This window comes from Janthinobacterium sp. MP5059B (genome assembly GCF_001758645.1).
GTDB classification, from domain to species: domain Bacteria; phylum Pseudomonadota; class Gammaproteobacteria; order Burkholderiales; family Burkholderiaceae_D; genus Janthinobacterium; species Janthinobacterium lividum.
In genome coordinates, this window is the sequence record NZ_LRHX01000007.1 from 169947 (window position 1) to 225746 (window position 55800).

Sequence of the window (55800 nt, forward strand, 5' to 3'; positions counted from 1 at the left end):
GGACCTGGCCGTGCGCTTTTCGCACCAGGCGATCTTGCAGCCTTTGGCGGCGCAGCAGGACAAGCTGCCGGCCTGCATGCGAATACGCAGATCCCGAAGGTGATCGGCTTCGAGCGCATCGGCGCGCTGACAGGCCGGCGCGACTGGCAGCAGGCGGCCACATTCTTTTGGCAAACCGTGCACGACAAGCGCACGGTGGCCATCGGCGGCAATAGCGTCAAGGAGCATTTCCACGACGAGCACGATTTTTCCGCTATGGTGGAAGAGGTCGAAGGGCCGGAAACGTGCAATACCTACAATATGCTCAAGCTCACGGAGCAGCTGTTCCGCCGCGATGGGCAGGTGCGCTACGCGGATTACTACGAGCGCGCCCTGTACAACCATATCCTGTCGTCGCAGCGCCCGGGCACGGGCGGCTTCGTGTATTTCACGCCCATGCGCCCGAACCACTACCGCGTGTATTCGCAAGTGGACAAGGGCATGTGGTGCTGCGTGGGATCCGGCATCGAAAGCCAGGCTAAGTATGGCGAGTTCATCTACGCGCACGAAGGCGACGCCCTGTACGTGAACCTGTTCATGGCGTCCACGCTGGACTGGAAAGAGCAGGGTGTGAAGATTATCCAGAGCACGCAGTTTCCTGACAAGGATACGACGCGCATTACCGTGCAGGGCAATAAAACCTTCAGCATGAAGATCCGCTACCCGCAGTGGGTAGCCAAAGGCAAGCTGCGCCTGAAGCTCAACGGCAAGTCCCTGCGCGTGAACGGCGTGCCCGGTGACTACGTGACCATCACGCGGGCCTGGAAGTCCGGCGACACCATCGACGTGGTACTGCCGATGACGACGCGCCTGGAGCAGATGCCGGACCAGTCGAATTACTATGCCGTGCTGCATGGCCCCATCGTGCTGGCCGCCAGGACGCAGCCGTTCGCCAATGAAGCCCTGAATTACTTTGCCGACGACTCGCGCATGGGCCATATCGCCCAGGGGCAAGTGTGTCCGTTGGAATCGTCGCCCCTGTTCGTCAGCGATGAGAAGGATTTCATGCGGAGAATCCGCCCCGTGAAGGGCCAGCCGCTGACGTTTACGGCACCCGGGTTGATCCAGGGCAAGGATGCGGCGAAGATAAAACTGATCCCGTTCTTCCGCCTGCATGACTCTCGCTACATGCTGTACTGGCCCGTGTCCACGCCGGCCAGGATGGCGCAGCTGCAGGAAACCACCGGGCAAGCCGAAGCGCAGCGCCTGGCGCTCGATGCGCAAACCATCGACCAGGTGGCGCCCGGGCAGCAGCAGCCGGAATCTGATCATTTCTTCCAGGCGGAAGGGGGAGAAAACGGCGTCAACAAGGGCAGGCACTGGCGCCATGCGACAGGCTGGTTCAGCTATGAACTGAGCGACCCGCAAGCCGAAGCGAAAACCCTGCGCCTGACCCTGTCCACCCTGGATGCGGGCCGCGTCTTTGACGTCCTGATCAACGGCATCAAGGTCGAGACGGTCGCCGTGGCGGCCGATGCGCCGCAAGAGCTGCATACGGTCGATATTGCCGTGCCTGCGGCCTTGGTAGCGGCCGCCAAGGGTAAATTGCGCGTGAAATTTGTCGCTGGCAAGGATTCCGTGGCGGGCGGCCTGTACGGACTGCGCCTGCTGCGCTGAGGGAAGAGGGACTCTGCTGGCGATACCGATACGCAAATCGGTATCGCAAGCGAAAAAGAATTGATTGGATGGCTATGTTGCTTTCTCCTACCATGGGTTCATAAAAAACCGCCCATCCGGCATCCGGCTGTGATGGTATTCCAAAAAAACTGGAGACAAGAATGAAATTGACACGCCGCACACTCCTCGCCAGCGCCATGCTGCTCGCACTGTCCGCTACTTCTTCCGCTTTCGCCGCCAAGCCCCTCGTCATGGGCTTTTCGCAGGTGGGCGCCGAAAGCGAATGGCGCACCGCCAATACCGTCTCCATCAAGGATGCCGCCAAGAAAGATGGCGTCACCCTGAAATTTGCCGATGCCCAGCAAAAGCAGGAAAACCAGGTCAAGGCGCTGCGCTCGTTCATCGCGCAAAAGGTCGACGTCATCGCCTTCTCGCCGGTCGTGGAGTCCGGCTGGGATACCGTCTTGCGCGAAGCCAAGGCTGCCAAGATTCCCGTCATTCTGACGGACCGCGCCGTCAACGTGGCCGACAAATCGCTGTACGTGACCTTCATCGGTTCCGACTTCGTGGAAGAGGGCCGCCGCGCCGGCCAATGGCTGCTCGAGCATGCCAAGAAAACCCCGGACGCCACCCTGAACATCGTCGAGCTGCAAGGCACGGTGGGCTCCGCCCCGGCCATCGACCGCAAGGCGGGCTTCCTGGAAGTGGTGGGCAAGAATCCGAAGATGAAGATCATCCGTTCGCAAACGGGCGACTTTACGCGCGCCAAGGGCAAGGAAGTGATGGAAGCCTTCCTCAAGGCCGAAGGCAAGAAGATCAACGTGCTGTACGCGCACAATGACGACATGGCCATCGGCGCCATCCAGGCCATCGAAGAAGCGGGCATGAAACCGGGCAAGGACATCATCATCATCTCGATCGATGGCGTCAAAGGCGCGTTCGAGGCCATGATCGCCGGCAAGCTGAATGTCACCGTCGAGTGCAGCCCGCTGCTGGGTCCGCAACTGATGTCCATCGCCCGCGATGTGGTGGCCGGCAAGCCCGTGCCAGCGCGTATCACGACGGTGGAAGGCGTGTTCCCTGCCGAGGTGGCCGCCAAGGAATTCCCGAACCGTAAGTACTAAGCTTGCCGCATGATGAAGACGCAAGTGAAACACAATGCCGCGCCAGCTCCCTTGCTGGAGTTGCGCGGCATCAGCAAGTCCTTTCCCGGCGTCAAAGCCCTCAGCGACGTAGCCCTGCGCCTGTATCCGGGTGAAGTGCACACCTTGATGGGGCAAAATGGTGCCGGGAAATCGACCCTGATCAAGGTGCTGACGGGCGTCTACACGCCCGACAGCGGCCAGATTTTGCTCGATGGCAAGCCTATTGCGCCCGCGTCCACCTCGGATGCCCAGGGACTGGGCATCAGCACCGTGTACCAGGAAGTCAATCTGTGCCCGAACCTGTCGGTGGCGGAAAACATTTTTATCGGCCGCTATCCGCGCCGCTTTGGCGCTATCGACTGGCGTGGCATGCAGCAACAGGCGCGTGCCTTGCTGCAGCAATTGCAGATCGATATCGATGTCACGGCGCAACTGTCCAGCTTTCCGCTGGCCATCCAGCAAATGGTGGCCATTTCGCGCGCGCTGAACATTTCGGCCCGCGTGCTGATCCTCGATGAACCCACGTCCAGTCTGGATGAGGCGGAAGTCAATCTGCTGTTTTCCGTGCTGCGCCGCCTGCGCGAGCAGGGCATGGCGATCCTGTTCGTCACGCACTTTCTGGACCAGACGTATGCCATTTCCGACCGCATCACCGTCATGCGCAATGGCGAGCGCGAGGGAGAGTACGCGTGCAGCGAGCTGTCGCGCCTGGCGCTGGTGAACAAGATGATCGGCGTGGCGGCCGACACCGTGGCGCAAGAGCTCGATCTGGCGCAAGAAGCGGGCGCCGCCAGCTTTGGTCCCACGGTGCTCGAAGCGCAGGGACTGGGCCGCAAGGGCGCCTTGCTGCCCATGGATTTCCACATCCGCCAGGGTGAATTGCTTGGCCTGGCCGGCTTGCTCGGTTCGGGCCGCACGGAACTGGCGCGCCTGCTGTTTGGCGCCGACAAGGCCGATTCCGGCACGATCACCATGCAGGGCCAGCCGCGCCACTTCAGCGTGCCGCGCGATGCGATTGCCCGGGACATCGGCTTTTGCTCGGAAGACCGCAAGCACGAGGGCGCGATTTTGTCGCTGTCCGTGCGCGAAAACATCATCCTGGCCTTGCAGGCCCGCATGGGCTTGCTGCGCGCCATTCCGTTCAAACGCCAGCAGGCGCTGGCCGACGAATATGTGAAAGCGCTCGGCATCAAGACGGCCAGCATCGAAACCCCCATCGGCAGCCTGTCGGGCGGCAATCAGCAAAAAGCCTTGCTGGCGCGCTGGCTGGTGACGTCGCCCGCCATGCTGATCCTCGATGAACCGACGCGTGGCATCGACGTGCGCGCCAAGCAGGAAATCATGAGCTATGTGGCCAAACTGTGCCGCAAGGGCATGGCCATCCTGTTCATCTCGTCGGAGCTGCCGGAAGTGCTGCGCTGCAGCGACCGCATCGTCGTCATGCGCGACCGCAAGGCCTGCGGCGACTATGCGCGCGGCGAGCTGGACGACAGTTCCGTGCTGCAAGTGATCGCCGGAGACGCCACATGAGTTTATCCACGCCATCGAGCGCGCCGCTGGCGCGTGCGGCTTCCCTTACGAATGCTTCCATGTTGCACAGTGTCTTGCATCACCCCCTGAGCCGGCCCCTGGCCGCGCTGTTCTTGCTGCTGCTGGTCGACTTCTTCGCCATCCCCGGTTTTTTCCATCTGGAAATTCGCGACGGCCACCTGTACGGCAGCGTCATCGACATCGTCAACCGCGCCGCACCGCTGATGCTGGCAGCCTTGGGCATGACCCTGGTGATCGCCACGCGCGGCATCGATATTTCCGTGGGCGCCGTCGTGGCCTTGTCCGGCACCGTGGCCGCCATGCTGATCGGCGGCACCATGGTGATGGAAAATGGCGTGCCGACCTACGTGAGCAACATTCCCATGGGCTGGGCCCTGGCCGCCGCCCTGGGCGCGGCCTTGCTGTGCGGCGCCTGGAATGGCGTGCTGGTGGCGGGCCTCGGCTTGCAGCCCATCGTCGCTACCCTGATCCTGATGGTGGCGGGGCGCGGCCTGGCGCAATTGCTCACGGATGGGCAGATCGTCACCGTCTACTACCAGCCCTTCTTTTTCATCGGCAGCGGTTACCTGTTCGGCTTGCCGTTTTCCCTGTTCCTCGTCGCTGCCGTGTTCCTCATCACGGCCGTGCTGATGCGCAAGACGGCCCTGGGCCTGTTCATCCAGGCCGTCGGCATCAATCCCGTCGCCGCGCGCCTGGCCGGCATCAAGACGGCGACCCTGATCTTCTTCGTCTACGTGTTTTGCGCCGCCTGCGCGGGGCTGTCGGGCCTGATGATCAGCTCGAACATCAAGAGCGCCGACGCGAACAACGCGGGCCTGATGCTGGAACTGGACGCCATCCTGGCCGTGACCCTGGGCGGTACGTCCCTGGCGGGCGGCAAGTTCAGCTTGGTCGGCAGCATGATCGGCGCGCTCATCATCCAGACCCTGACCTACACCATCTATTCGCTGGGCGTGCCGCCGGAAGTGAACATGGTCGTCAAGTCGGTCGTCGTCTTCCTCGTCTGCCTGTCGCAATCGTCGGAATTCAAGCAATTGCTGCATCGGAGAAAAGCATGAAGGGTTTGCTGCACACCCCGTATTTCACCTCGCTCGTCACGGTCTTGCTGCTGGTGGTGATGCTGGGCCTGGGCGGCGCCGCCTACCCGGGCCTGCTGTCGACGCAGGTCATTTTTAACTTATTGATCGATAACGCCTTTTTGCTCGTCATCGCCGTCGGCATGACCTTCGTCATCGTGTCCGGCGGCATCGATCTGTCCGTCGGTTCCGTGCTGGCCCTGTCGACCATGATCGCCGCCTGGCTGCTCAACGTGGCGCACTGGCCGCCGCTCCTGGTGATCGTCACTGTGCTGGCGCTGGGCACCGTATTTGGCGCCAGCATGGGCGCGCTGATCCATTATTTCAAATTGCAGCCGTTCATCGTCACCCTGGCCGGCATGTTTCTGGCGCGCGGGCTGTGCTACTTGATCAGCATCAACTCCATTACCATCGATGATCCGCTGTTCGTCGCCATGTCGCAGACGCAGTTGCAATTTCTTGGTGGTTTTGTCTCGCCGGGCGTGGTGATCGCCGTGGTCACTTTGCTGCTGGCCATCTGGCTGGCGCACGCCACGCCGTTCGGCCGCGCCGTGTATGCGATCGGCGGCAATGAACAATCGGCCTTGATGATGGGGCTGCCTGTGGGCCGCACCAAGGTGCTGATCTATGCTTTCAGCGGTTTTTGCGCCTCGCTCGGCGGCGTGCTGTTTTCGTTCTACATGCTGTCCGGCTATGGCTTGCATGCGCAAGGCACGGAACTGGACGCGATTGCCGCCGTTGTCATCGGCGGCACCCTGCTCAGCGGCGGCTATGGCTATGTGGCGGGCGCGCTGTCGGGCGTGCTGGTGCTGGGCACCATCCAGACCCTGATCGCCTTCGACGGCACGCTCAGCTCGTGGTGGACCAAGATCGTCATCGGCGGCCTGCTGTTTGTCTTTTGCGTCGTGCAAAGACTGATGGCCATGGGCCAGAAAAATACCAACGGGAGTTAATCTGATGTTCAAGCAACACACACTTGCCGCAGCCATCGGCATGGCGGCGGCGCTCGCCTGCGCCCCATTCGGCGTGCAGGCGGCCAACCCCATCGTGAAAAATATCTACACGGGCGACCCGGCCGCGCTGGTCGACAATGGCAGGGTGTACCTGTACGTCGGCCACGATGAAGCGAGCGCCACGGATACGGATTACCGCATGAACGAGTGGCGCGTGTATTCCTCGTGCGACATGGCGAACTGGACGGATCACGGCTCGCCCGTGCGTTACTCGACCTTCGCGTGGGCCGGCAAGGATGCCTGGGCCGGCGACATCGTCAAGCGCGGCAACAAATACTATTTTTACTCGACCGTCGACCACAAGACCATCGCCGGCAAGGCCATCGGCGTGGCCGTGTCCGACAGCCCGACCGGGCCGTTCGTCGACGCGCGCGGCAGCGCCCTGATCACGAACGACATGACGAAGCAGACGGCCATTCCCTGGGACGACATCGATCCGGCCGTCTTCATCGATACGGACGGCCAGGCCTACATTTACTGGGGCAACACGGTCTTGAAGTACGCCAAGCTGAAAGCGAACATGACGGAGCTGGACGGCCCGATCCTGACCTTCGGCATGGATGCGTTTACGGAAGCGGCCTACATGCACAAGCATGCGGGCACGTATTATTTGTCGTACTCGCGCAACTTCCCCGAGGAAACGGCGTATTCGACGGGGCCGACGCCGACAGGTCCCTGGCATTTCCGCGGCACCATCATGGACAAGAATGCCATCGTGAAGACCATTCACCAGGCCATCATCGAATTCAACGGCAAGTCCTACATCTTCTATCACAACGACAAGTTGCCCGGCGGCGGAGAATACCGGCGTTCCGTGGCAGTTGAGGAGCTGAAATACAAGCCAGACGGCACCATCGAATTCATCCAGCAGACGGCTGGCCCGGCCGCCAATCCCAGCGCCGCCTGCAAGGCATCCTGAACGCTCGTTGACTACGCACAAAAAGGAGACACACCGATATCTATAACATCGATATTGAGTTAGAACCGATATCGATCATGATATGATTTATTCATGGATACCCTCAACCCCAACTGGTTCTTGCGAGCCCGCCTGAAGACGCGGCAATTGCTGCTGTTGATCGCCCTTGACGAGCAGCGCAACATCCACCGCGCGGCGGAAGAATTGCACATGACGCAGCCGGCGGCGTCCAAGCAAATCAAGGACCTGGAAGAGATGCTGGACGTGCGCCTGTTCGACAGGTTGCCGCGCGGCATGGAGCCGACCATCTACGGCGAGACGATGATACGCCACGCGCGCATGGCCCTGACGAGCCTGTCGCTGGCGCATGACGATATCGTCGCCCTGAAGTCGGGCTTGACGGGCCAGGTGGAAGTGGGCGTCATCATGACGCCGGCCATGGCCTTGCTGCCGCGCGCGATCGCCCGCATCAAGCAGCAGGCGCCGCTGATGCGCATCGGCGTGCACCTGGAGCACAGCAATACCCTGATGGACATGCTGCAGCACGGCACCCTGGATTTCATGATCGGGCGCATCCTGGAAAAGGAAAGCAGCGCCGGCCTCATCTACGAGGAATTGACGGAAGAGCCGGCCAGCGCCGTGGCGCGCAATGGCCATCCGCTGCTGTCGCGCAAGAATTTGCAATTGAAAGACCTGGCGGGCCAGCCGTGGATCTTGCCGCCGCAAGGCAGCATCCTGCGCCACCGCTTCGACATGATGTTCCGCCGCGCGGGACAGGAGCCGCCTGTCGACGTGGTCGACACGACGGCTTTGCTGTTGATCACGTCCTTGCTGCAGCAAACGGACTCGCTGCACGTGATGCCGACGGAAGTGGCCCATTACTACGAATCGTTGAACGTGCTGAGCATTTTACCCATCGAATTGCCGTGCAAGATGGATGCGTTCGGCATCATCCGCCAGCAGGATCATTTGCTGTCGCCGGGGGCGGATATGCTGCTCAAAGCTGTGCGGGCGACCGCCGCGGACATGTATTGACGATCACCCAATAAAACGTCCATGGCGTTGTTGCCGTGCCTTGTCGTACATTCGTACTGCCTGCCGCACGGCGCCTGGCCCTGAACATTTTCTTCGGCGCCGTCACCAACTTCGGGGATTTTTACCGCCAATTAATCGGGCACTTCAAAAAAGACAGGTAGGTCGGATTAGCCCGCAGGGCGTAATCCGACAATACCCGCGCAGCATGCCTAATCGGGCACCTCAAAGAAAAACAGTTGCACCAGTCGGCCATTTTCCGGCGTGTCGCCAAACACATTGCTGATCGAGTGAAAGTAATGTCCCTTGTACACGATCAGGCGGTTATGGCGCATGGGCACTTCCAGCAGGGCTTGCCAACTGTCGCGCTGTTCCTGTAAGTCGTTGAATTTCTGCACTTTACTGTTTGGCAGCCAGCGCTTCTGGAAGTCCTTGAAGCTGGCGTAGCCGCCCGCTTTCACGTCCGCCTCGGGCAGTCTCCGGTACCAGCCGCTGGGCTGGTGGCGCCAGAAGGTGGTGCCACCCTGGCACTGCTCGGGCGGGTTCAGATACAGCACGCCCGCATAGAAATTGAAATTGTTGCCCGTCTCATTGTCCACGTGGATATCCGTGCGCGCCATCGCGTCCGCATAGCTGAGGCGGTACGAGCCATTGTCGGGCGAAATGAAACGGATGGGGCGGCCCAGTGCCGTGGCGATGCGCTCCATGATGGCTTGACTGGGCTGGCCCGCCGTCTGGCTGCCCGGATAGTTTTGTCCCGCATAGCGCTGCTGCTCGAATGGCAACGCCAGCGCCTGCGCGCGCCAGGCGGCCGGGTCGGGCAGGAAATCGTCGAGGATGTGCAAATCCGTTTCGCGGATAAAATCGTGCAGGGTGTCCGCGACATTGAGCGGCGTCAATGTCTCTGCCTGTTCCGCTTGCAGATTGGCAAAGCCGATGCAGCACGTTTGCGCCAGCGCCGGATGCAGCGCCAAGCCTTGCGCGTAACGGGCCAACGCCAGTTCCTGCTGTCCCGTGCGGTAATACAGCTCGGCCAGTCCCTGCAGGGTTTGCCAACGCTGCGGACGCAGGGCATGGGCCCTTTCCAGCTCGGCGATGGTGTCCGCCAGCTGCTGTTTGCCCATCAGCAATTCGGCATGGCTGATCGCGAAATCGTGTTCGTGCGGCGCCAGCCGCGCCGCCGTGGCGTAGCTGGCCAGCGCCGCTTCGTTGTCCGTGCCGCGCAGCACATTACCGAGGTTGTAGTGGAACAGGGCATTGTCGGGCTGTTGCTTGAGCGACAGTTTTAACAGGCCCAGGCCGATGGCGCCCTGACCCAGCTCCAGCATCGCCAGGCCCTGGAAATGCTGTGCTTCGGCCAGGGCCGGGTTCAGTTTATGGGCGGCCTGGTAGGCGTTGATCGCCTCGATCAGCTTGCCCGCCTGCTGCAGCCGTTGCCCGTTTGCCAGATGTTGTTCCGCCAGTGTCTGTTCGCCCATGTCGCTATCCCGATGCAATGTGGCGAACAGTGTAACCGAGCCCGTTCTACTGCGCCTAGCTGACGGGAATTTCTTCCCCGTTCAGCTTGATCGCCACCTTGACGATCTGCGCCTTGACCTGATGGCTGGCCATGTCCGCTTCCTGGGCGTAGGCGTACACGACGATGGCGAAGTCCTTGTAGCCGCTGCGCGCCGCCTCGATCTTGCGCGCCGCCTCCTGGTCCACCTTCAGCAGCGAATAACCGTCGCCATTCGTGAACGCCAGCTTGTAGTCGCCGTTGTCGTACATGTAGTAATACGTGCCCGCTTCGGCGAACTTGGCGGGGAAGGCGGCCTTGTCCATGGCGTACGGCGACAGCGCGCCCTGGCCATTGATCTGGTAGCGCAGGTAGCGCCTGGTTTTCGCTTCGCTGACCTTGGCGTCGATCTGCGGTTTCAGGGCGTCGAGCACTTCCTGTTTGCGGAAGGCATCGTTGCTGCCCGCATATTCGCGCGAGATGCGCTGCGCCACGGTCGCATAGTCGGGCGGCACGCCGGACAGGGCGATGTAGCTGTACATCAACTGGTTGCCGCTGGTGATGTCGACATAGCTGGACGTTGGCGTGGCGGCGTCCGCTTGCGGCAGGCTGGCGGCGGCCGCTTTTACCTGCGCCTTGGCGGCCAGGTCCGCGACATTCGCGGCAACGGGGGCAGAAGCGGCTGGTGTGGCGGTGTCGTTCTTGCCGCAGGCGGACAGGAGCACGGCGATGGCGAGCAGGGCGGGGAAAGTGCGGTTCATGGTATTTCCTTCAGTATGGGTGTGTAAGAGGTGACTTAGCCGACGGTTTTGCGTTTGTATTCGCCAAGGCCGTAAGCGGCCAGGACAATGCTGGCGGCCAGCACCAGGTAAAAGCCGATGCCGAACGAGAGCCCTTGCCAGACCTGGCCCAGCATTTCGCTGGCCATCTGCTCGGCCATGCGGGCTGCGCGGCTGCCCATGATGCCGCCCATGGCGTTGCCCGCATCGCTGACGGCGCTCTTGATCTTGATGAACAGCAAGCTGCTGTGGATGACGACGAACAGCAGCGGCGCGCACTTGCCCAGCGCCGCTTTCGGGTGGCTGCTGGCCATGGTGGCGCAGCAGGCGGCAATGGCCAGCAGGAAGAAGAATTGTGCTGAGGTAAAACCGCCGCCGCCATCGCGGGCAAAGCTTTCCAGGCTGTCGGCGGACAGGCCCAGCAGCTGCCAATAGGTGCGCGAAACGGAGGCGAACAGGCGGATGCCGATGGTGTTGAAGACAAAGGCGCCGGCGATCAAGACGCCCAGGCTGGCCAGCACCTTGATGCCCAGGGCGGACACGGCCTGGCTCCACAGCTGCTGGCCCTTGTCGCGCGCCAGTTTCGCCGCGCCGGCCATCTCTTCCTGCGCCAGTTGCTGCGTTGCCACGGCGCTGACCGTGTCGAGGCCGCCTGACTCGTTAAAACGCACGTCGACGACGGCATTGATGGCGGGCGCCACGTCCGAACGCCAATGCGTGGCCACGTCGAAGGCATGTTGAATGCCGGCCACGCTGACGGAACCTTGTCCGCTCGGTTGGTAGGCGAGGATGCGGCCCCGTTGGCCGGTGGTGATTGCTGCTGGGCTGGATGCTTGCATGGGATTTCCCTGGTCACTGTCATGCTGTATTGCATGTACCCACGGATAACGGGGGGCAGGTTTCGAACGGGAAAAATTCCAAAATTTAATTTTGAATTTATTTTTTCGGCGGCTGTCATCAGGTCCTTGGCGGCGCCCTGGTAATCCTTCATCAAGCCCATGAAGGCGTTCTGCAAATGCCGGGCCGCGTCCTGCGGCGGCGCGCCCGTGCGCCGCGCCAGGTCGAATTTATAGGCGTGCGCGGCCGTGTAGCCGGCCTGCGAAGCGGCGTCCAGCAGCATGCCCGCCCGTTTCAATGAGGCTGGGTCGCCCTTGACCATCAGCAATTCGGCCAGATAGGTCTGGGCAATCGGGAAATCTTTCGCGGCGGCCTTTTCCAGCCACTGCATGCCCGCCTTCGGCTGTTTCACACCCGCATCGCCGCCGCCGATGCCATAGCCGAGGGCCGTCAGCGCCACCAGGTCGCCGCCGCGCGCGCGCTTTTCCAGTTGCTGGCGGGGAAATGGACGGGCCGCGATCTGCATGCGGATTTCATAGTTGATGTCTTGCAGCACGTTGCCTGGCCACACCTTGGCACCGAGTGCGGCAGGCTTCTCCACCGTCGGGGCAGGCGCCCGCATGCCGTTGTTGCCCGATGCCAGTACGCCCGGCGCCGGCGGGCTGACGCCTTTGCCGCTGCCCATGTTCAGTACCAGCCGTGCCGACGTTTCGCCAAACGACACGCGGGGCTTTTGCACGTCGTGCGTCATGGCGGCGACCCGTGCCGCCACTTGCGAAAACACGTCGCCCATGGACAGGCCCGGTGCGTCGAGCGCGTCGAGCAGGGCGCTCGTGTAGGGACTGTTGCGCGAATCAGGCGACCAGAAATCGCGCGCCAGGGCGCCGGGGCCGGCCGAATAGGCGATCACCACGCCGCGTGGTGCTTGCGTGTCGGCAAAGCCATGGCTGGCCGCATTGCCGCCGCCGGGAACCATCACAGCGCCGCCGCGCGTATATTCCTGGCGGCAAGCGTCGAGGATCAGCACGGCGCCGCGCGCGCCCGTGCGCTGCAAGTCGCCCGCCAGGCTGGAAACGGACACGCCCTGCGCGGCAATGGCGGCCGTACTGAGCGCATTCATGTTCGCGCCCAGCGGCAGCACATAATTGGCTTCGCCCGCCTGCGCGCCATGGCCCGCGTAAAACACGAGGGCGATATCGGCGCCGCGCGCCTGCGTGGAAAACTCGGCCGATGCCTTTTGCAGCTGTGCCGCATTGATGTCCGTGCGCAACAGCACTTCAAAGCCCAGGCGGCGCAAGCGCTCGGCCATGGCGCGTGCATCGTTCACGGGGTTCAGCAAGGGTTGCGGATAGGCCGCGTTGCCGATCACCAGGGCGATGCGCTTGCCGGAACCGCTGGCGGCGGTCCCCACAGCCGCTTGCACGACATTGCCGCAGAGTAAAAAGATGAGGCTCAAAAACAGGGGAATCAGGCGATGCATCGGGGTCTCGGGGATTGTCGTGTGAGTAACAAAAGTTAGCGATTTCCAGTACGGTATGAGAAAATTGCCTAAATGCATTTTACCTGACTGACAAGTTTGTCTTGTTGTCCAGCGTATTTCCTCTTTACCGGCCAGCCTCGCTCCCGGCCAGTGGCGCGCGCCGCCCCAACACACGATCGGACCGGCTGTGCAATCGGAACAATTTGAACGGATTCATGCTTTCTGGACCCGCCGCCCGCAGCTGACACAAGGCGAACTGGGCGAGTTTTACCAGCGCGTCATCGCCGCGCTGACGCCATGCCGCCCGCGCGAGGCGGCGTCGCTGGGCGATTCACTGGCCGACCTGCGCCACCAGTTTTTCATTGAAAAAGTCCTCCACAGCGATAGTGACGCGGCGCCTCACCACGTGGGCGCCCTGTTTCTGTACTTCAAGCGCTTCATCATCGACCAGCTGCGCAAGCAGCGTATTGAGGAGGATGCCGATGAGCAAGAAGGCTGCGAACTGCGCGCACCCGAAGCCTATGCGGAAGCGCTGCGCGATTACCGGCTCACGCCACAGCAGGTGCGCGAGGCGGCAGACGGTTTTATTACCACCTTGCCGCGTGACTTGATCCTGCTGCTGCGCCATTGCGGTTGCGGCGGCATGCCCGTCAAGGAACTGGCCGAGCAGATCGCTTCCGCGCATTACCACGGCGGCAAGCTGGGCCTGGTGCACAGGCAGAAGGACGATCCTGCCAGCGCGGGACGCCAGATCGTCGAGCCGGCCCACCGCGCCACCTTGCTGGGCAGCTGGGTCTTGAGCCTGCTCAAGCTGCGCGTGGGGGACTCCTTGGCCGCGCGCGACATGCAGGCGGCGCAAATAGTTTTGGATATTTTATGTGTGGCCGCGTTATCCCTGCACATGGACCCCGTGTCCACCCACCCGAATACTGATGAAAGGCCATCGGCATGACTGCATTGACGCCCACACTGGCCATCGTTGCCGCGCGCCTGCCGTCGCCACCGTCTTCCATCGACATGCTGGATGAGGACGTGGCGGGCGATACCCCCGACTGGCGCGACATTCCCGTGCCGGAACACGTGATGCAACGCTTCGCGCGCCGCAGCGACGCCGCACCGCTGGCAGCAAGGCCCATCGCCGGTGGACAGATCCATTTGCTGGCGCGCCGTCCCGGCTTCGGCGCCGTGCTGCTCGACGCCTGGGACAGCACGCGGCAGCGCTGGCACGGCTGGCTCGTCACGCCCGATACGGCGTATGCGGATGCCTGCGGCCTGGTGGTCGAGGAGCGCGACGCGCCCGCCGATCCGCGCGCCGGCCTGGTGCTGTGCGACATGCCGGTGACCCTGGCCGTGACGGACCTGGGCGCCTGCCTGGGCGTGTTCAGCCAGGAACGCCTGCAGGCGGCGCGCTGGCTGGAAACGCATGGCCGGGCGAACGGGGCGGGGGTAGCTGCGGCACCGGGTGTGATCGCCCGCATGGCCTTGCCCGGCGACGATTACGTCTTGACGGGCACGCCGCTGTCTAGCGAGCTGGGCAAGGATGGCCGCGTGGCGTACCGGCAATTGCTGCGCCAGGGGCTGCAGCAATTGCAGATCGCTTCGGCCGATGCGGCCGCATCCCAAACGACGGCACCGATATCGAGGCCTGTGCAGGCAGCCAATGCGAACCGCTGGCTGAAGATCGTCACGGCCGTGGCCGCCAGCGTGATGGTGGTGCAATCGGCCTGGCTGTTCCTGCCGAAGGAGGGCGCCGTCGTCGGCAATGCGGAATTCCGCAACGGTGCTCCACAGCGCAGCGGCGTCGAGAAGGGCGTGCGCATGCGCGTGCTGTTCCGCGCCGAGGCCACGGAGGCGGAAATCCGCACCTGGCTGCAGCGCGAGCAGCTGGAAATTGTCGCCGGGCCGGACACCCTGGGCGCCTTCACCCTGCTGTCGCGCGACCGCCAGAAAGTCTTGCCGCCGCCAGGCCCGGGCAATCCGCTGGCCGTGATCAATCCCTGACCCCGAAATAAGAGAAAGTTATCGAGCATGACAATGTATAAGAACTTTGCATCCGCGCACTGGCGCAAACTGGCCATGGGCCTGGCTGCCGGCGTCCTGTTGACGGGCTGCGCCATGACGCCGAATGGCCGTGGCGGCGTGCTGGTGGGCCTGGATACGGCCGAACTGTTCGGCACGCCGATTTCCACCTTCCGCCTGCGCGACGGCACGGAAGGCACCTTGCGCAAGGATCCGAAGGGCAAGTATTCGATCAAGCTGTCGCAGGCGTTCCGCGTCGTGCCGCTGGACAAGGCCATCACGGCCCGCGTGGCGCGCGTGGAAAACGTGGGCGAGCGCACCGTCGTGATCGTGGAAACCCAGGAGCGCGGCTGCGCCTACCGCTATGAAGTGCTGGCTTTCCAGGGCACGGACGTGCTGCAGTGGACGGTCGGCAATTGCAAGGACCGCCCCCGCGTGGAGCTGGCGGCGGACGCCAAATCGCTGAATATCGATTTCCCCAACTACAACCGCCTGTCGCGCATGATCTACACGGACAACCGCCTGCTCAACGCCAGCGTGGCCGTGCCGCCCGGCGTCGATACGCGCGCGCAGCCGTTTGCCGATGACGCCTTGCGTGCCACCGGTCCCGCCATCGCCACCATGCCCGGCAGCGACAGCGGCCGCGTGATCCCGGCGCCACCGGCCCCGGCATCGGCCCCGGCACCTGCCGCCGCGCCGAAAGCGGGCAGCCGCGCCGGCGCCAAGGCGCGCCGCCAGGACACCCCGGCCAGGGCGCCCGCGGCCATCAGCCTGCCTGCACCGCGTGCCGCAGCGGCAGCCCCGGCGGCGCCGATGATCTTCCAGGCAGAAGAGATCAAGCCCGTCGTCATCGATTTGAGGAAATAAGATGGCCGCGAGTTTGCGCAGTCTGCAAATCCGGCAGACCCTGATTCTGATCGTCCTGACGATCATTTATCTGTGCTTCGAGCTGGGCTTCAATGCCCGCCTGCTCGACGTGGTGGGCGGCAACGTCAAGCCGGAAGACGTGGAAGGGGTGGAATTCTATGGCCGCAGCCTGTCCGGCATCGCCGCCGCGCTGGTGGTGCTGCAACTGATGTGGCGCCGCCGGCTGAAGAACAATGGCAGCGGCCCTGGCTGGGTAAAAATCATCGTTTGCTGCCTGGTCACGGCCGGCGTCGTCTTCGGCGTGCTGAAGACCACGGTGAATGTGCTGGTCAACACGCGCGACGCGGAATTTCGCCGCATGGCCTTCAACACCACTTTGCTGCAGCGCTCGCTGGTAGGCGGCAGCCTGCAACTGCAAGGCCTGGTCGACGATCCGACCCTGTTCGCCAAGCCGGAAGGCAAGTCCTTCCTGGCCCTGTTCCCCTTCCTGGCCGTGTCGGTGCGGCATCTTGACGAGCGCATGGGGCCGGCCAAGGAGCAGCTGGTGCGTGCCAACGTGCGTCAGGTGGCGGGCGGCCCGTCCGGTTACTATGACAAATATCAGGAAGCCATGCGCGAGCTGGCCGGCAAGTGGGAGCTGTATGCGGGCATTATTCCCGACAGCGATGCCGGTTTGCGTGCCAAGCAGCAATCCTCGTGGCAGGAATACGTGAGCAGCCTGTCGCGGCGTGGCTGGCAGCCGCATTCCGTGCCGATGCGGCGCCAGGCGGCCGTCGTCAATAATGTGCGCAAGAAAGTCCCCGTGCCCGCCAACTGGCGTACCGACGATGAGCGGGGCTTCCGCGCCGCCGTCAAGCGCCGCTACACAGCCGAGGCGGCCAGCAAGGGCGTCACCGTGCGCGGCGAGCGCATCCCGCCGGGCTTGCCGTTTGCCGCCTTTGTCGCGCGCCCTGGCGTGCAGGCGGAATTGCGCGAAGCGTTGAAACTGCCGTCCAGCGCCACGGTGCAGCCATCGTATGCCAGTCCTGCCGAGTTCGGGCGCCTGTTCGAGCAGTTCCTCGATCGCCAGACGGCGGAAAAACTGGTGGAGTACCGCGCCAGCCGCACCGACTTTGAAGCGGGTGGCAGGTTCTTCCATGAAGGCAAGGAAGCGGCGCGCGCCGCCATCGTGCCGCCAGTGGCCCTGTTCTTCTCGCTGCTGGGCGCCATCGGCCACTTTTCCAAATTGCTGTACCTGGTCGCCACCGTCGTATTATTGCTGCTGGCCATGCGCCGTGGCGAGCAGGCGGGTGCCGATGGACAGCTGAGCCGCCGTTCCGCCTGGATCGCCACGGGCGTGCTGGCGACGGCCTTTGCGGGCAGCTGGGGCATGCTGTCCATTCTCGATAACAACGTCACGCGCAGCGAGCTGTTCGGGCAAATGCTGGACTGGGCGCGCCAGCCCGAGCCCGACAGCACGCGCTGGCAAATCGCCGGCAAGGGCTTGCTGGCCAATATCACGCACGTCGTGGCGGTGGGGCAGGGCTACAGCTACCCCGTCAACGAAGCGATCCGCATCCACGTTTTGCAGGGAATTCATTATGGCTATCACGCGCAACAAAAATAAGGCGGCCGCGCTGGCCTTGCTGCTCAGCACGTTCTGCACATTGGTACAGGCCGATTGCCTGGGCATGAAGGTGCACGCCCACCGCGGCGCCGGCAATGCGCCGGAAAACTCGCTGAGCGCGCTGCGTAACACGTATTTCGGCACCTGGGATGGCGTCGAGACGGATTTGCAGCTGCTGGGCGACGGCAGCTGGGTGGTGCACCACGATCTGTTGACTGGCCGGGTGGTCGACACGGGATCGCCGCGCACCGTCAAGCAGATGACGGCCGACGACTGGCGCGCCGCCAGCATGAAGAACCGTGGCGTGGCCACGCCGGAAACGCCGCCGTTCGTCAGCGACGTCGCCGACCTGGCCACGGCTTTCCCGGCGAAAACCCTGAATGCGGAAATCAAGGATGTCGTCTCGTCGTGCGCGCCGATCGCCACCCTGGTGGCGCAGTTGCGTACGAACATCAAGCACGGCAACTGGTTCTTGACGTCAGGCGTGCCGAACAACCTGGCGTGCGCGCGCCGCGCCGACCCGCAGGGTTATCTGGGCTTGCTCGTGTTTGACGCGCGCAATGCCCAGGCGGCCGGCGCCAACCGGATCAGCCGCTATATCGCGAAAAATGCGCGCCCGCCCAAGCTGGACAAGCCGTGGCTGCAGCGCGTGCAGCAGCAGATCGGCATGCCCACAGGCGTGCACGTGGATGCGCGCAGCCTGGATGCCAATCCGAATCTGCTGATGGACGCCGCCAGCCTGAACATGCCCGTCTTCGTCTACGCCGTCGATGGCGACTCGGCCCTGGCCGCGTCCTTGCTGCGCGCGCAGCAGCGCAGCCACCGCTGGCCCAGCGGCGTCATTCTTGACGGCAATCCCGAGACGTTTTGCGCGATGATGAAATAAGTTCTCCCTGATCTGCTGCACGGCGTTTTGCCGTGCAGCAGAATACCTCGCCGCCACAGAAATAGCCGCTTGCGGCGGCCCGCGCAGGCCCACTTTTGTGCCGCCTTTCTGCCTCTTTTTTGCGCATTGCAGCATCGATATTGTTTGCATCGGGCGCGCGACTGGCTTATAAATGTAATCGATTACATTTTATTGAAAAGCGCCATGCCAGCAGCCGTTCCTTCTCCATTGCCGACAGAAACCGTCTCCATCAGCGCCGTCGCCGCGCATGCGGGCGTGTCGGTGGCCACCGTCTCGCGCGTGATGAACGAGCAGGCCGGGGTGCGGGCGCCCACGCGGGACAAGGTGCTGGCGTCCGTGGCCGCGCTCGGCTACCGCATGAATCATCTGGCGCGCAGCCTGCGCACGGCCGAGAGCCGCATGCTGCTCACCATGGTGCCCGACGTGGGCAACCCCTTCTATGCGCAAATCGTGCGCGGCATCGATACGGTGGCGCGCGAACACGGCTATTTTGTGCTGCTGTGCGACACGGGCGCCGATGCGGGCCGCGAGCGCTCGTATTTCGACTTGCTGCGCATGCACCGCGCCGATGGCGCCATCTGCCTCGATCCGGACACGGTGCAGCATGCCCTGTCGCATGAATCCGTCAGCCTGCCGTGGGTGGCGTGCTGCGAATTCGATCCCGCCGTGGCCGTGCCCTATGTCGGCATCGACAACCACCGGGCCGCCTCCGACGCCGTCGCGCATTTGCTGTCGCGCGGCCATACGCGCATCGGCCTGATCAACTCCGACGAGCGCTATCTGTACGCGCGGCAACGCCAGCAAGGCTACCTGGACGCCCTGGCGGCGGCCGGCCTGCCCGTACAGCCGCAGTGGGTGCACACGGTGCAAAGCCTCGATTACGAAGCGGGCACGGCCGCCACCTTGCGGATGATGGCGGGACCGGATGCGCCCACGGCCATCTTTGCCGTGTCCGACACCCTGGCCATCGGCGTGCTGAGTGCGCTGCGCCAGCTGAAAAAAAGGGTGCCCGAAGACGTGGCCGTCATCGGCTTCGATGATATCGCCATCGCCGCGCAGATCGACCCGGGCTTGAGCACCATCGCCCAGCCGATGCGCGAACTGGGCGAGACGGCGGCGCGATTATTGCTGCAGCGTCTGGCGGACCCGGCGGCCAGTGTGCCGGGCGTGCTGCTGCAACACCGATTAATTCTGCGAGGGAGTGCATAGTGAGCGTTGCCGTCGGTTTCGAGGGGGTCTGCAAGGATTTCGGCCCCGTGCGCGTCTTGCATGGCGTCAGTTTCAACCTGTCGCCAGGACGCGTGTATGGCTTGCTGGGCGAAAATGGCGCCGGCAAGTCGACCCTGATGAAAATCCTCGCCGGCTATGAGGCCGTGAGCGAAGGGCAGTTGCTGATCGATGGCCAGCCCCGGCGCTTTGGCAGCTCGCGCGCGGCGGAGAGCGCCGGCATCGTGCTGATCCACCAGGAATTCAACCTGGCCGAACACCTGACGGTGGCGCAAAACATGTTCCTCGGCCACGAAAAGACGCGCGGCTGGCTGCTCGACGAGGCCGCCATGCAGGAAGAAGCGTCGCGCTACCTGAAACAGGTGGGCCTGGATGTATCGCCCGACACGAAAATCCGCGACCTGATCGTGGCCGAGAAGCAACTGGTGGAAATCGCCAAGGCCCTGTCGCGCCGCGCCCGCTTCCTGATCATGGACGAGCCCACGGCCACCCTGACGTCGTCGGAAACCCAACGATTGTTCGCCGTCATGGCCCAGCTGAAAGCGGACGGCGTGACCATTTTGTATATTTCCCACAAGCTCGACGAAGTCGAGCGCAACACGGACGAAGTCATCGTCATGCGCGACGGGCGTTTCGTCACGCGCGAGCAGACGGCCAGCCTGACGCGCCAGCAGATGGCGAACCTGATGGTGGGACGCGAATTGTCCGACATGTTCCCGGCCAAGGTGGCGCTGGCGAAAGAAGCTCCTGTGCTCCTGAAGGTCGACGGCCTCTGCGTGCCGGGCTGGTCGAAAGACCTGTCGTTCGAGGTGCGCGCCGGCGAAGTGCTGGGCTTTGCGGGCCTGGTGGGCGCGGGGCGCACGGAATCGTTCGAGGCCTTGCTGGGCTTGCGTCCACGCAGCGCGGGCACGATTGAGCTCAATGGCCAGCCGGTGGATATCCGCACGCCCAAGCAAGCGATGCAGCACGGCATGACTTACCTGAGCGAAGACCGCAAGGGAAAAGGTCTGCATGTGAACCTGGGCTTGCGCGAAAACCTCACCATGATGACGATGGAGCGCTATGCGCTGCCGTGGCTCGATGTGGCAGGGGAAAAAGCGGCGCTGGCCAAGGCGGTGCTTGACTTCAATATCCGCACGGGCGACCTGGACAGCCGCGCGCGCATGCTGTCGGGCGGCAACCAGCAAAAGCTGGCGCTGGCGAAATACCTGCATTCGGACCCGCGTGTCGTCGTGCTCGATGAACCGAGCCGCGGCGTGGACGTGGGCGCCAAGCGCGACATTTACTTTTTGATACACCGCCTGGCCGCCGAAGGGCGCGCCGTGATCGTGATTTCATCCGAACTGATCGAATTGATTGGCCTGTGCCACAGAGTCGCCGTGATGCGCGCCGGCACCTTGCAAGCCACCCTGTCTGCTGACCACCTGACTGAAGAGGAGTTGATTGCCCATGCAACCGGCACGCACTGATACCACCGTATCCCCTATTGCTCGATTCGGCGCGCGCATCAAGGGCTTTGGCCCCGTGCTGGGCCTGCTGGCCCTGTGCATCGCGGGCACCTTGCTCAACGGCGACTTCGCCACCTTGGACAACCTGATGAACGTGCTCACGCGCACGGCCTTCATCGGCATCATCGCCGTCGGCATGACCTTTGTGATTATCTCAGGCGGCATCGACCTGTCCGTTGGCTCGATGGCGGCCCTGATCGCCGGCTGCATGATCTATTTCATGAATGCGCTGGCGCAAGGGGCGGGAGGAAATCTGGCGCCGATCACCATGCTGGTGCTGGGTATCGCCATGGCGCTGATCCTTGGCGCGGGCTTTGGCCTGATGCATGGCTTGCTCATCAGCAAGGGCAATATTGAACCGTTCATCGTGACATTGGGCACCCTCGGTATCTTCCGCGCCGTATTGACGTACCTGGCCGATGGCGGCGCGCTGACCCTGGACGCCACCCTGTCCGAGCTATACAGCCCCGTGTACTACACGAGCGTGCTGGGCGCACCGATACCGATCTGGATTTTCCTGTTCGTGGCGGCGGCCGGCGCCATCATCCTCAACCGCACGACCTTTGGCCGCCATGTGCAGGCGATCGGTTCCAACGAGCAAGTGGCGCGCTATGCGGCCATCAATGTTGATAGAGTCAAGATCGCCACCTATATGCTGCTGGGCGTCTGCGTGGGTATCGCCACGGTGCTGTACGTGCCTCGCCTGGGCTCGGCTACGCCGACCACGGGCTTGCTGTGGGAACTCGAAGCGATTGCCGCCGTTGTCGTGGGCGGCACGGCCCTGAAGGGAGGCGAGGGACGCATCGTCGGCACCGTGATCGGCGCCATCCTCTTGTCCGTGATCAGCAATATCCTGAATTTGACCAGCATCATCAGTGTCTATCTGAATGCCGCAGTGCAAGGCGTGGTGATCATCGCCGTCGCCTTCCTGCAGCGAGGCCGCAAATAAAACAAGAGCGGCGTTCTGAAAGGGCGGCCAACGGGCGCCCACAACCTTGGAGGAGAGCAGCATGAAGAGCTTTATACGGGTAGCAGGGATGGCAGTGCTGGTGATGCAGGCGTGGGCGCTGCCGATGGGACCGGCGCAGGCGGCCGAGAAGCTGGTGGTGGGCGTGGCCATTCCCACGGCCACGCACAGTTTCACGTCGGGTATCGTGTGGTGGGCGAACCAGGCCAAGGCGGAGCTGGAAAAAGCCCATCCCGGCCTGAAAATCATCGTCAAGACGGCCGCCACGGCGCCCGAGCAGGCGAACCAGTTGCAGGACATGTTGACGGTGAACAAGATCAACACCCTGGTGATCTTCCCCATCGAATCGGCCTCGCTGACGCAGCCTGTGGCGCAAGTCAAAAACAAGGGCGTGTATGTGACCGTGGTCGACCGCGGCTTGACGAACACGCAGTCGCAGGATGCGTACATTGCCGGCGATAACACGGCCTTCGGCAAGTTGCCGGCCGAATACCTGGCGAAGAGCCTGAATGGCAAGGGCAATATCGTCGTGCTGCGCGGCATGCCGACCACCCTGGACAACGAGCGCTACGATGCATTCAGTGCCGTCATGAAAGGCCATCCCGAGATCAAGGTCCTGGATGCCAAGTACGGCAACTGGAACCGCGACGATGCCTTCAAGGTCATGCAGGATTACCTGACCCGCTTCAAGCATATCGACGCCGTTTGGGCAGCCGATGACGATATGGCCATCGGCGTGCAAAAAGCCATCGCGCAAGCCAAGCGCACGGACATCAAGCAAGTGTTCGGCGGCGCGGGCGCGAAGGGTGCGGTGAAAAAGATCATGGATGGCTCCGACCCGCTGATCGTGGCCGACGTATCGTACTCGCCGAAGTTCATGTACGACGCCATCAAGCTGACGACGGAAGCGCGCCTGAAAGGTGATAAATTGCCGGCCAACACCATCATCCCGTCGGTGCTGATCACGCGCGAGAACGCCAAGCAGTTCTACTTCCCGAACTCGCCTTTTTAACGACACCCCAAAACAAGGATTGGGGTCGTACCCTGACGGGGGAAGGCGTCCCAATGGGGCGCCTTCCGCTCCCGCAGGGACCGACCTTCCAATTTGATTTTAAGGAATTTCCATGAAAACCATCCAGGGTCCGGCCATTTTCCTGGCCCAGTTTCTCGGCGACGAGCCGCCGTTCGACTCGCTCGAGCACCTGGCGCAATGGGCGGCCGGCCTCGGTTACAAGGGATTGCAGCTGCCGACGGCGCCGCGATTGTTTGACCTGGAACAGGCGGCCAGCAGCCAGCAGTATTGCGACGACGTGCAAGCCTTGCTGGCGCGCCACGGCTTGCAGGTGACGGAACTGTCGACGCATTTGCAGGGCCAGCTGATCGCCGTGCATCCCGCTTACGACGCCCTGTTCGACGGCTTTGCGCCCGAACATGTGCGCGGCGACAGCGCGGCCCGTACGGCCTGGGCCACGCAGCAGTTGCTGTGGGCGGCCACCGCCTCGCAGCGCCTGGGCCTGAAGGCGCACGTGACGTTTTCCGGCGCGCTGGCCTGGCCGTATCTGTATCCATGGCCGCAGCGCCCCGCCGGCCTGGTGGAGACGGCTTTCGCGGAGCTGGCAAAACGCTGGCTGCCCATCCTCGACGCGTTCGATGCAGCGGGCGTGGACCTCTGTTATGAGTTGCATCCGGGCGAGGACTTGCACGACGGCGTGACCTTCGAACGCTTCCTTGCCGCCGTCAACGATCACCCGCGCGCATCGATTCTGTACGACCCCAGCCACTTCGTGCTGCAGCAGCTCGACTATCTGGCCTTCATCGATATTTATCATGCACGCATCAAGGCCTTCCACGTCAAGGACGCGGAATTCCGGCCGAACGGACGCCAGGGCGTGTATGGCGGCTATGGCGACTGGCAAGACCGGGCCGGGCGCTTCCGCTCGCTGGGCGACGGGCAGATCGACTTCAAGGCGATCTTTTCCAAGATGGCGCAGTATGACTTTCCGGGCTGGGCCGTGCTGGAATGGGAATGCTGCCTGAAACACCCGGAAGATGGCGCGGCCGAGGGCGCGCGATTCATCCGCGAGCACATCATCCACGTGGCCGAACACGCGTTCGACGATTTCGCGGGCAGTGCGGTTGACCAGGATCAAATTCATCACTTGCTTGGCTTGAAATAAGGATACGACATGCAGCGACGCTTACGACTGGGCATGGTAGGGGGCGGGCAGGGCGCGTTCATCGGCGCCGTGCACCGCATCGCGGCGCGCATCGACGACCAGTACGAACTGGTGGCGGGCGCCTTGTCGTCCGACCCGGATCGTGCGCGCGACAGTGGCGCCGCGCTGCACCTGGCGCCCGAACGCTGCTACAGCGATTACCGCGCCATGGCGCAGATGGAGGCTGCGCGCGCGGACGGCATCGAGGCCGTGGCCATCGTCACGCCGAATCACTTGCACGCGCCCGTCGCCACGGCGTTCATGGAAGCGGGTATCCATGTGATCTGCGACAAGCCGCTGGGAATCTCTCTGGCGGAAGGCCAGGCGCTGGCGGCGCTGGCCGAGCGGAAAAACCTGCTGTTTGCGCTCACGCACACCTATAGCGGCTACCCGCTGCTGCGCCATGCGAAGGCCATGGTCGAGGCGGGCGACATCGGCGAATTACGCCTCGTGCAGGTGGAGTATTCGCAGGACTGGCTGGCCGATTCGATTGCTGCCGGCGGCATGAACGAGGGCAACTGGCATAACGACCCGCAGAAGGCGGGGCCGGGCGGCGTCCTGCTCGACGTGGGGCTGCATGCGTATCACCTGGCGCAATTCGTCAGCGGACTGACGCCGCATGCCGTGCTGGCGGAACTGTCGACCTTTGTACCGAACCGCACCTTGGACGACCACGTGCAGGTCATGCTGCGCTACGCCAACGGGGCGAAAGGCACCCTGTGGGCCAGCCAGGTGGCGACCGGTTGCGAAAACACGGTGCGCCTGCGCCTGTTCGGCAGCAAGGCACAGCTGGACTTTGACCAGGAACAACCGAATGCACTGTGGTTTACGCCGCAGGGCGGCAACCGCCAGCTGCTGCGCCCGGGCCGGGTCGACAGCGCCGCCGCGCGCCACGCCACGCGCGTGCCGGCCGGCCATCCGGAGGGTTATCTGGAAGCGTTCGCCCAGCTGTACCTGGATGCGGCCTTGCGCATTCGCGCCTTGCAGGCGGGCTTGCCCGTGCCCAAGGAAGCGGGTTGGCTGCCGACTGTCACCGATGGCGTGGCGGGCCTGGCCTTTGCGGAAGCCGTGCTGCGCAGCCATGCGGATGGCGCGAGCTGGACAACCTTGGCAAGCTGACTGTTACACTGGGCACATGAGTGCGCCCTTTACCATCACCGCCTTTACTATCACCATCGTTCCGCAAGGCTGGCAATTCCCGGCCGAGGCCGGCACTACGCTGCTGGCCGCCGCCGAGCTGGCCGGCATTCGCCTGCTCAGCTCCTGCCGCAATGGCACGTGCCGCACGTGCATCTGCCACATGCCCGAAGGAACGATACGCTACACGGTGGACTGGCCCGGCATCAGCCCCGATGAACGGCTCGACGGCTACATCCTGCCCTGCGTGGCCGTGGCTGAAAGCGACCTCACGGTGCAGGCGCGGGCCGTACGTACGGGCAATTAATTCACGACGGCTTGCCGCCCTTGAGGCGCTGCAGCAGCGCGTCCACGCTGTCGCTGACGGGCAAGCCGTGGCGGCGCAGCAACTGCACGTGCAAGACCAGGTTTTCCAGCACCAGCTTGGCGGCCACGGCCAGCAGGGCCAGGTTGCGGTCTTCCGGGCTGAAACTTTCCATCGCGTCGGCCATCTCGCACAGGTGGTTGGCGATCAGCCCGCGCAATTCCTGCTCGTCGAACGGCAGGTCGGCAAAATCGATGGGATCGGCCACTTCCACTTCCTGCATCAGCACCGCTAGTTCTTCCGGGGTAATCGTCATGCCTGGCCTCCTTGTGTGCTTGCCGCTATTTTAATTGTATTGGCCGTAAAGGGGACTAGAATGAGTCGAGGCCGACGACGTCGAAGGGCAGCATGGCGCATTTGCATTTTACGCAACAACTGGCACGCTACCTGGACGTTCCTACGGTGGAGGTGGCCGCGCCACGGCTGCGCGCCGCCCTCGATGCCGCGTTTGCCCGGCAGCCGCGTCTGCGCGGTTACGTGCTCGACGAGCAGGGCGCCCTGCGCCCGAATGTGGTGATCTTTATCGATGGCGCCCGCTGCCGCGAGCGGCGCGTGCTGGACGACGCCTTGCTGCCCGACAGCCAGGTGTATATCTTGCAGGCACTTTCCGGAGGTTAATCATGGGACAAGGCATGGCTCAACGCGCGTATCTCGGCACCCGCAAGGGCTTGTTCCAGTTCGATGTCGATGCGGCCGGCGCCTGGCAACTGGCGCTGGTGCAGTTTGCCGGCGACCCCGTTTCCATGCTGCTGCACGATGGCCGCGACGGCACCTTGTATGCGGCCCTGAACCTGGGGCACTTCGGCGCCAAGCTGCACCGACGCGACGGGGGCGCCAGCGCGTGGCAGGAAGTCGCCGTGCCCGCCTATCCCGCCAAGCCGGAAGACAGCACCGATACCGTGGACTGGACCTTGCAGCAGATATGGTCGCTGGCGGCCGGCGGAGCGGACCAACCCGGCGTGCTGTGGGCGGGCACCTTGCCTGGCGGCCTGTTTCGTTCCAGCGACCGCGGCGACAGCTGGCAGCTGGTGGAATCCCTGTGGCACGTGCCGCAGCGGGCGCAGTGGTTTGGCGGCGGCTATGACGTGCCCGGCATCCACAGCATCTGCGTCGACCCGCGCGACAGCAACAAGGTGCTGGTTGGCGTGTCCTGCGGCGGCGTGTGGCAAACGGTCGATGGCGGCGCTAGCTGGGCCTTGAGCGCGACGGGCATGCGGGCCGACTACATGCCGCCCGAGCTCGATGAAAACGAAGCCGTGCAAGATCCGCACCGCATCGTGCGCAGCGCCGGCACGCCGGACGCGCTGTGGTGCCAGCACCATAACGGCATCTGGCGTTCGCACGATGCCGGCTGGCACTGGCAGGAAGTGACGACGGCGCCGCTGGCGTATTTTGGCTTTGCCGTGGCCGTGCATCCGCGCGATGGCGACACGGCCTGGTTCGTGCCGGCGCAGGCGGATGTGCTGCGCATTCCCATCGATGGCGCGCTGGCCGTCACGCGCACGCGCGATGGCGGAAAAACCTTCGAGGTGTTGCGCGCGGGATTGCCGCAGCAGCATTGCTATGACCTGGTCTACCGTCACGGGCTGGCGCTGGCCGACGATGGGCGCAGTTTATTGATGGCGTCGACGACGGGGGGCGCCTGGTATTCCGGCGACGAGGGCGAGCATTGGCAGAGCATCTCCGCCCACTTGCCACCCGTTTATGCCGTCTGTTTTGCCACGCCGTAGTAGCACAGGAAGATATCGACGGCCAGTGCCGTCACTTCGCGCCGGCGTGCCGGGCCCAGCAGAGGCTCACCGAGGGTGATCTGCGGCCAGAATGCAAAGGTTTTTAAAGGCGACATCAGCAGGTGCGCCACTTCCAGCGTCTCGCCCGCCTTGATGCGCCCGTCTTGCTGCGCCGCGCGGATCCAGATATTCAAGCCCGTTTCCTTTTCATTCAGGCGCGCCACCATGGCTTGCGCCCGCTCGGGCGAGTGGATGGTTTCGCCAAAGATCACGCGCGCCAGGTCGATGAAAGCCGGATCGCACAGCAAGTCCATTTTCTGCTCGACCAGGGCCAGCACTTGCGGCCGCAGGGGCTGGTCGGCAACATAGGGTACGGCAGGCTGGGCCATGCTGCTTTCCCACATGCGCTGCAGGATTTCCGCGAACAGCTCGTCCTTGCTGGGGAAATGGTTGTACACGGTGCGCTTGGATACGGCAGCCGTGGCGGCGATCTTGTCCATGCTGGTCGCATCAAAACCGTGCTCGCGGAACTCGGCGATGGCGGCATCGACGATGGCGACGCGCTTGCGGTCGGTGAGGCGTTGCGGTGCGGCCATGGCTGAAAATCTCCTTTGAAAACAATATTTTACACCTCTTGGTTTACTTTGCCAGAAATAGGAACTACACTGTGTAGTGTAATTTAATCCTTGTTAATTCTTTGCCGGGCCGCATATGCACTTGCACCGAGTCGCACGTCGTCTCTTCTTTCTGGGAGTCCTGATCATCATGAGTTCTTGCACCTTGCGCGCCGCGCCTGCCGCACCGATAGAATCGCCCCAACGTCACGAAGGCAAGTTCCGTAATCCCGTGCAGATGCACAAGCTGGGCACGGCAGCGACGCTCAAGCTGATGTGGACATTTTTCTTTGACAAACCCGACAGCACGGTGCCGGCTGCGGCTGTGCCCGTGCAAGCCTTGACCCGGGCGCAACTGCTGGCCGCACCCGACAACAGCCTGTTTCGCCTCGGCCATTCGACCCTGTTGCTGAAACTGAACAATGAATTTTTCCTCACCGATCCCGTGTTTTCCGAGCGCGCCTCGCCGGTGCAGTGGGCAGGACCAAAACGTTTCCATCAGCCGCCCATCAGCATCGCCGACTTGCCGCCGATCAAGGCCGTCATCCTGTCGCACGACCATTACGACCACCTCGACCATGCTGCCGTGCTGCAACTGGCCGCCAAGACCGAACACTTCGTCACGCCGCTGGGCGTGGGTGACACCTTGGTCGAATGGGGCGTGCCGAAAGACAAGGTGCAGCAATTCGACTGGTGGCAGGGTACGACGATTGCCGGCGTGAAACTTGTCGCCACGCCATCGCAGCATTTTTCGGGACGCGGCTTGTTTGACGGCAATCAAACCCTGTGGGCATCGTGGGTCATCGACGCACCGGACGTGCGCGTGTTTTTCAGTGGCGACTCCGGCTATTTCGACGGTTTCAAGCAAATCGGCGACAAGTACGGCCCGTTCGACGTGACCATGATCGAGACGGGCGCCTACGACAAGCTGTGGCCGGACGTGCACATGCAGCCGGAACAGACCTTGCAAGCCCACCTGGACTTGCGCGGCAAGTGGCTGATGCCCGTGCATAACGGCACCTTCGACCTGGGGCTGCATGCCTGGCATGAACCGTTTGACCGCATCACGGGGCTGGCGGCCAAGCAGGGAGTGAACCTGGCCACGCCGCAGATGGGCGAGGCGGTCGATCTGGCGCAGCCGAAGAAGGGCGAAAAATGGTGGCTGGCGATGCTGGAAGAGGAAATGGCGAAGTAGGCTCGCCCTACGCCGTCACGTCGATCAGGCGTCCCAGGGTCTGGCCATAGCCGTTCAGCTGGGGCGTGCTTTTCGGCGCGGCGGGGACCGCTTGCTGCGGCACGGCCAGTTTGATCGCCTGGTCCAGCTGCGGCGCCTTGATGGCGGTGGGGGCATCTGCCTGGGCTTGCTGGCTGTTGCGTTGGGTCTGGCTCAGCGATTCCTGTTCCCGCGCCAGCAACTGGCGGCTTTGCGCCAGCTGTTCACTGTCGCGCTGTACCTGGTTTTGGCCTTGCTCGACCCGGCGTTGCGCCGTGGCCAGCGAGGCTTGCAAGTTGTTGACGGACGTTAGCGTGACCACATTGTTCACCTTTGAAAGTATGTCCAGGCGTGCAGGGATGGGGGAAGCCCGGGCGGATGTGCTGCGCCAGGCATCATTGTTCGAACATGCCAGGCGGTAATCTTTACCTGAATCAAGAGTAGGACAAATTCTCGCACAGTTCCAGTAAATTATGTTTTCTTGATAATGCTAACGTGCGCGCCTTGCATGCCCAAGCCGGCATCCTGAAGTTGCTGCAGCACTTGTCAAAGTGAGTACCCGCTGTCGATTTTTACCTTGTCTTGACTGCTATCGCCGATGTGGCGCTACGGAGAGGGTGGAAGTGGTCGCATTCAAAACGTTGCTTTTTAAATAGTCAATGTATTGTTGTTTTTATACCATGTCTGCGCACGCTAATGCGCGGCCTGTTTGGCGCTCTGGGCTATAATTGACGGTCAGAGTTGGTTTCTTTTGCCATACAGACAGGTAGTTAACATGAATCTCAAGAGCCTCGCAATTGCCCTCGGCATGTCGAAAACGACAGTCAGCAGGGCGTTGAACGGCTATCCGGAAGTCAATTCCCGCACCCGTGAAATCGTCCTGGCCGCCGCCAAGAAAGTCGGCTACCGGCCCAACCCGCTGGCGCGCAGCCTGGCCGTCGGCCGCACGAATGTGCTGGGCATGATCTATCCCCTGCTGCCCAGCGACCTGGGCGACAGCGTCTTTCTTTCCGTGGTGAATGGCATGTCGGACGCCGTGGAAGCATCGAAGATGAGTTTGATCATCGCTCCCGTATCGCCGCAGAACGAACAGCCCTCGTATGAAACCATGGTGCGCGGACGCCAGGTCGATGGCCTGGTGGTGGGCCGCACCAAGGTGGTCGACGAGCGAATCGCCTACCTGACGAAGGTCGGCTTTCCTTTTGTGGCGAACGGCCGCACGCGCATCGATGCGCCGTATGCGTATTTTGACTACGATAACGATACGGGTATCGACCTGGCCGTGTCTTTTCTGGCGGCACACGGCCACCAGCGCATTGCCCTGCTGAGCGCGCCGCTGGATCTGCACTTCGCGTATGAACGCAAGGAAAGCTTTATCCGCTGCATGGCGCAAGCGGGCTTGCCGGTCGATCCCGCCTATCTGCTCGACAATACTTTTGATCGCCGCAGCGGTTACCAGGCCATGCAGCAATTGCTGGCCTGCTCGCCCCGTCCCACGGCCGTCATCGTCGACAATCACTTGTCCGGCGTGGGCGTGGTGCGCGCACTCATGGATGCGGGCATCGAAATCGGCAAGGAAATCTCCGTCATCGTCTGGGGCAATGTGGAAGACACCTTGATCGGCATCAACGTCACCACCATCGACCAGCCCGACCTGCGCCGCGCCGGCGCCAAGATGGTCGAAATGCTGCAATCCCTGCTGGCCGGCACGCCGCCGGAACGGCTGCAGGAAATCTGGCAACCGGTGCTGTTGCCGGGGGCGACGGTGGGGCGTTGTCCTGAATGAAAAAAAACGCAGAGCCGAGGCTCTGCGTTGTCATGTCAAGCCCAGTTGCCCGGCTTATGCCGCGTGCTTGCTGCCGTCCGCCAGCTTGGCCAGCAATCTCGCCTTGTCCTGGCGATACGTGTCGACGGCCGCTTCCTTGACGTGGCCGAAGCCGCGGATTTTCTCGGGCAGCGACGCCAGTTCCACGCAGGTGGCCAGGTTGTCCGCCGTCAGGTTGACCAGCAGTCCCGCCAGCAATTCGCGGTATTCAACGATCAGCGCGCGTTCCATCTTGCGCTCGGTCGTATAACCGAAGACGTCGAAGGTACCGCCACGCAGCCCCTTGGCTTTCGCCAGCAGCTTGAAGGCGCGCCACATCCAGGAACCGAACTCCGCTTTCACGAGGTGGCCTTTCGCATCTTTTTTCGCGAACAGCGGTGGCGCCAGGTTGAATTTCACGGAGAAATTCCCCTCGAACTGCTGCTGTAATTGCTCCACGAAACGGCCATCCGTGTACAAACGCGCCACTTCATACTCGTCCTTGTAGGCCAGCAATTTGAAATAGCTCTTGGCGACAGCCGTCGACAGCTTCTGGCCCAGTCCCAGGATATTTTCGCGGTCGCGCACCTGCTTGAGCAGGGTCACATAACCATCCGCATATGCGGCGTTTTGGTAGGCCGTGAGGAACTCCACGCGCTTCTTGATGACGCTATCGAGGCTTTGCGGCATTTGCACGATGATCGCCTGCGTGGGCGTGGCGATCTGCGTGACACGGCGCACGTCGACGGCGGCGCGGCGGCCCCACAGGAAACTTTTCTTGTTCGATTCGATGCCCACGCCATTCAATTCGATGGCGCGCAGCAAGGCCGCTTCCGTCAGCGGGATACGCCCCTTTTGCCAGGCGTAGCCGAGCATGAACAGGTTGGCGGCGATCGAGTCGCCCATCAGCGCGGTGGCCAGTTTCGTTGCGTCGATGAAGTCGGCTGCCTCGGCGCCGCCGACGGATTCCTCGATCAGCTGGCGCACTTCCGCCGTTGGATATTGCCAGTCGGCATTTTGCGCAAACGTGCCTGGCGGCTGCTCATGCAGGTTGACGACGGCCAGGCTGCGGCCCGGACGCATTTTCGACACGGCGTCCTGCGCGCCGGCCGTCAGCATGTCGCAGCCTAAAATCAGGTCCGCTTCGCCCGTGGCGATGCGCTGGGCGCGGATGTGCGCGGGAGACCTGGCGATTTTCACGTGCGAGGTGACGGAACCGTTCTTTTGCGACATGCCCGTCATGTCCAGCACGGACGCACCCTTGCCTTCCAGGTGGGCCGCCATGCCCATCAGGGCGCCCACGGTGATCACGCCCGTGCCGCCGATGCCGTTGATCAGGATGTTGTACGGCGCGTCGCAGGCGGGCAGGACCGGTTCCGGCAGCGGGCCGAAGTTGTCCGTCTCGCCCGCTTTGCTGGCACCCGTCTTGGTCTTCTTCAGGCTGCCGCCTTCGACGGTGACGAAGCTGGGGCAGAAACCCTTGGCGCACGAGTAATCCTTGTTGCACGAGGATTGGTCGATGGTGCGCTTGCGGCCAAATTCCGTTTCCTTCGGCAGGATCGACACGCAGTTCGATTGCACGCCGCAGTCGCCGCAGCCTTCGCAGACGGCGTCGTTGATGACCATGCGTTTCGGCAAATCTGGATATTCGCCTTTTTTCCTGCGCCGGCGTTTCTCGGCCGCGCACGTCTGGTCGTAGATCAGCACGGATACGCCCTGCACTTCGCGCAATTCGCGCTGCACGGCATCCATATCCTTGCGGTCGTGCAAGGTCACGTGGGCGGGCAGGTTGCTGCGGTCGCTGTAGCGCGACAGATCTTCCGTCACCAGCGCGATGCGCGCGATGCCTTCGGCCGCCACTTGCTGCGCCATCATCGGCACGGTGATCAAGCCGTCCACGGGCTGGCCGCCCGTCATGGCGACGGCGTCGTTGTACAGAATCTTGTAGGTGATGTTGACCTTGGCGGCCTGCGCGGCGCGGATGGCCAGATAGCCCGAGTGGAAGTATGTGCCGTCGCCCAGGTTCTGGAACACGTGCGGCAGCTCGGAAAACGCGGCTTGCCCGATCCACGGCGCGCCTTCGCCGCCCATGTGCGTGGTCAGCTTGTTCATTTCCGGGTAGATCGACGTGGCCATCACGTGGCAGCCGATGCCGGCCAGCGCCAGGCTGCCGTCCGGCACCTTGGTCGACGTGTTATGTGGGCAGCCGGAGCAGTAGAAAGCGGGGCGGAACGGCGTGTTCACGGCTTTCTTCAATACCGCATCCTTGGCGTCGAGGAAACTTAATCTCGCCTTGATCAGGTCGCACGTGACGGGATCGGAAATCAGGCGCGCGATGCGGCTGGCGATGACACGCGCCACTTGCGAGACGGAAAAATCCGCCTTCGAGGTCAGCAGCCATTCGCCGCGCGGCGCCACCCACTCGCCCTTTTCATCGAACTTGCCGATGACACGCGGGCGCACGTCGTCGCGCCAGTTGTACAGCTGTTCCTTGAGCTGGTATTCGACGATCTGCCGCTTCTCTTCGACGACGAGAATTTCATCGAGGCCTTGCGCGAATTCGCGCACGCTGTCCGGTTCCAGCGGCCACGGCATGGCCACCTTGAACAGGCGCATGCCGACGTCGGCCGCCATCTGCTCGTCGATGCCCAGCTCTTCCAGTGCTTCCAGCACGTCCAGGTAGGATTTGCCGGACGCGATGATGCCCAGCTTGGCGTTCGGGCTGTCGATGGTGGTGTGGTTGAGCTTGTTTTCGCGCGCGTAGGCGAGGGCCGCGTAGATCTTGTAGTCCTGCATCAGCGCTTCCTGGTTGCGCGCCTGCTGGCCCAGCGGGATGCTCGACAGGCGGGCATTCAGGCCGCCTTCGGGCATGACGAAGTCCTGCGGAATCTTGACTTCCACGCGGAACGGATCGGCATCGATGGACGCCGACGATTCGACCGTATCGGCCAGCGCCTTGAAAGCCACGGTGCAGCCGGAAAAGCGCGACATGGCCCAGCCGTGGATGCCCAGGTCCAGGTATTCCTGCACATTGCATGGATACAGGACGGGGATCATCGAGGCGGAGAACAGGTGGTCGGACTGGTGCGGCAGGGTCGAGGAATACGCGCCATGGTCGTCGCCGGCCACCAGCAGCACGCCGCCCAATTTGGAGGTGCCCGCGTGGTTCATGTGCTTGAAGACGTCGCCGCAGCGGTCCACGCCGGGGCCCTTGCCGTACCACATGGCGAATACGCCGTCGTACTTGGCCGGGCCGATCAGGTCGACTTGCTGCGAACCCCAGACGGCCGTGGCGGCCAGGTCTTCGTTGACGCCGGGGACGAACTGCACGTGGTGCGCTTCCAGCTGTTTCTTGGCTTTCCACAGGTTCTCGTCGAGCCCGCCCAGGGGCGAGCCCCGGTAGCCGGAAATGAAGCCGGCCGTGTTGAGACCGGCGGCCTGGTCGCGCAGGCGCTGCATCATGGGCAGGCGCACGAGGGCCTGGATGCCGGACAGGAAGATGGCGCCGGAAGTGGCCGTGTATTTGTCGTCGAGGCTGACGGTGGTCAAGCGGGAAGTGTCGGGGGGCGTAGATGGCGCGGCACCGGCGTTTCTAGCGAACGCTGCGGAGCCGTTTTCCGTGGTCACGGACATGGCTGTCTCCAAAAGGGTGTTTCAGATGACGGCTGTACAAGTGGCGCGCCCGGTAAGGCGCGCACTGTGCAGACGGGATGGCCGCGTGTGGGCGGCACATAACCATTTTAAATTTAAAATAGTTAATGTGGTCAGTGTAGAACGAGTCAGGAAAGGGGGCAAATACGCTTTGCCGATGGGGGTATAAGAAATACTTATGCCATGGGCGAGAGCACATTCGCCCCCACCCAGCGCCCGCTGCCGCACAGTTCGGCGGCCACTTGCAGCACGAGGTTTTTCACGGCGTTGCCCGCATTAGTGAGGGGAATGTTTTTCGAGGCGCACAGGGCCACCGTGCGCGACAGCACGGGGCTGTGGATGGCGTAGCTGCGCATGGCGCCGCTGTCCAGCTCGGCCAGCAGGGGAGCGGCCGGCAGGATGGTGGCGCCCATGCCGGCCAGGATGGCCGATTTCAGGATGGCGATCGAGTTGATCTCGATCACGTTTGCCGTTTCCAGGCCCAGTTCGCGCGCGCTGCTGTCGATGCGTGGACGCACGCCATGCTGCAGGCCCGGCAGGATCAGGGTGGCGCTCAAGGCTTGCTGGAACGACACGGCATGGCCGGCGGGCGCGAATGGCGAATCGCTGCGGCAGATGAAACGCATCTCTTCTTCCACCAGCGGGCTGCAGGCAAACGGCGTGAGCTGGCCATCGTCGAACAGCACGGCCAGGTTGATGCGGCCCGATTTGAGCTGTTCATTGAGGTTGCCCGTGATTTCTTCCGTCAATTGCAGGGTGATTTCGGGATAGCGCTCGCGCGCGGCCAGCAGCAGGGGCAGGGCCAGGGCGCCGGAAATACTGTGCGGCAAGCCCAGTGTGACATTGCCGGACGGCCGCGTGGCGCTTTGCGTGACGGCCGAGCGGGCGTCGGCCACCTGTTTCAGGATCGCTTGCGCATGTTCGTAAAACACCTTGCCTGCATCCGTGCTGAGCACGCCCTGGGCCGAGCGGTGCAGCAGCTGCACGCCCAGTTCCTCTTCCAGCTGGCGCAGCTGCTGTGTCAGGGCCGGCTGGGCCACGTGCAGGATCAGGGCCGCGCGCGACAGCGAGCCGTGGTCGACGATGGCAACAAAGTAGCGTAATTGGCGCAGTTCCATGGGTCCCAGAAGCGGTGCGTTGAGCGGAAAAAACACGGTGTTGCGCCGCAGCGCCGAACGCGGCCAGCAGAATAACAATTTTGTTATACTCATTCTAGCGCCTTCGGTGCTCCAGCCGCGTATTTGTGGGATGACAGCATGCTCAAGAAAGTTGATTCGTCTCAATTAAAAGTGGGCATGTACATTCATGACCTCAGTTGCGACTGGATGACGCATCCATTCGTGCGCAACCGTTTCCTGTTGCGCAGCGACGATGAAATACGCAAGATCATGCAAGCCGGCATCCACGACGTGGTGATCGACAGCGGCAAGGGCCTCGACGTGCAGGATGCGCCTACCGTGGCGCAGGCGCGCGCCGAGACGGAGCGTGAACTGGTGCAGATCGCCGCGGCGCCGCAAGTGGTCACGCGCGTGTCGCTGGGCATGGAACTGGCGCGCGCCACGCAAGTGCGGCGGCAGGCGGCCAGCCTGGTGCGCACGGTGATGGCCGACGTACGCCTGGGCAAGGCTGTCGAGCTGGACCGCGTGCAGCACACGGTGCAGGATATTACCGAATCGATCCTGCGCAATCCCGGCGCCCTCGTCGGCTTGTTGCGCATCAAGACCAAGGATGACTACACCTTTTTGCATTCCGTCAGCGTGTGCGCGCTGCTGGTGGCGTTTTGCCGCTCGCGCGGCATCGATGCGGCCACCACGCACCAGGCTGGCCTTGGTGGCTTGCTGCACGACACGGGCAAGGCCCTGGTGCCCGACAGCGTGCTCAACAAGCCGGGCCCCCTCACGCCGGAAGAATTTGCCCTGATCAAGCGCCATCCGCGCGACGGCTACGAAATCCTGCGCCAGTCGCCCGAGGTGGGCGCGATTCCCCTCGACATCGCCTTGCACCACCACGAACGGCGCGATGGCAGCGGCTATCCGGACCAGCTGGCTGGCGACGCCATCAGCGAACTGGCGCAGATGGCCGCCATCGTCGACGTGTATGACGCGCTGACGTCCGACCGCAGCTATCACAAGGGCATCGCCGCCGCCGAAGCCCTGCGCAAGATCTATGAGTGGAGCAAATTCCATTTCAACCCCGTGTTCGCCCAGGATTTCATGCGCTGCGTGGGCATCTATCCGGTCGGCACCATGGTGATGCTGGAATCGGGCCGCCTTGCCGTCGTCATCGAGGCGCACGAAAGCAATCTGCTGGCGCCGAAAGTGAACGTGTTTTTCAGTACGAAGAGCAAGACCTACATCAAGCCGGAAACGGTCGACCTGTCGCGCGGCTTCGGCTTCGGCGGCGCCGACAAGATCGTCGGCCATGAGTCGGCGGCCAAGTGGCAGGTCGATCCCATGCGCTTTTTATCACTGGCGGATGCCTAGAAGAATTCCGCCGTATCGTTCGAGGTAATGGTGGTGAGCAAGCCCTTGGCGACCAGCTCGTCGTAGTGGCAAGCCAGGTTGCGGCCATGGCTCTTTGCGTAATACAAGGCTTGGTCGGCGCGGCCGAGGATGATGACGGGCGCCTCGTAGGCGTTGATGCTGACGAAGCCCACGCTGACGGTCACTCGCCCCACTTGCGGGAAGTCGTGCGCTTCGACATTGGTGCGGAAGCGGTCGATGATTTTCTGCGCATTTTCCAGGGTGATCGAGCGCAGCAGCACGACGAATTCCTCGCCGCCGAAGCGGAAGATGCGGTCTTGCGAGCGGAACGACGATTGCAGCTGGTTGGCGATCAGGATCAGCACTTCATCGCCATACAGGTGGCCAAATTTATCATTGACCAGTTTGAAATGATCGACGTCGATCACGGCCAGCCATTGCCGTTCCGTGTCCGTATGGTGGCGCCGTTCTGCATCGACGGGAAGCGGCTTCTCCGCCTCCGGTTCGCCGCGGCTTTGCAGGATTTTCGCCAGCTGGTCGTCGAAGGTCTTGCGGTTCAACAAGCCGGTGAGCGAATCGCGTTCGCTGTAGTCGAGCAGGTTCTGGAAATTGCGGTACACGCTGACGATGCCGCCGATCACCTGGATGGTGGCGCCCGTGTACGGCGTGGGGTTGGTGATTTCCAGGCAGGTGGTGACCTGGTCGCCGATCCAGATGGGCAGCCACAGCAGGTGGCGGCCGTCGGCGCACAGGGTGTCGGCGCTCGCTTCATGGCGCTTGATGCAGGCGGCCAGGGCCGGGTAGTCCGACAGCGGTTCGCCTGGCAGGGTCGGGTCGTTATGCTCTTCCATGCGGGCCACGCTGCCCGCCACGATGATGGCCCGCGACCGCACGAACACCTGGCCACGCACGGTGGTCAGGGCCAGCACACGGGTCTGCGACGCGGCAGCGAGTTCCTGGACGGCCGAGATCACGGAGATGTCGAGCATCGTGTGGTCGCGGTGCCCGGTCATGTCCACCATGTGTTTCAGTAGGGAATCCATTGTCGATCTCTGGAAAGTAGTCACACAAGTGTCGTCATACCAGCATTGCATCAAGCAAGAGCATGTTCGCGTCCGTCTACAAGAAGCCAAGATTTATTTGGTGGCATGACGCTCTTTACCGCCGGGCGAGAGGCCTTTCCAAAGAAGAGCTAAGCAGGATAATGTCTTTTTGCCTAATAGGCAATTAACGTATGCAATATTTCATGTAAATACATGAGATTCATGCACCGCATTGCAAAAAACTTGCCCTGACGAAGGCTTTCAATCCGGATCGCAACATTTGTTTGCGCCAGCCGGCATTTCAACAGGGTTTGATAATTTCCATATGGAAACTTGTGGCGCGTCAATTTGCCAAAACGTGGACGCTTTATAGTCAATGCAATGGCGCAGAAATTTACGGCAGGAAACATATTAGCAGGAATGGGCAATGTTTCACACCCGATTGCGCCAGGGACTTGTGATTCACTTTTGGGAGCTTGTCATGCATACCTTCCTGTCGGCAGTACAGCAGTTTGTCAAGGATGAGGATGGCATTACGGCAATCGAATACGGCCTGATTGCGGCGTTGATGGCTACCGCCATCACGGCCGGTTTCTTGCTGATCAAGACCAACTTGCTGGCCGTCCTCACCGACATTTCGTCGAACCTGGTGTTGACGCCCTAAGCGGGTGCCCGCCGCTGGCCGGCCAGCGGCGGGTTTTTTTCAGGAGGTGCCGCATGCCTGCCTATGCCGTATTCGACCTGCTGTTGCTGTGCTTCGTGACGGGGGCCGCCGTCAGTGATTTGATCCGCCGCAAGATACCGAATGGTGTGGTGTTGTCCGGCATCCTTGCCGCCCTGGTGCTGCACCTGTGGCTGTGGCCGCAAAACGTGCTGCCGCTGTGGCTGGGCGGCATGGCCACGGGCTTTTTCCTGTTTTTACCGCTGTACGTGCTGCGCGGCATGGCTGCCGGCGACGTCAAGCTGATCGCCATGGCGGGCGCCTTTGCCGGTCCCTGGCCCGTGCTGCAGATCTGTTTCGCCACGTTTGTCCTGGGCGGCCTGATGGCCGTGCTGATGATCACCTGGCAGGGCAAGTGGCGCGCCTGCCTCGGCAATCTGCGCCAGCTGCTGTGGCCGATGATCGCGCGCATGGCCGGCATTCCCCTGGCGCCAAATGCCCTGGGCAGCGGCGCCAGCGTGGGCAACATGCCCTACGGACTGGCCATTGCGCTGGGCTGCCTGCTGGTGCAAGGGCGACATTATTTCTGATTGGTATTCATTGCTCTTGATCAATGGGCACCGGTCCCCGCTCGCTAGAATGAATTCTGTTGAATGCAGTCTTAACCGGCTAGGAGACGCAGCATGACCGAGGTCGACTATTCCATGAGCACCGAGAGTGCGCCGCGCCCTGCCGATGCGAACCTGATGCCGCCCTTGCCGCCGCAGCCGAAGAGCTTGCGTGAAACGGGACTGGAGCGGCCCCTGGTGGTTGAACTGATCGCCAAGCTGATGTTTGTGAGCGGCAAGACGCACCTGTCCGCACTGACGACGCGCTTGCGCCTGTCGATCAATGTCTTGCGCGAAGTGCTCGACTTCATGGTGAGCGAGCAGATGGCCGAAGTGGCCTGGCGCGGGGAATCCGATATCGACGTGCAGTATCAGCTGACGAGCGCCGGCAAGCAGCGCGCCAGCGCCTTCCTCGAGCGCTGCGCGTATATCGGCGCCGCGCCCGTTACCCTGGACGCCTACCGCGCCATGGTGGCGCGCCAGTCGTGGCTGGTGCAGGAGCAGCGCGTCGGCAGCGATGACCTGGCTGCCGTGCTGGGTGGCGCCCACGCGGGGCCGGGCATGCTCGACGTGGTCGGCGCGGCCCTGCACTCGGGGCGCTCGCTGCTGCTGTACGGTCCGCCCGGCAGCGGCAAGTCGACCCTGGCGCTGCAGCTGGGACAATTGCTGCACGGGCTGGTCGCCGTGCCGTACGCCGTCATCGTCGGCCACGACATCATCCAGTTGTACGATCCGGCCCAGCACCTGCCGCCCGCACCGCAGCATGTCAGCCATGCGCGCCAGGCGCTGGAGCGGCGCAGCACGGACATCCGCTGGGTGCTGTGCCAGCGTCCCGTGATCCACGTGGGCGCCGAGCTCGACGCCGGCATGCTGGAACTGCGGCTCGACGCCAGCGGCGGCTGCTACCATGCGCCGCCCCATGTGCGCGCCAATAATGGCATGCTGATCATCGACGACCTGGGCCGCCAGCGCCTGGGCGCGCCGGAATTGCTGACGCGGCTGATGCAGCCGCTGGCGCACGGCAGCGACCAGCTGGGCTTGCCCGGCGGCGTGCAGATCAGCGTGCCGTTCGACAATGCCCTCGTGCTGGCCACGAACGTGCCGCCGGGCGAGCTGTTTGACGCCGCCTTGCTGCGCCGCATCGGCTACAAGGTGCACGTGGGGCCGCTGGCCGAGAGCGCCTATCGCGCGCTGTTCCGCCAGCAATGCCGGCTGGCCGGCATGGCCATCGACGAGCTGGCCCTGAACCATCTGCTGCACCTGCATGGCGCTCAGGGACGGCCCCTGCTGGCCAGTTATCCGCAGGAATTGCTGGCGCGCATAGGCGACTTCGCCGGCTTTGCCGGCTGCGAAGCGCGCCTGACGGTGGGCGCCCTGGAACAGGCCTGGGGCAGCCTGTTTGCCAGCTGCGACATGCCAGCCGCCAGCCTGTGCGAGCGTATCGCATGAAAAACCGGCGCGCCCTCCTGATGATGGGCCTGGCGGTCGTGCTGGGTCTGCTGGCCGTGCTGCTGGCCTCGCACTGGCTGCTGCGCCAGACGCCGGCCGGCAAGGGCAAGATCGTCGTCGCCGCCAGCGATGTCAACCTGGGCCAGCGCCTGGCGCCCGAGATGCTGCGCCTGGCAGAGTGGCCGGCGGAAAGCTTGCCGCAAGGCGCGCTGCAAGACCCGGCGAAACTGGCGGGACGGGTGCTGAAAACCAGCGTGCTGCGCGGCGAACCGCTGAGCGAAGCCAAGCTGGCGCCGGCCGGCACCCTGGGTGGCCTGTCGGCGCTCATCACGGAAGGGCGGCGCGCCATTACCGTGCGCGTCAACGATGTGATCGGCGTGGCCGGCTTCGCCTTGCCGGGCAACTATGTCGACATCATCGTGAGCACGCAGCAGGATTCTGGCGACCGCGCCTTTCCGCAAAGCCGCAACATTTCCAAGATCGTGCTCGAACGCATCCTCGTGCTGGCCGTGGCGCAGGAAGTGGGGCGCGACGAGACCAAGCCGCGCGTGGTCAATGCGGTGACCCTGGAAGTGACGCCGGAACAGGCGGAAAACCTGGACCTGGCGCGCAGCGTGGGCAGCCTGTCGCTGGTGCTGCGTAACCAGGTCGACCCGCAGCCGGGCGTGACGGCGGGCGCCACCAAGCTGACCCTGCTGGGCGGACCGCACGAAGCCGACGAGCCCGTTCCTGCCGCCGCGCCCGTGCCGGCCGCCGCGCCGCGTCCGGTACGCGTGGCCAAGGCGCAGCCGGAGCCAGCGCGCCAGTGCAGCGGCGTCATCGATGGAACGCGCCAGTCGCGCGAATGTTTTTAGCCAACCATGGACACGCTCATGAACCGCGCCCTGCTGATACTGTGCTGCCTGCTGTCGCCGCTTGCCGGCGCGGCGGCCGATCCTGGCCCGCGCTGCGGCGGTGAAGCGGCCTCGCCCGGCAACCTGCAACTGCAGGTGGGCAAGTCGAGCATGCTGCGCCTGCCCGAGGCGGTGCTGGCCCGCAGCGTCGGCAATCCTGCCGTGGTGCAAGCCATGCTCGTGGCGCCCGACACCTTGTATGTGGTCGGCGTCGACGTGGGCAGCACCAACATGATCATCCAGGGCAAGAGCGGCGTGTGCAGCGTGGTGAACGTCAGCGTCAGCATGGACCCGGCCGGCTTGCAGGCAACTCTGGCGGCGCTGATGCCGGACGAAAAAGCCATCCGCGTCACGGCCGTTGCCGACACCCTGGTGCTGTCGGGCACGGTGCAGGACGCGGGCGCCGTGCTGCGCGCCGTCGAGCTGGCGCATGCGTACGTGCGCCGCGCCACCGTACCGCTGGCGCTGCCCAAGCCCGCCGATGGTGCCGCCATGCCGCCCGCAGCCACGGCGCCCGCTGGCGGCGCGGGCAGCGCGAACAGCCGCATCATCAACATGCTCGACGTCAGTGCGCCGCAGCAAGTGATGCTGGCCGTGCAGATCGCGGAAGTGTCGAAGTCGCTGCTGGAACGGCTGGAAGTGGGTGCCACCCTGCGCTTTGCTTCCGGCAGCTGGGCCACCACCTTGCTGTCGAATTTCTTGAGCGGCACGGCCAACGGCTTGCTCGACGTGCGCAAGTCGAATGGCCAGCAGCTGACCATCGAGGCGCAGAAACAGGATGGCCTGGTGCGCATCCTGGCCGAACCGACGGTGATGGCGATCAGCGGGCAAGAGGGCAGTTTTCTGGCCGGCGGCAAGATCTTCATTCCCGTCGGCCAGGACAACAACAAGATCACGCTGGAAGAGCGCGAATACGGCGTCGGCCTGCGTTTTACGCCGACCGTGCTGTCGGGCGGGCGCATCAATCTGAAGGTGGCGCCGGAAGTGTCGGAGCTGTCGCGCGAAGGGGTGGGTATTTCCGCCGCCGGCGTCAGCGGGCGCTCGATTTTGCCCGTCATCACCACGCGGCGCGCCTCGACCACGGTGCAGCTGTACGACGGCCAGAGCTACGCCATCGGCGGCTTGATCAAGAACAACCAGGTGAGCAACATCACGGGCTTGCCCTGGCTGAGCGAAGTGCCGATCCTCGGCGCGCTGTTTCGCAGCACGGATTTCCAGCACGACCGCACGGAATTGTTGTTCGTCATTACCGCGCACCTGGTCAAACCCTTGCCGGCCGATGCCGTGCTGCCGACGGCGCAGCTGGCGCCGCCGTCGCGCATGGACTTAATGTTGGGCGGCAAGATGGAAGGGCCTGTGCCCTCGGCGCCGCCGTCCGTGCCGCCACCGCGCGCGGCCAACGGTTTCGAGTTGAAATGAGACGGGGAGATACGCCATGTCGAACTCGCTCTTGACGTCGCTGCGGCGCCTGGCCGCCCTGGCCCTGGCCTTGCAGCTGGCCGCCTGCGCGCACGGCAGCACGCCGCAGCTGGACCGCCGCTTCGGCGACGCCGTGCGCCTGTCCATGGCGCAGCAGGTGCGCGATCCGGCCGGCGCGGGCAATCGCACGCCGGCAGACGGCCTCGACGGCCCCAGCGCGCACGCCGTCATGCAGCGCTACCGCGCCTCGTTTGCCGAACCGAATGCCCAGGCGCCGCAGCCGGTGCAATTCATGCTGGGAGGCGGCAATGGCAAATAGACGCCGGCGCCAGCGCGGGGCGATGCTGATCGCCTTTTCCATCCTGCTCATCGTGGTGCTGGGCTTTATCGGCCTGGCGCTGGACGTGGGGCAAGTCATCGGCCGCAAGACGGAACTGCAGAACCTGGCCGACAACGCGGCGATGGCGGCGGCGGCGGAGCTGGTGGGCACGCCCGAGGGCCTGCTTGCCGCCGTGACGAAAGCCAAGAGCAGTGCGGCCGACCGCAGCGCATGGCGCCGCCGCATGGAGGGCGCGACCTTGTCGGACGCCAGCATCCGCTTCGCCAGTGCTCCCGACGCGCCCGCCAGCGAATGGCATGCGGCGGGCGCCGTGCCCGACGCCGCCACGGCGCTGTTCGTGCGCGTCGATACGCAGGCCAATGATCCCTCGCTGGGGCGGGTGGCGACGGCGTTCCTCGGCGCCTGGTCGCCGGCGCTGCGCACCCTGGACACGGGCGCGCGCGCCGTGGCGGGGCGCAGCAGTTTGAATCTCATGCCGCTGGCTGTCTGCGCGCTGTCGGCCAGTGCCGCCAGCCCGCGCACGAATGCGGCACTGCTGCCGGCCGTCGAGCTGCTGGAATATGGCTTTCGCCGCGGCGTGGCGTATAACTTGTTGAAGCTCAATCCGCACGGCCCGGCGGCCGAACATTTCGTGCTCAATCCGCTGGGCCGGCCGGGTGTGGTGGGACCGTCGCAGCAGGTCAGCGAATCGAACGTGCTGCCGTTTGTCTGCAGCGGCACGGTGCTGTATCCGCGCATCGGCAGCGCCCAGGTGCATGTGCACCGGCCTTTTCCCGCCGCGCTGTGGACGGCCTTCAATGCGCGCTTCAACCAGTATCCGGGCAGCGGCTGCCATCCGGTGGTGGCGCCGTCCGACACGAACATCCGCGCCTATCCGAATACGGCGGCGAACTGGTGGATGACGAATGCGCCCGATGCGCCCAGTGCGCTGAGCACGGGCAATCCGTTGCTGTCCGTGGCCGATCCGGAGTCGAATGCGACGCCGCCGGCGGTCGGCAGCTACGGGCCGCTGTGGTCATTTTCCAGGGCGGCCAGGTACAGCAACCCGAAGCCGGCCGGCGGTTATCCGCCATTTGCCACCACCGACTGGCCCAAGCTGTATCCGGCCACGCCGGCCGCCCCGGCCGCCAAATCCAGCTATCCGACCGACAAGTCGCCGTACCTGACGCTGGCATACCAGACGGCGCCGACCGGCAACGCGGGCCTGGCGCAGCGGCGTTTGCTGCACATTGCGCTGCTCGCCTGTCCCGTGCCGGCCGGCAGCGACGTGCTGGCCCAGGTGCTGGGCATCGGCCGCTTCTTCATGACGGCGCCGGCCAGCAATGGCGTGCTGAGCGCCGAATTTGCCGGCCTGGCAGCCGAGGGATCGCTGATCGGCCCGGCGGAGCTGCTGCAATGAAGCCGGCCTGCCGCGCGCCACGCCGCCAGGGCGGTGTCGCCGCCATCGAGCTGGCGCTGATCCTGCTGTTTTTCATGGGACTGCTGCCCTTCGTGCTGCTGTTCGGCCGCGCGCTGCTGGTGTACACGGCCCTGCAAAAAAGCGTGCACGATGCGGCGCGCTACATGGCGACCATGCCGCTGCCGCAGATGGGCAGCATCGGCACGGCGAACCAGGGCGCCGCCCTGGCCCGGCAGATGGTGGTCGATGCGATGGCGGAAAGCTGGCCCGACATGGAGGCCGCCAGGGTCAACGTGGATTGCGTGTATGCCGACGATTCCTATGGCTGCGGCAGCTATGCGACGGCGCCGCTGCAGGTGCGCATCAAGGTCACCGTGGACATGCCGGTGGATTTCCTGCCTGAGCTGACCCGCAAGTGGCTGCCGCAGCTGGAGCCGATTCCCCTGCGCGCCAATGCGACATTGCGCTATGTTAATTAATCTGCCCCCCCGCCGGCAGCGCCAAGAGGGCGTCTTCGCCGTCGAATTTGCCATGCTGGCGCTGCTGTTCTTTTTGTTTCTGTTTGCCATGCTGGAAATGGCGCGCGCCGTGTACGTGTGGAACATGGTGCATGAGATCACCCGGCGCGCGGCGCGCGCTGCCGCCGTCACCGATTTCAGCAATGCCGGCGCCTTGCAGGCCGTGCGCACGCAAGCCGTGCTGCGCGCCACGCCGGGCACGCTGCCGCTGGGCGGCGGCATCGGCGACGCGCATGTGCGCATCGATTATTTGTCGGAGAGCAGCGGCGGCGCCGCGCTGGCGGCAGTGCCGGTGACGGTGCTGCCGGGCTGCCCGCAACGCAACCGCATCAATTGCCTGGACGATCCGCATGGCGCCAGCTGCATCCGCTTCGTGCGCGCGCGCCTGTGCCAGCCGGGTCTCGGCGCGCGCTGCGAGGGCGTGCCCTACCGGCCCATCCTGCCGCTGCTGGGGGTGATGTTTCCTTCCGGCACAGGCGCCATACGTTTGCCCAGCGGCACCACCATGGCGGTGGCCGAGTCGCTGGGCTATCCGGACAATCCCGGTTTTTGTCCATGAGCGCCGCTCCGCCGGCGCAGCCGAATGTGTAGCCTTGAATGAAGGAGGGGCGATGAAAGCCTTGATGATTACCCGCGACGCCAGCTTGCACGATGAAATCGCGGCGCAAGGCGCGGCCCGCATGCCCGTGCTGCGGCTGCTGGACCGGCGCAGTGGCCTGCGCGACGCCGTCGAGCGCATGCTGGCCGAAGCGCCGGAACTGGTGATCGTCGACGCCAGCGGCATCGATGCCGACGAAGCCGACCTGCTCGAGCGCCTGGCGCGCCAGTATCCGCTGGCCGTGCTGATGCTGCTCACGCGCGGCCAGCAGCAGGATGTCCTGATACGCGCCATGCGCGCCGGCATGCGCGAAGTGCTGCAGCTGCCGCTGGTGCACAAGGCCTTCCACGAGGCGATGGACAGGGTCGATATCCAGGCCGGCGTGACGCAGATGCGCGATGGCAAAGTGCTCGCCTTCATCTCGTGCAAGGGCGGCAGCGGCGCCACCTTTTTGTCGACGAATTTTTCCTATGCGATGGCGACACTGGCCGGCTGCAAGGTGCTCTTGATCGACCTGCACGGCCAGTTCGGCGACGCCACCCTGTATGTCTCGGACCAGAAGCCGGCCATGACCCTGTCCGACATCTGCGCGCAGATCGCGCGCATGGACGGCGCCTTTCTCGCCTCGTGCCTGGTGCACGTGACGCCGAACTTCGGCGTGCTGGCGGCGGCCGACGATCCCGCGCACAAGGTCGACATGCAGCCCGAGCACATGGACCGCATCCTCGCCGTGGCGCGCCAGCACTACGACTACATCGTGCTCGACGTGGGACGCCAGATCGATGCGCTGTCGCTGCGCGCGCTCGACAACGCCGACGCCATCTATCCGGTGCTGCAGCTGGCCTTGCCCGACATCCGCGACGGGCGCCGCCTGCTCGACATCTTCCGCTCGCTCGGCTATCCGGGCGAGCGCCTGCGCCTGATCGTCAACCGCTATGAAAAGGGCGGCCGCCTGCGCCTGGCGGACCTGGAGCAGGCGCTGGGCGCGGAAGTGGTGCACACGGTGCCCAACGATTACATCGCCGCCACCGATTCCGTCAACCAGGGCATCCCGCTGCTGCAGCTGTCGCGCACCAGCGCCGTGGCGCGCAGCCTGGCCGAGCTGGTGGAACTGGTGACGGCGCGCCGCGTGACGGAAAGCCGCGGCCTGTTCGACCGCCTGTTCAGCCGCAGCGAGGCTTAGGACAGCAATGGATGTCAAGGCTCCCGCCGGGAGCCATCATGGGAGCCGAGATGACTTTACGCGAACGCCTGGCGGCGAATGAAACGGTGCGCCCCGCCACGAATGGACAAGGCGCGCTGGCGCTGCACGCCTACCAGGAACTGAAAAAAACCATGCACCAGACGATACTCGACCGTATCGACCTGGAACGCCTGAAGCGCCTGACGGCGGAGCAGTTCAAGCACGAGCTGGCGCTGCTGGTGCAGCGCGTGATCGAGGAAGAGCGCATCGTCCTGAACCAGCATGAGCGGCATAGCCTGGTGCTCGACATCCAGCACGAGATGCTGGGCTTCGGTCCGCTGGAACCGTTGCTGGCCGATGCCAGCGTGTCCGATATCCTCGTCAATACCTGCGACAAGGTGTATGTGGAGCGGGGCGGGCGGCTGCAGCTGACGGATGTGACCTTCCACGACAATGCGCACCTGATGAAGATCATCGAAAAGATCGTCTCGCGCGTGGGACGGCGGGTCGACGAATCGAGTCCGATGGTCGACGCGCGCCTGCCGGATGGCTCCAGGGTCAACGCCATCATTCCGCCGCTGGCCGTCGATGGCCCGATCCTGTCGATCCGGCGCTTTGCCGTGCAGCCTTTGACGATCGCCAACCTGCTCGACTACAAAAGCCTGACGCCGCCCATGGTGCAGGTGCTGCAGGCGCTGGGGCAGGCCAAGGTCAACATCCTGATTTCGGGCGGCACGGGCAGCGGCAAGACGACCCTGCTCAACGTGCTGTCCGGCTTCATTCCCGGCAGCGAGCGCATCGTCACCATCGAGGATGCGGCCGAACTGGCGCTGCGCCAGCCGCACGTGGTGCGCCTGGAAACGCGCCCGCCGAATATCGAGGGCAAGGGCGAGGTGAGCCAGCGCGCGCTGGTGCGCAATGCGCTGCGCATGCGGCCCGACCGCATCATCCTGGGCGAGGTGCGCGGCGCCGAGGCGCTCGACATGCTGCAGGCGATGAACACGGGCCATGAGGGTTCGCTGGCGACGATCCACTCGAACACGGCGAGGGATGCGCTGGCGCGGCTGGAAAACATGGTCGGCATGGCCAGCGTGAACCTGACGCCGCGCGCCACGCGCCAGCAGATCTGTTCGGCCGTGACGGTGGTGATGCAAGTGTCGCGCCTGACGGATGGCGCGCGCAAGCTGGTCAGCCTGCAGGAAGTGACTGGCATGGAAGGCGACATCATCGCCATGCATGAAATCTTCCGCTTCGAGCAGACGGGCATCGATGCCGCCGGCAAGGTGCTGGGCCACTTTTGCGCCACGGGCGTGCGGCCCCGTTTTACGGAGCGCTTGCGCATGTTCGGCGCGCCGGTGCCCGACAGCGTGTTCGACCCCGACCGTATTTACGAATGAAAAACCTACTGCGCGGCGCGCTTTGCGGCCTGCGATGCTCACTGTGCTAAAGCACAGCTCCGCTTCTCAGCCACAAATCACATCCGCTCGCTACGGTTTTCTTATCTGTTTTATGGAGGCATCATGGACCTGGTGTTCTACGGCTTTGCCGTGCTGCTGTTCGCCGCCTGCATCCTGATGGTGGAAGGCGCCTGGCTGTGGTGGTCGGGCACGCACGGCAGCGCGGCGCGGCGCATCAACCGGCGCTTGCGGCTGATGGCGGCGCGCGGCGAGGCGGGCGGCGAGCGGGTCTCGATTCTCAAGCAGCGCCGCTATGCGCGTTCGCCCGGCCTCGAGCGTTGGCTGCGGCGCCTGCCGCAGGCGGCACGGCTCGACCACTTGCTGCTGCAATCGGGCTTGTCCTGGTCGGTGGCGCAGTTCCTGGGCGGCGCGGGCGGCTTGCTGCTGCTGGCGCTGCTGTGGCTGGCCATCTGGCCCATGCCGTTGCCGGGCGCCTTGCTGCTGCTGGGCGTGGCAGGCGGCGGGCCGTGCATGGTCGTGCTGCGCGCGCGCGCCGCGCGGCTGAAAAAGATCGAGGCGCAATTGCCGGAAGCGGCCGATTTCCTGGCCCGCGCGCTGCGCGCCGGACACTCGTTTTCGAATGTGCTGCAGATGGTGGGCGATGAACTCAATGAGCCGATCAGCGGCGAATTCAAGATGGCGCACGAAGAGATCAATTACGGCGTGCCGATGAACGAGGCGCTGCAAAACCTGGCCGCGCGCATTCCGCTGACGGACTTGCGCTACCTTGTCATCGCCGTGCTGGTGCAGCGCGAATCGGGCGGGAACCTGGCCGAAGTGCTGGTCAGCATCGCGCGCATCATCCGCGCCCGCTTGAAACTGCTGGGACAGGTGCGCGTGCTGTCGGCCGAGGGGCGCATGTCGGCCTGGGTGTTGGGCTTGATGCCGGTGGTGATGATCGGCGTGATGGCGCTGGTCAACCCACAATACATCAGCCTGCTGTGGACGGATCCCAGCGGCATCAAACTGCTGTGGTACGCGGCCGGCATGGTGGCGCTGGGTGTCGTGTGGATGCGCAACGTGATCCGCATCCGCATCTAAGAGATCGTCTGAAAAAAGTCCATGGCGTTGTTGCGTCGCCTTGTCGTACTGTCGTATTGCCTTCGGCGACACGCCTAGCCCTGAACGTTTTGTCAGTCGATCAATCGGAGGAAATGCCATGACTGGCTCGCAACTGCTGTTTCTGTTGATTGTCTTCGCCGTGGTGGTGGCGCTGGCCCTGCTGGCGTGGCTGATCTTCTTTCCCGGTGCCTTGCGCCAGCGCCTGTTCGGTTCCATGGCGCCGGCCGCCAGCGAGGCGGTGGCGGAAAACGGCTGGGTGGAGCGCGTGGCGCGCGTGGCGCAGCCGTTCAGCAAGCTGTCGCTGCCGGAAGAGGGCTGGGAGCGCTCGCCGCTGCGCACGCGCTTCATGAATGCGGGCTGGCGCCAGGCCAGCGCACCGGCCCTGTACTTCGCCGCGAAAAGCGTGCTGGCCCTGCTGTTTCCCACCGTGCTGGGTCTGTATGCGGCCAGCGCCATGGCGGCGCAGCTGCGCAGCGTGCTGCTGTTGCTGCTGTGCGTCAGCGCCACCATCGGCTATTACCTGCCGAACCTGGTGCTGGCCAGCACGGCCAAGCGGCGGCAGCGCGACATCTTTGAAAACATCCCGGACGCGCTCGACTTGCTGACCGTGTGCGTGGAAGCGGGCCTGAGCCTGGAGCGCGCGCTGGTGAAGGTGTCAGGCGAAATCCATATCAAGAGCGTGGTGCTGGCACAGGAGTTGCAGCTGGTGCTGATGGAAATGCGCGCCGGCTTTTCCAAGGAAAAGGCGCTGCGCAACCTGGCTCTGCGCAGCGGCGTGGAAGACGTCGATACCTTGGTCGCCATGCTGATTCAATCGGAACGCTTCGGCACCAGCATGGGCGATTCGCTGCGCGTGCATTCGGAAAACCTGCGCGGCAAGCGCAGCCTGCTGGCCGAGGAGGCGGCAGCGAAGATTGCCCTGAAACTGCTGTTCCCGCTGATCTTTTGCGTCTTTCCCACCCTCATGCTGGTGCTCATGGGGCCGGCCGTGATCGAAGTGTATCGCGTGCTCGTGCCGGCCATGGCCAGCCGCTGAAAGGAGCTACCATGCGCTTGACGATTTCCCGCCTGGCCGCCGCCTGTGCCTGTCTGGGCCTGGGCGCGTGCGCCAGCCACACGGCGCACGCGCCGCTGCTGCCGGCGCCGCCCGCTGCCGCTGCCGATGCGGCCTATGTCGCGGGACGCCAGTATTTTGATGCGGGCGACCTGCCTGCCGCGCAAGCGGCGTATGCGCAAGCCTTGCGCGCCGCGCCGCGCCATGTGAATGCGCGCAACGGCCTGGCCGTGCTGCACGCGCAGCGGGGCGAGCACGATGCGGCGATTGCCCATTGGCTGGCCTTGACGCAGGAGGCGGGCACGCCGCAGCCGCAACAGGCGTATCTGTTCAGCAATCTCGGTCATGCTTATTATCTGAGTGGACGCGATGCGCAAGCCTTGCCCGCGCTGGAACAGGCGTGTCTGCTCGACCCGCTCAATGCGCTGGCCTGGCAGCATCTGGCGCAGGTGCTCGAACGGCTGGGGCAACACGCGCGCGCGGCAGTCATGCGGCGCCAGGCGGCCAGCTTGCAGGAGCACGATTTGCGGCGCGACATGGCCGTCTTGCGCAGCGAGGCGCCGCCGCAAGGTGTACCCGTGGCCGCGCCGGTGCCGGATGCGCCCGCCATGGCGCGCATCGAGATCACGCAAGGCGACGGCATGGCCCGCTTGCAGCGTGTGCCGGCAGCCGTGCGCAGCGTGCCCGTTGCCGTGCCCCGTCCGCGCCTGGAAATTGTGAATGGCAATGGCGTGCCCGGCCTGGCCGCCGCACTGGCGCGCAGCCTGGCCGGCAGTCCCGTGCAGGTGGTGCGCCTGGCCAATGAAACCAGCTTCCAGGTGGCGCGCACGCGCGTCGAATACCGGCCCGCGCAGGAGCAGGCGGCGCGCCAGCTGGCCCGCCAGCTGGGGATGCAGGTACAAACCCAGGTGCAGACCCAGGCCGCCGATTGTCCTGTCAGCGAGCTGCGCCTGGTACTCGGGCGCGACCTGAGCGATCCGGCCATGCTGCACCGCTATTATCTGCAGCAGTTGCAGCTGGCGCGCCAGGCGCTGGCGCGGCTCGGTTAACACGCCTCTGTTGATGCAAAATAAAACGGCGCCCAGGAGGCGCCGTTTTATTTCATGCTGCTGATGATTGTGGCTGGCGGCGCCGCGTAAAAGCCAGGGCCGCCAGTCCCATGCCCAGCAGGAACAGGGTGCCTGGTTCCGGCACGGCCAGGGGATCGATGACGACGATGTCGGTGCGCGTGGACTTGGAAAAGTTCAAGGTGTAGCTGCCAGCCGGCAGGGCGAAATTCGAGGTCAGGGAAAACATCGCAAAGCCATTCGTGAAGGCGCGCCCGGTAGCGGGGTCGTTGGTGCCTGCCGTCATGTTCAGGCTGAACGGATCCAGGCTGCCGACCGTATGGTTGCCGTTGACGTCGCTGCCATTGTTGGCATCGCCATCGGGTGCGAACTGGAAGATCACGCCATCGGCATTCGCGTTCGACAGGCAGCCGACGGGGCTGGCGCTGTTGCAGGAGATATTGAAGATATCCATGATCGACACGTTCGACTTGTCGCCCATGGTCGTCACGCTGGTGCGCAGGTCGCGCCGTCCCATGAAGCTGAAGGTGATGAAGCCGGCGCTCGACAGGGTCAGGTTGACGGAGCCGGTGAGCGTGTCGCCGGCCGTGGACGTGGCGGCACCGACCGTGTTGCGCTGGGCTTCCGCCACGGCGCGCACCGTGGCGCCGCCATTGAGCATGTTGCCGAAGGCATGTGCATCGCCGCGGGCGAACTCCAGGGTGGAACTGGGGCTGGGGGCGTAATGGTTTTGCTGCAAGCCGCTGCAGCCTCCGCCCGAGCACACTTGCAGTACGTCGGCGTTGGCGGCCGGCCCCGTATTGACGGCACGCGGATTGACGGCCACGCCGCCTTCGAAAAACGCGCTGTCGCTGGCATTGCGGTTGGCGCCGGCCAGCGACAGCGCGCCGGCGCTGGTGGTGATGCGGAAATTGTTCAACTCATTGACGGCCAGGCCGTACGCGCCGGCCTGTGCTTGGCCGCTGGCCAGCAGGCTTGCCGCCGCCAGTGCGCCCAGCCAGCCCAGGGTCTTGCTTCGTGTGTGATCGACGTTCATCGCAGCCTCTTATCGTGGTCAGTCTCGAAAAATCCGGGGGACAAAGAATCCAGGATGACTTGCCTGGATTCATCTCGTAGACAGGGATAAGCAGCTTGCGTGCCACACAAAAAAATCACGTGAAATCAATTGCTTGCGCAAAGCGGACTGAGCTGGCGGAAGCAAAGTGTAAGAAAGGCCGACGCCGCTTGTCGGGCGGTGCCAGCCCGCCTCAGGTGCCCCGGTGATAGCCGAGGTGGCCACCGGAATTGCGTGCGCAGCCGCATCCGATGCGCGCCACTTCCTCGCCGTCCGTCAATTTCCAGTTGGTAATCGTCGTATGCTGCCAGTCGATGTCGCTTTTCTTGACAGGTTTGACCGTCAGGGTGCGTGCTTCCGCATCCGTGTACTCCATCAGCTCCTCATCGTCGGCGATGTCGAAATGGCGGTGGATCAGGGAAATGCCGAAGCGGTCGAGCGCGCTATAGCGTTGCAGCACATCGCGCAGTTCGCGAAAGCAAGCGAGATCCTCGGGCAGCAGCGGATCGACGGCGGAAATATCGGCGACGGGCTGCCATTGCATGGCGTGGATGTTCAGGCTGTGCATGATAGGCTCCTGTGCCCCATGATGATAGGCCCAGGCTGGCAGAGGGGCGCTGGCACGCCTGGCGAAATACCCATCGTGGACGCAAAGCCGCTGCGGCGCTTGCGCCGGATCAAAGGTGCGGCACATCGCCTCTCGTCCGATCATTGCCCGGTAAAATAGGCCATGGCAAACAAAACCCCCACCTTCCCCGGCGCGCGCACGGGCCGCGGCCAGGTCCTGGCCGTGCTGCTGTCGAACCGCGACCAGTCCGGCGCCGAACCGCTGCAAGGCCGCGTCTCGCTGGCCGCCATCGTCAAGGCATTGAAACGCAAATATCACTGGCCGATCGAGACGCACAGTTTTCCCGCCAACACGCAGGATGGCCGCGCCAGCTGGGCGACCGTCTACAGCCTGCCGGAAAAGGTCATCGAGACCGCGCTGGATGCCGGCGGCCGGGAGTGGCTGGAAAGCCGGGGAGCGGTCGCGCGGCGGTGAATGCGCCGCCTGCCTTAATCGATCCCTTTACTCGAGCCGGAAGCCGACCTTGAGCGTGACCTGGAAGTGCGCTACCTTGCCGTCGACGATATGTCCCCGCGACTCGGTCACTTCATACCAGTCCATGTGCTTGACCGTCAGCGCCGCCTTGGCAATGGCATCGCGTATCGCCTGATCGCTGCTCTCGGTCGATGTTCCCACCAGTTCGATCAGTTTGTAAGTGTGTGCGGACATGATATTTCCCCAGGTAGGCAAGCCAGACATCGGGAGCCTGCTTTGCGCAAGCACGTGCTCATCTTGCGCCTAAACGTGCTGATAGTCATTGCGCGGTGCAGCAACGCGTCACGGGAGTGGTTCGCAGGGGGGAGAAAAGAAAAAAGGGCTACCAGCCGAAGCGGGTAACCCTTTGATTTACCACTGAATTCTTGGTGCCGACTGCCGGTTTCGAACTGGCCACCTGATGATTACAAATCAACTGCTCTACCAAATGAGCTAAGTCGGCAAAAACTGCGCGTTGCGAATTATACGCTATTTAATGCGTGTCAGGGTCGGGCGGCCGCCTTTTTTTGGTGGCTCGTCGTCGCCGGGCGTGGCGTTGTCGCGTTGTTCGGGGGAACTGGTCGGCACGGATGACAGGGTGGGACCGCTGGCGGCGGGGGCGAGCACGGGTGGCGGGACGTCGGCGGAGGCCGGGCTGTCCGTCGGTTGCGCGTCCGGGTCATCGTTGCCCAGCACGGGCTCGAAGGCCATGCCCTGGCCGTTTTCGTTGGCGTAGATGGCCATCACGTTGTCGACCGGCACGTAGATTTCGCGCGAGACGCCGCCAAAGCGGGCGTGGAAGCGGATGGCGTCGTTGTCCATCTTCAGGCCGCTGGTGGCGCCGAAGCTGATGTTGAGCACGATTTCGCCCTTTTTCACGTATTCCATCGGTACCGTGGTGCGCGAATCGACTTTGACCGCGAGATACGGCGTGTAGCCGCTGTCGGTGCACCACTCGTAGATGGCGCGCAGCATATAAGGTTTGGTTGAGATTTCAGACATGGTAGGCACGGTGAGGCGGGAGCGCCCCCCGTCAGCATGAGGCGGGCGCACCGGTAGTTCAAAAGACTGGGACAGCGCAAAAAGCAACTTTACCACATGCCCCAAGATATCCCGGCAGGCGCGGCCTGCCGGGATTATCTTTAGCGGCGCATGACCTTTTCGGAAGGGGTCAATGCCTCGATATACGCAGGACGCGAGAAGATGCGTTCGGCGTATTTCATCAGTGGTGCAGCCGTCTTCGACAGTTCGATGCCGTAGTGGTCCAGGCGCCACAGCAGCGGCGCGACAGCCACGTCGAGCATCGAGAATTCGTCGCCCAGCATGTACTTGTTCTTCAGGAACAGCGGCGCCAGGGTCGTCAGGCGGTCGCGGATTTCCGCGCGTGCCTTGTCGTGGGCCTTGTCGTTGCTCTTGGCGCGTTCGCTTTCCAGCACGTGCACGTGCACGAACAGTTCTTTTTCGAAATTGAACAGCATCAGGCGCGCGCGGGCACGCATCAGCGGATCGGCCGGCATCAGTTGCGGATGCGGGAAGCGCTCATCGATGTACTCGTTGATGATGTTCGATTCATACAGGATCAGTTCGCGCTCAACCAGGATAGGCACCTGGCCGTACG

Annotated in this window: 53 protein-coding genes, 1 tRNA gene and 1 pseudogene (2 of these 55 running past the window's edge); 40 read left to right on the forward strand and 15 right to left on the reverse strand. The window is 63.8% G+C overall.

What is annotated here, in order from left to right:
* From JAB1_RS11240 to JAB1_RS11270, 8 genes and pseudogenes are all read left to right on the forward strand, one after another.
* Positions 1-780, forward strand: a pseudogene (locus JAB1_RS11240) (glycoside hydrolase family 127 protein); its annotated part reaches 701 nt to the left of the window's first position; the annotation flags it as partial.
* A 78-nt stretch (positions 781-858) separates the two neighbouring features.
* Positions 859-1656 carry a DUF6805 domain-containing protein gene (locus tag JAB1_RS30265; protein WP_343215989.1) on the forward strand — a complete coding sequence of 266 codons (798 nt, stop codon included), beginning with the start codon at positions 859-861 and terminating at the stop codon, positions 1654-1656.
* A 161-nt stretch (positions 1657-1817) separates the two neighbouring features.
* Complete coding sequence (locus tag JAB1_RS11245; RefSeq protein WP_034783686.1) at positions 1818-2780, forward strand: ABC transporter substrate-binding protein; 963 nt, start codon at positions 1818-1820, stop codon at positions 2778-2780.
* A 9-nt stretch (positions 2781-2789) separates the two neighbouring features.
* Positions 2790-4331, forward strand: coding sequence for a sugar ABC transporter ATP-binding protein (locus JAB1_RS11250; RefSeq protein ID WP_070279992.1), 1542 nt, complete (start codon positions 2790-2792; stop codon positions 4329-4331).
* Positions 4332-4390: 59 nt separating this feature from the next.
* Positions 4391-5410, forward strand: a complete 1020-nt coding sequence (locus tag JAB1_RS11255) for an ABC transporter permease (RefSeq protein ID WP_254672065.1) — start codon at positions 4391-4393, stop codon at positions 5408-5410.
* Positions 5407-6381, forward strand: a complete 975-nt coding sequence (gene yjfF, locus JAB1_RS11260) for a galactofuranose ABC transporter, permease protein YjfF (RefSeq protein ID WP_070279994.1) — start codon at positions 5407-5409, stop codon at positions 6379-6381. The genes JAB1_RS11255 and yjfF overlap by 4 nt, the downstream gene beginning before the upstream one ends.
* Positions 6382-6385: 4 nt before the next feature.
* Entirely contained in the window at positions 6386-7360 is a 975-nt protein-coding gene (locus JAB1_RS11265) for a glycoside hydrolase family 43 protein (RefSeq protein ID WP_070279995.1), read from the forward strand.
* Between the two features lie 93 nt (positions 7361-7453).
* Positions 7454-8395: a LysR family transcriptional regulator gene (locus JAB1_RS11270; RefSeq protein WP_034752932.1), complete on the forward strand. Its 942-nt coding sequence runs from the start codon at positions 7454-7456 to the stop codon at positions 8393-8395.
* A gap of 209 nt (positions 8396-8604) precedes the next feature.
* Here JAB1_RS11270 and JAB1_RS11275 read toward each other — a convergent pair whose 3' ends face one another.
* The 3 genes from JAB1_RS11275 to JAB1_RS11290 form a co-directional block, all read right to left on the reverse strand.
* The gene (locus JAB1_RS11275) at positions 8605-9870 is read right to left on the reverse strand and encodes a DUF6445 family protein (protein WP_070279996.1); all 1266 of its coding nucleotides are present in this window, start codon (positions 9868-9870) and stop codon (positions 8605-8607) included.
* 55 nt (positions 9871-9925) lie between these two features.
* The gene (locus JAB1_RS11280) at positions 9926-10648 is read right to left on the reverse strand and encodes a hypothetical protein (RefSeq protein ID WP_070279997.1); all 723 of its coding nucleotides are present in this window, start codon (positions 10646-10648) and stop codon (positions 9926-9928) included.
* Positions 10649-11162: 514 nt separating this feature from the next.
* Entirely contained in the window at positions 11163-12983 is a 1821-nt protein-coding gene (locus JAB1_RS11290; RefSeq protein WP_070279999.1) for a caspase family protein, read from the reverse strand.
* A 187-nt stretch (positions 12984-13170) separates the two neighbouring features.
* On the opposite strand from JAB1_RS11290, the gene JAB1_RS11295 reads away from it, so the two are divergent.
* The 12 genes from JAB1_RS11295 (at position 13171) to JAB1_RS11350 (ending at position 25744) form a co-directional block, all read left to right on the forward strand.
* Complete coding sequence (locus JAB1_RS11295) at positions 13171-13935, forward strand: hypothetical protein (protein ID WP_070280000.1); 765 nt, start codon at positions 13171-13173, stop codon at positions 13933-13935.
* Positions 13932-14984, forward strand: coding sequence for a hypothetical protein (locus JAB1_RS11300; protein ID WP_070280001.1), 1053 nt, complete (start codon positions 13932-13934; stop codon positions 14982-14984). The genes JAB1_RS11295 and JAB1_RS11300 overlap by 4 nt, the downstream gene beginning before the upstream one ends.
* 33 nt (positions 14985-15017) lie before the next feature.
* Positions 15018-15869: a hypothetical protein gene (locus tag JAB1_RS11305; protein WP_083299686.1), complete on the forward strand. Its 852-nt coding sequence runs from the start codon at positions 15018-15020 to the stop codon at positions 15867-15869.
* Between the two features lies 1 nt (position 15870).
* Entirely contained in the window at positions 15871-17475 is a 1605-nt protein-coding gene (locus JAB1_RS11310) for a hypothetical protein (RefSeq protein WP_254672056.1), read from the forward strand.
* Positions 17450-18361 carry a glycerophosphodiester phosphodiesterase family protein gene (locus tag JAB1_RS11315; RefSeq protein ID WP_070280002.1) on the forward strand — a complete coding sequence of 304 codons (912 nt, stop codon included), beginning with the start codon at positions 17450-17452 and terminating at the stop codon, positions 18359-18361. Before JAB1_RS11310 ends, JAB1_RS11315 begins: the two co-directional genes overlap by 26 nt.
* A 204-nt stretch (positions 18362-18565) precedes the next feature.
* Entirely contained in the window at positions 18566-19591 is a 1026-nt protein-coding gene (locus tag JAB1_RS11320; protein WP_083299687.1) for a LacI family DNA-binding transcriptional regulator, read from the forward strand.
* Positions 19591-21078, forward strand: coding sequence for a sugar ABC transporter ATP-binding protein (locus JAB1_RS11325; protein ID WP_070280003.1), 1488 nt, complete (start codon positions 19591-19593; stop codon positions 21076-21078). Before JAB1_RS11320 ends, JAB1_RS11325 begins: the two co-directional genes overlap by 1 nt.
* Entirely contained in the window at positions 21059-22066 is a 1008-nt protein-coding gene (locus JAB1_RS11330) for an ABC transporter permease (RefSeq protein ID WP_070258483.1), read from the forward strand. The genes JAB1_RS11325 and JAB1_RS11330 overlap by 20 nt, the downstream gene beginning before the upstream one ends.
* An 88-nt stretch (positions 22067-22154) precedes the next feature.
* Entirely contained in the window at positions 22155-23096 is a 942-nt protein-coding gene (locus JAB1_RS11335; RefSeq protein ID WP_139174845.1) for a substrate-binding domain-containing protein, read from the forward strand.
* Positions 23097-23208: 112 nt separating this feature from the next.
* Positions 23209-24261 carry a sugar phosphate isomerase/epimerase gene (locus JAB1_RS11340; protein WP_070280004.1) on the forward strand — a complete coding sequence of 351 codons (1053 nt, stop codon included), beginning with the start codon at positions 23209-23211 and terminating at the stop codon, positions 24259-24261.
* A 9-nt stretch (positions 24262-24270) separates the two neighbouring features.
* On the forward strand, positions 24271-25419 hold the full coding sequence (locus JAB1_RS11345) for a Gfo/Idh/MocA family oxidoreductase (RefSeq protein ID WP_070280005.1): 1149 nt from the start codon (positions 24271-24273) through the stop codon (positions 25417-25419).
* A 16-nt stretch (positions 25420-25435) separates the two neighbouring features.
* Entirely contained in the window at positions 25436-25744 is a 309-nt protein-coding gene (locus JAB1_RS11350) for a 2Fe-2S iron-sulfur cluster-binding protein (RefSeq protein WP_070280006.1), read from the forward strand.
* 1 nt (position 25745) lies between these two features.
* On the opposite strand, the gene JAB1_RS11355 is transcribed toward JAB1_RS11350, so the two are convergent.
* Positions 25746-26057 (reverse strand): hypothetical protein, encoded by a 312-nt coding sequence (locus tag JAB1_RS11355; RefSeq protein WP_070258491.1) that lies wholly within the window; start codon positions 26055-26057, stop codon positions 25746-25748.
* Between the two features lie 92 nt (positions 26058-26149).
* On the opposite strand from JAB1_RS11355, the gene JAB1_RS11360 reads away from it, so the two are divergent.
* Positions 26150-26419 carry a MoaD/ThiS family protein gene (locus tag JAB1_RS11360; RefSeq protein WP_034783656.1) on the forward strand — a complete coding sequence of 90 codons (270 nt, stop codon included), beginning with the start codon at positions 26150-26152 and terminating at the stop codon, positions 26417-26419.
* A gap of 14 nt (positions 26420-26433) precedes the next feature.
* The gene (locus JAB1_RS11365; RefSeq protein ID WP_070280065.1) at positions 26434-27531 is read left to right on the forward strand and encodes a sialidase; all 1098 of its coding nucleotides are present in this window, start codon (positions 26434-26436) and stop codon (positions 27529-27531) included.
* Here JAB1_RS11365 and JAB1_RS11370 read toward each other — a convergent pair.
* A complete protein-coding gene (locus JAB1_RS11370) occupies positions 27504-28127 on the reverse strand; it encodes a TetR/AcrR family transcriptional regulator (RefSeq protein WP_070280007.1) in 624 nt (207 codons plus the stop codon). The genes JAB1_RS11365 and JAB1_RS11370 overlap by 28 nt on opposite strands.
* A 169-nt stretch (positions 28128-28296) precedes the next feature.
* Here JAB1_RS11370 and JAB1_RS11375 point away from each other — a divergent pair, with 169 nt between their 5' ends.
* Positions 28297-29340: an MBL fold metallo-hydrolase gene (locus JAB1_RS11375; RefSeq protein ID WP_070280008.1), complete on the forward strand. Its 1044-nt coding sequence runs from the start codon at positions 28297-28299 to the stop codon at positions 29338-29340.
* A 7-nt stretch (positions 29341-29347) separates the two neighbouring features.
* On the opposite strand, the gene JAB1_RS11380 is transcribed toward JAB1_RS11375, so the two are convergent.
* Positions 29348-29680, reverse strand: coding sequence for a hypothetical protein (locus tag JAB1_RS11380; protein ID WP_070280066.1), 333 nt, complete (start codon positions 29678-29680; stop codon positions 29348-29350).
* A 453-nt stretch (positions 29681-30133) separates the two neighbouring features.
* Between JAB1_RS11380 and JAB1_RS11385 the strand changes: the two genes are divergently transcribed.
* Positions 30134-31144 carry a substrate-binding domain-containing protein gene (locus JAB1_RS11385; protein ID WP_034783651.1) on the forward strand — a complete coding sequence of 337 codons (1011 nt, stop codon included), beginning with the start codon at positions 30134-30136 and terminating at the stop codon, positions 31142-31144.
* Positions 31145-31198: 54 nt separating this feature from the next.
* Here JAB1_RS11385 and JAB1_RS11390 read toward each other — a convergent pair whose 3' ends face one another.
* Together JAB1_RS11390 and JAB1_RS11395 are read right to left on the reverse strand one after the other, a co-directional pair.
* Positions 31199-34795, reverse strand: a complete 3597-nt coding sequence (locus tag JAB1_RS11390; protein ID WP_070280009.1) for an indolepyruvate ferredoxin oxidoreductase family protein — start codon at positions 34793-34795, stop codon at positions 31199-31201.
* A gap of 194 nt (positions 34796-34989) precedes the next feature.
* Complete coding sequence (locus JAB1_RS11395; RefSeq protein WP_070280067.1) at positions 34990-35931, reverse strand: LysR substrate-binding domain-containing protein; 942 nt, start codon at positions 35929-35931, stop codon at positions 34990-34992.
* A gap of 138 nt (positions 35932-36069) precedes the next feature.
* Between JAB1_RS11395 and JAB1_RS11400 the strand changes: the two genes are divergently transcribed.
* On the forward strand, positions 36070-37296 hold the full coding sequence (locus JAB1_RS11400; RefSeq protein WP_070280068.1) for an HD-GYP domain-containing protein: 1227 nt from the start codon (positions 36070-36072) through the stop codon (positions 37294-37296).
* Here the strand turns inward: JAB1_RS11400 and JAB1_RS11405 are convergent.
* Complete coding sequence (locus JAB1_RS11405) at positions 37293-38339, reverse strand: GGDEF domain-containing protein (RefSeq protein ID WP_034783647.1); 1047 nt, start codon at positions 38337-38339, stop codon at positions 37293-37295. The two genes, JAB1_RS11400 and JAB1_RS11405, sit on opposite strands and share 4 nt — an antisense overlap.
* Before the next feature lie 481 nt (positions 38340-38820).
* Between JAB1_RS11405 and JAB1_RS11410 the strand changes: the two genes are divergently transcribed.
* From JAB1_RS11410 to JAB1_RS11475, 14 genes are all read left to right on the forward strand, one after another.
* A complete protein-coding gene (locus JAB1_RS11410; protein WP_034752975.1) occupies positions 38821-39003 on the forward strand; it encodes a Flp family type IVb pilin in 183 nt (60 codons plus the stop codon).
* A gap of 53 nt (positions 39004-39056) precedes the next feature.
* Positions 39057-39590: an A24 family peptidase gene (locus JAB1_RS11415; RefSeq protein WP_070280010.1), complete on the forward strand. Its 534-nt coding sequence runs from the start codon at positions 39057-39059 to the stop codon at positions 39588-39590.
* Positions 39591-39683: 93 nt separating this feature from the next.
* Positions 39684-41057, forward strand: coding sequence for an ATPase (locus JAB1_RS11420; RefSeq protein ID WP_083299689.1), 1374 nt, complete (start codon positions 39684-39686; stop codon positions 41055-41057).
* Positions 41054-41911: a Flp pilus assembly protein CpaB gene (gene cpaB / locus JAB1_RS11425; RefSeq protein ID WP_070280011.1), complete on the forward strand. Its 858-nt coding sequence runs from the start codon at positions 41054-41056 to the stop codon at positions 41909-41911. The genes JAB1_RS11420 and cpaB overlap by 4 nt, the downstream gene beginning before the upstream one ends.
* 18 nt (positions 41912-41929) lie before the next feature.
* The gene (locus JAB1_RS11430; protein WP_070280070.1) at positions 41930-43369 is read left to right on the forward strand and encodes a type II and III secretion system protein family protein; all 1440 of its coding nucleotides are present in this window, start codon (positions 41930-41932) and stop codon (positions 43367-43369) included.
* Positions 43370-43385: 16 nt separating this feature from the next.
* On the forward strand, positions 43386-43688 hold the full coding sequence (locus tag JAB1_RS11435; protein ID WP_083299690.1) for a hypothetical protein: 303 nt from the start codon (positions 43386-43388) through the stop codon (positions 43686-43688).
* Entirely contained in the window at positions 43678-45108 is a 1431-nt protein-coding gene (locus JAB1_RS11440) for a pilus assembly protein TadG-related protein (RefSeq protein ID WP_070280012.1), read from the forward strand. Before JAB1_RS11435 ends, JAB1_RS11440 begins: the two co-directional genes overlap by 11 nt.
* Positions 45105-45587 (forward strand): TadE/TadG family type IV pilus assembly protein, encoded by a 483-nt coding sequence (locus tag JAB1_RS11445; RefSeq protein WP_034783634.1) that lies wholly within the window; start codon positions 45105-45107, stop codon positions 45585-45587. Before JAB1_RS11440 ends, JAB1_RS11445 begins: the two co-directional genes overlap by 4 nt.
* Positions 45577-46185: a TadE/TadG family type IV pilus assembly protein gene (locus tag JAB1_RS11450; RefSeq protein ID WP_070280013.1), complete on the forward strand. Its 609-nt coding sequence runs from the start codon at positions 45577-45579 to the stop codon at positions 46183-46185. Before JAB1_RS11445 ends, JAB1_RS11450 begins: the two co-directional genes overlap by 11 nt.
* A 52-nt stretch (positions 46186-46237) precedes the next feature.
* The gene (locus tag JAB1_RS11455; protein ID WP_034783630.1) at positions 46238-47407 is read left to right on the forward strand and encodes an AAA family ATPase; all 1170 of its coding nucleotides are present in this window, start codon (positions 46238-46240) and stop codon (positions 47405-47407) included.
* Between the two features lie 50 nt (positions 47408-47457).
* Positions 47458-48804: a CpaF family protein gene (locus JAB1_RS11460; RefSeq protein ID WP_083299692.1), complete on the forward strand. Its 1347-nt coding sequence runs from the start codon at positions 47458-47460 to the stop codon at positions 48802-48804.
* A gap of 123 nt (positions 48805-48927) precedes the next feature.
* A complete protein-coding gene (locus JAB1_RS11465) occupies positions 48928-49905 on the forward strand; it encodes a type II secretion system F family protein (RefSeq protein ID WP_070280015.1) in 978 nt (325 codons plus the stop codon).
* A 118-nt stretch (positions 49906-50023) separates the two neighbouring features.
* A complete protein-coding gene (locus JAB1_RS11470; protein WP_034783626.1) occupies positions 50024-50962 on the forward strand; it encodes a type II secretion system F family protein in 939 nt (312 codons plus the stop codon).
* 11 nt (positions 50963-50973) lie between these two features.
* Positions 50974-52029, forward strand: coding sequence for a LytR C-terminal domain-containing protein (locus JAB1_RS11475; protein ID WP_070280016.1), 1056 nt, complete (start codon positions 50974-50976; stop codon positions 52027-52029).
* 52 nt (positions 52030-52081) lie between these two features.
* On the opposite strand, the gene JAB1_RS11480 is transcribed toward JAB1_RS11475, so the two are convergent.
* Positions 52082-53083, reverse strand: coding sequence for an EDSAP-1 family PEP-CTERM protein (locus JAB1_RS11480; protein ID WP_070280017.1), 1002 nt, complete (start codon positions 53081-53083; stop codon positions 52082-52084).
* Positions 53084-53294: 211 nt separating this feature from the next.
* On the reverse strand, positions 53295-53669 hold the full coding sequence (locus tag JAB1_RS11485) for a hypothetical protein (RefSeq protein WP_070280018.1): 375 nt from the start codon (positions 53667-53669) through the stop codon (positions 53295-53297).
* 162 nt (positions 53670-53831) lie between these two features.
* Between JAB1_RS11485 and JAB1_RS11490 the strand changes: the two genes are divergently transcribed.
* Positions 53832-54143, forward strand: coding sequence for a hypothetical protein (locus JAB1_RS11490; protein WP_070280019.1), 312 nt, complete (start codon positions 53832-53834; stop codon positions 54141-54143).
* Between the two features lie 27 nt (positions 54144-54170).
* On the opposite strand, the gene JAB1_RS11495 is transcribed toward JAB1_RS11490, so the two are convergent.
* From JAB1_RS11495 to JAB1_RS11510, 4 genes are all read right to left on the reverse strand, one after another.
* Positions 54171-54377 (reverse strand): dodecin, encoded by a 207-nt coding sequence (locus JAB1_RS11495; protein WP_034753599.1) that lies wholly within the window; start codon positions 54375-54377, stop codon positions 54171-54173.
* Positions 54378-54569: 192 nt separating this feature from the next.
* Positions 54570-54645 (reverse strand) — tRNA-Thr (locus tag JAB1_RS11500).
* Between the two features lie 26 nt (positions 54646-54671).
* Positions 54672-55184: a ClpXP protease specificity-enhancing factor gene (locus tag JAB1_RS11505; protein ID WP_034783599.1), complete on the reverse strand. Its 513-nt coding sequence runs from the start codon at positions 55182-55184 to the stop codon at positions 54672-54674.
* 140 nt (positions 55185-55324) lie between these two features.
* Positions 55325-55800 carry the 3' portion of a glutathione S-transferase N-terminal domain-containing protein gene (locus JAB1_RS11510; RefSeq protein WP_010394154.1) on the reverse strand. The gene runs 136 nt beyond the window's last position, so 476 of the gene's 612 nt are visible here — the last part of the coding sequence; its start codon lies beyond the right edge, outside the window; its stop codon occupies positions 55325-55327.

What these genes read in the sequence shown, in the direction of transcription:
- JAB1_RS11470 (WP_034783626.1), top strand. Translation starts at nt 50,024, where the DNA reads ATGACTGGCTCGCAACTGCTGTTTCTGTTGATTGTCTTCGCCGTGGTG.
- JAB1_RS11460 (WP_083299692.1), top strand. Translation starts at nt 47,458, where the DNA reads ATGACTTTACGCGAACGCCTGGCGGCGAATGAAACGGTGCGCCCCGCC.
- JAB1_RS11335 (WP_139174845.1), top strand. Translation starts at nt 22,155, where the DNA reads ATGGCAGTGCTGGTGATGCAGGCGTGGGCGCTGCCGATGGGACCGGCG.
- JAB1_RS11485 (WP_070280018.1), bottom strand. Translation starts at nt 53,669, where the DNA reads ATGCACAGCCTGAACATCCACGCCATGCAATGGCAGCCCGTCGCCGAT.
- JAB1_RS11310 (WP_254672056.1), top strand. Translation starts at nt 15,871, where the DNA reads ATGGCCGCGAGTTTGCGCAGTCTGCAAATCCGGCAGACCCTGATTCTG.
- yjfF (WP_070279994.1), top strand. Translation starts at nt 5,407, where the DNA reads ATGAAGGGTTTGCTGCACACCCCGTATTTCACCTCGCTCGTCACGGTC.
- JAB1_RS11245 (WP_034783686.1), top strand. Translation starts at nt 1,818, where the DNA reads ATGAAATTGACACGCCGCACACTCCTCGCCAGCGCCATGCTGCTCGCA.
- JAB1_RS11290 (WP_070279999.1), bottom strand. Translation starts at nt 12,983, where the DNA reads ATGCATCGCCTGATTCCCCTGTTTTTGAGCCTCATCTTTTTACTCTGC.
- JAB1_RS11315 (WP_070280002.1), top strand. Translation starts at nt 17,450, where the DNA reads ATGGCTATCACGCGCAACAAAAATAAGGCGGCCGCGCTGGCCTTGCTG.
- JAB1_RS11255 (WP_254672065.1), top strand. Translation starts at nt 4,391, where the DNA reads ATGTTGCACAGTGTCTTGCATCACCCCCTGAGCCGGCCCCTGGCCGCG.
- JAB1_RS11415 (WP_070280010.1), top strand. Translation starts at nt 39,057, where the DNA reads ATGCCTGCCTATGCCGTATTCGACCTGCTGTTGCTGTGCTTCGTGACG.
- JAB1_RS11370 (WP_070280007.1), bottom strand. Translation starts at nt 28,127, where the DNA reads ATGGCCGCACCGCAACGCCTCACCGACCGCAAGCGCGTCGCCATCGTC.
- JAB1_RS11350 (WP_070280006.1), top strand. Translation starts at nt 25,436, where the DNA reads ATGAGTGCGCCCTTTACCATCACCGCCTTTACTATCACCATCGTTCCG.
- JAB1_RS11400 (WP_070280068.1), top strand. Translation starts at nt 36,070, where the DNA reads ATGCTCAAGAAAGTTGATTCGTCTCAATTAAAAGTGGGCATGTACATT.
- JAB1_RS11445 (WP_034783634.1), top strand. Translation starts at nt 45,105, where the DNA reads ATGAAGCCGGCCTGCCGCGCGCCACGCCGCCAGGGCGGTGTCGCCGCC.
- JAB1_RS11495 (WP_034753599.1), bottom strand. Translation starts at nt 54,377, where the DNA reads ATGTCCGCACACACTTACAAACTGATCGAACTGGTGGGAACATCGACC.
- JAB1_RS11270 (WP_034752932.1), top strand. Translation starts at nt 7,454, where the DNA reads ATGGATACCCTCAACCCCAACTGGTTCTTGCGAGCCCGCCTGAAGACG.
- JAB1_RS11455 (WP_034783630.1), top strand. Translation starts at nt 46,238, where the DNA reads ATGAAAGCCTTGATGATTACCCGCGACGCCAGCTTGCACGATGAAATC.
- JAB1_RS11480 (WP_070280017.1), bottom strand. Translation starts at nt 53,083, where the DNA reads ATGAACGTCGATCACACACGAAGCAAGACCCTGGGCTGGCTGGGCGCA.
- JAB1_RS11360 (WP_034783656.1), top strand. Translation starts at nt 26,150, where the DNA reads ATGGCGCATTTGCATTTTACGCAACAACTGGCACGCTACCTGGACGTT.
- JAB1_RS11320 (WP_083299687.1), top strand. Translation starts at nt 18,566, where the DNA reads ATGCCAGCAGCCGTTCCTTCTCCATTGCCGACAGAAACCGTCTCCATC.
- JAB1_RS30265 (WP_343215989.1), top strand. Translation starts at nt 859, where the DNA reads ATGCCGGACCAGTCGAATTACTATGCCGTGCTGCATGGCCCCATCGTG.
- JAB1_RS11405 (WP_034783647.1), bottom strand. Translation starts at nt 38,339, where the DNA reads ATGGATTCCCTACTGAAACACATGGTGGACATGACCGGGCACCGCGAC.
- JAB1_RS11340 (WP_070280004.1), top strand. Translation starts at nt 23,209, where the DNA reads ATGAAAACCATCCAGGGTCCGGCCATTTTCCTGGCCCAGTTTCTCGGC.
- JAB1_RS11305 (WP_083299686.1), top strand. Translation starts at nt 15,018, where the DNA reads ATGTATAAGAACTTTGCATCCGCGCACTGGCGCAAACTGGCCATGGGC.
- JAB1_RS11430 (WP_070280070.1), top strand. Translation starts at nt 41,930, where the DNA reads ATGAACCGCGCCCTGCTGATACTGTGCTGCCTGCTGTCGCCGCTTGCC.
- JAB1_RS11450 (WP_070280013.1), top strand. Translation starts at nt 45,577, where the DNA reads ATGTTAATTAATCTGCCCCCCCGCCGGCAGCGCCAAGAGGGCGTCTTC.
- JAB1_RS11280 (WP_070279997.1), bottom strand. Translation starts at nt 10,648, where the DNA reads ATGAACCGCACTTTCCCCGCCCTGCTCGCCATCGCCGTGCTCCTGTCC.
- JAB1_RS11330 (WP_070258483.1), top strand. Translation starts at nt 21,059, where the DNA reads ATGCAACCGGCACGCACTGATACCACCGTATCCCCTATTGCTCGATTC.
- JAB1_RS11300 (WP_070280001.1), top strand. Translation starts at nt 13,932, where the DNA reads ATGACTGCATTGACGCCCACACTGGCCATCGTTGCCGCGCGCCTGCCG.
- JAB1_RS11390 (WP_070280009.1), bottom strand. Translation starts at nt 34,795, where the DNA reads ATGTCCGTGACCACGGAAAACGGCTCCGCAGCGTTCGCTAGAAACGCC.
- JAB1_RS11265 (WP_070279995.1), top strand. Translation starts at nt 6,386, where the DNA reads ATGTTCAAGCAACACACACTTGCCGCAGCCATCGGCATGGCGGCGGCG.
- JAB1_RS11385 (WP_034783651.1), top strand. Translation starts at nt 30,134, where the DNA reads ATGAATCTCAAGAGCCTCGCAATTGCCCTCGGCATGTCGAAAACGACA.
- JAB1_RS11435 (WP_083299690.1), top strand. Translation starts at nt 43,386, where the DNA reads ATGTCGAACTCGCTCTTGACGTCGCTGCGGCGCCTGGCCGCCCTGGCC.
- JAB1_RS11465 (WP_070280015.1), top strand. Translation starts at nt 48,928, where the DNA reads ATGGACCTGGTGTTCTACGGCTTTGCCGTGCTGCTGTTCGCCGCCTGC.
- JAB1_RS11475 (WP_070280016.1), top strand. Translation starts at nt 50,974, where the DNA reads ATGCGCTTGACGATTTCCCGCCTGGCCGCCGCCTGTGCCTGTCTGGGC.
- JAB1_RS11275 (WP_070279996.1), bottom strand. Translation starts at nt 9,870, where the DNA reads ATGGGCGAACAGACACTGGCGGAACAACATCTGGCAAACGGGCAACGG.
- JAB1_RS11490 (WP_070280019.1), top strand. Translation starts at nt 53,832, where the DNA reads ATGGCAAACAAAACCCCCACCTTCCCCGGCGCGCGCACGGGCCGCGGC.
- cpaB (WP_070280011.1), top strand. Translation starts at nt 41,054, where the DNA reads ATGAAAAACCGGCGCGCCCTCCTGATGATGGGCCTGGCGGTCGTGCTG.
- JAB1_RS11505 (WP_034783599.1), bottom strand. Translation starts at nt 55,184, where the DNA reads ATGTCTGAAATCTCAACCAAACCTTATATGCTGCGCGCCATCTACGAG.
- JAB1_RS11395 (WP_070280067.1), bottom strand. Translation starts at nt 35,931, where the DNA reads ATGGAACTGCGCCAATTACGCTACTTTGTTGCCATCGTCGACCACGGC.
- JAB1_RS11410 (WP_034752975.1), top strand. Translation starts at nt 38,821, where the DNA reads ATGCATACCTTCCTGTCGGCAGTACAGCAGTTTGTCAAGGATGAGGAT.
- JAB1_RS11345 (WP_070280005.1), top strand. Translation starts at nt 24,271, where the DNA reads ATGCAGCGACGCTTACGACTGGGCATGGTAGGGGGCGGGCAGGGCGCG.
- JAB1_RS11440 (WP_070280012.1), top strand. Translation starts at nt 43,678, where the DNA reads ATGGCAAATAGACGCCGGCGCCAGCGCGGGGCGATGCTGATCGCCTTT.
- JAB1_RS11355 (WP_070258491.1), bottom strand. Translation starts at nt 26,057, where the DNA reads ATGACGATTACCCCGGAAGAACTAGCGGTGCTGATGCAGGAAGTGGAA.
- JAB1_RS11375 (WP_070280008.1), top strand. Translation starts at nt 28,297, where the DNA reads ATGAGTTCTTGCACCTTGCGCGCCGCGCCTGCCGCACCGATAGAATCG.
- JAB1_RS11250 (WP_070279992.1), top strand. Translation starts at nt 2,790, where the DNA reads ATGATGAAGACGCAAGTGAAACACAATGCCGCGCCAGCTCCCTTGCTG.
- JAB1_RS11365 (WP_070280065.1), top strand. Translation starts at nt 26,434, where the DNA reads ATGGCTCAACGCGCGTATCTCGGCACCCGCAAGGGCTTGTTCCAGTTC.
- JAB1_RS11420 (WP_083299689.1), top strand. Translation starts at nt 39,684, where the DNA reads ATGACCGAGGTCGACTATTCCATGAGCACCGAGAGTGCGCCGCGCCCT.